The organism is Weissella minor (genome assembly GCF_001437425.1).
Taxonomy (GTDB): domain Bacteria; phylum Bacillota; class Bacilli; order Lactobacillales; family Lactobacillaceae; genus Weissella; species Weissella minor.
On sequence record NZ_JQCD01000024.1, the window covers coordinates 545704 to 596920 of the forward strand.

Genomic DNA, 51217 nt, shown 5'->3' on the forward strand with positions numbered 1-51217 from the left:
GCTTTTTCGCTGTGTCGACGTAGAAAAATCTTCGTGACCTTCGGAATAACAATTGACGCAATGTTAATTAACACAATGGTTGCTTGCCCATTCATTTCCATCCCAAACGTTGATGCCATACTTGTAATCAATGCACTCATCAAAGAAACAAATGGCCACACCATATCCCAGTAGAAGAAGACCGTGTCCAAATATGTATGGAAAGTACTTTCTAAGTGACCAATCTTCGTTTCAATACTATTCAAAATACGATAATAGTTCGCACTGATCACAATAATTCCCAATGCCACAACCCAAATCAAAATACTAGCATCTTTAGAAGACTGCGGATTAAAATCTAAAAAGATCGACACCAAGCCAAGCATCAATAAGATACCACCCATGACATTACAAATCCCCATCATACTTACTTTGACCAAGACACTGGCTTCCATTTGGTTGGCATTTTCTTCAAAGGTTTTAATAATCCCCAATGCAAAAAAACGCGCGGCAACATAAGCCACAATACTCGTGACAAAGAATATAACAATTACCATCTCTCCTGACATAACACACTCCCATTAAAAATATAATATTATGATACCTATTATTTTATATGATTTTGAGCTGAATTTGTAGCCTATTTTGTGAAAATAAAAACAAATTGCATCAAATGCGTTTTTAGAAATCTTATCAATCTTGCCAAAATTCTTATCAGTCTGATTTAGAACCGAAAACGACAAAAAAAACAACGTTCATCTCATCGACAAACGTTGTGATAACACCATTATTCTGCATCAGACCAGTGCTCTTTTAGGAATTGTTTACGTGGTGCTTCTTGAATGGCGTCACGCAATGGATTCTTTTTGTAAAAATCCTGATGATAATCTTCTGCGGGCCAAAATGTCTTTGCATCTTCAATGCTTGTGACAATTTTCTTACCAGCAAAGCGATCAGAGGCTTGTAATTTAGTTTTTGATTCCTCTGCTACTTCCCGTTGTTCTTGTGAATTAACAAAGATAACCGGGCGATATGAATCACCGCGGTCTTGGAATTGACCACCAGCATCAGTTGGGTCTGTGACTTGCCAATAAATATCCACTAAATCACGATAGCTAATCACTTCCGGATCAAATGTAATCTCCACGGCTTCCGTATGGCCAGTCGTGTGGGCACACACTTCCTCATAGGTTGGATTGTCCTTGTGTCCACCGGTATAACCTGAGATAACTTGTTTAATTCCTGGTAAAGTGTCAAATGGTCGCACCATACACCAAAAACATCCACCTGCAAAAATTGCTGTATCTTCTGCCATGTTGATTTCCTCCATTATTCTGTTACGAATTACTTTTCAGCATACTTGCCCCATGCTGGTTGTTGCGCTGTGCCGTACAAATCTTTCATGTGCTTCACAGTTTTTTCAGTTTGATAAGCCTTTACAATATCTTTGTAAGCTTGCTTATCTTCGGTTCCCTTACGTGCTGCAATCAAATTAAAGTAGCCCTTATGTGCATCATCAACTGATTCTACGTATAAGGCTTCATCAACATCTAACTTCGCGTCTAGTGCATAATTCGTGTTAATAACCGCTGCATCTGCACTCTTCAAAGTACTGACAGATTGGTCTGAAGCAACTTCTTTAATCTTGATTTTCTTAGGGTTGTCAGTAATATCACTGGCACTAGGTAGTTTAGCACTATGGTCATACTTTAACAAATCGGCCTCTTCTAACAAATCTAACGCACGTTGTGCATTTGAAGGATCATTTGGAATTGTAATCGTTGCCCCATCAGGAATTTTATCGAGACTCTTAAGCTTATCTGAATACAAACGAATTGGTGTGACATAAGTCTTTCCAATATCTGTTAGTTCAGTCTTATATTTCGTTTTTTGTGTGTCAAAATAATTCACCGTTTGAAAAGCATTTAAATCAATATCCCCATCTGCTAGGGCTCGATTAGGTTGTACGTAATCTGTGAAGGTCTTTAACTTCACATCAATCCCGTACTCCTTTTTGGCGTCCTCTTTAACATATTCCCATAGACGACGATCTGAATCACCAACAATGCCGACCGTCACTGTTTTAGTTTCTTGTTGACTCTTATGCTGACTATACGCATATGAACCACCACCAATAATCAATGCTGCCACGCCAAGTCCTAGACCCCACTTTAATCCTTTACCCATCATTACTTCCTCCTGTGTAATAAAAAAGCGCCCCTATAATCCTTTTAAGATTATAGAAGCGACATATATCCGTTTTACCATTCTAAAATTGTTAAACCAATCACTTGATTTAACCTTACTATGTATCAATTGCGGCGAAATGATGCCCCGCATGTTACATCTAGTCAGATAACGTTGACGAATCCGTCATTACTTTATAGTCTTGCTACTCAGTAATGCCAATCACGAACCATGTTCAATTTAATTAATTCGCATATCTCGCAGCAAATGATATGTCTCTGTTACCCTCAATTAAATTTACTTTTTCGATCACTTTGTTTTATATTATGAGTTTAATTTTAATTAAATCCCCATAAAAAGTCAACAAAAAAAGAACAGAAAGTAAATTCTGTCCTTTCATGATAAAACTATTCGAACCAAGCATCAACCTTCTTAGGGTTGTCCTTAATCCACTTCTTAGCAGCATCTTCAGGTGATTGACCATCTTGGATGTAAAGCATTACTTGTTCCATGTCATCAGAAGACCAGTTAAAGTTCTTCAAAACCTTATATGCATCAGGCTTATCATCCTTAAGTCCCTTACGAGCCATGGTTGTAATGTTTTCTGATTCACCCATTGTTCCCTTAGGATCCTTCAAGTACTTCAAATCGTACTTTTGGAACATCCAATGTGGTGACCATCCAGTAATAATGATGTCTTTCTTAGCCTTGTAAGCTTGCTCCAAAGTTGTTGTCATCGCACCAGTTGAAGAAGTTTGCACCTTCCAACCGTTCAAATTACCGTAATCCTTAACCGTCTTTTCAGCGGCAGAAGTTACACCAGCACCTGGCTCAATTCCAGTAATTGTCTTATCAGCTTGACCATTCAAATCTTCAATACTGTTTACATCATCCATGTACTTAGGAACAACAAGACCAAGATGTGCACCCTTCAAGTTAGGTCCTAAGAAATCGATTTGCTTACGGTACTTATCGTATTGTGCCTTATGTGTGTTTGGTAACCACGCAGAAACTGACGCATCAGCTTGTCCTTGCGCGATTGATTGCCACATAACCGCATTGTCCAATGGTGTCAATTTAACGTTGTATCCGTGTTCACGCATTGATTCAGCCAACACGTTACTTGATGCAACTTCTGAGTCCCATTCAACATAAACTAAGTTAATGCTTGCTTGTTCCTTTTCATGTGCTTGAACAGCCGCATAACCCGTTCCACCGATCAAAGCAAGCGTTGCTAGCCAACCAACCCACTTCTTCCAGTTCTTGTACTTACCAGTTGTTTGGTTGTTAACCTTTTCAATTGGGTCAACGTTAAGGTATTCAGTAAAGCGATCAATGATGATGGCCAAAATAACCAAACCAAGACCGTTAACGAATCCATTACCAACATCGGCGTGTTGCAAAGCAGATAGCACACCTTGTCCAAGACCAGGTGCCCCAACCATTGATGCAATAACAACCATTGACAATGCCAACATGATTGTTTGGTTCACACCAGCCAAAATACTTGGCTTAGCGACGGGCAATTCAACCTTAATTAACTTTTGCCAAGGTGTTGATCCGTATGAATCAGCAGCTTCTTCAAGTTCAGTTGGTACTTGTCGAATTCCCAAGTTAGTAAAACGAACTGTTGGTGGCAATGAGAAAATCAATGAGGCGAATACACCAGGAACAACCCCAATTCCAAAGAATGCAACGGCCGGAATCAAGTAAACGAATCCTGGCATCGTTTGCATAAAGTCAAGAATTGGTTGCACGATCTTAGATACACGGTCAGACTTTGACATCCAAATTCCAAGTGGAATTCCAATAATAATTGAAACAATACTTGAAACTAAGACCAATGTCGTCGTTTGCATTAAGTCATTCCACAAACCTTGGTTCCACAATAGGAGTAATCCAAGGAAAGTAATCACTGGGAAGCCCCACTTCTTACCGCTAACCAAAATTGCATAGATAGTTAATACAACGATTAGCAATACTGGTGGTACAGATGTTAACAAATGTGTTAGTGCATCCATCCCTTTTTGTCCAGATGATTGAATGGCACTAAACATGCTAGCCCAGTTTGAAGTCATCCAATCAACAATTGATTGGACCCATTCAGCCAAAGGCATCTTTTCAAATGTAATCATTATTCTTCACCCTCCATGTCAGTATTATCAGCTAAAGCTTCTAGCACACGACCACGGATTAGCACCCCAACCAAACGGTTGTCATCATCGACAACAGCTAATGGTGCTGGTGAATCATAAATCATTGTCACAATATCAGAAAGCAATGTATCCTTATGAACCGTTGACATTTCTGTCAAGACACTGCTCAATGGTACATTTTCTTGACGTGACTTCAGAGCATTTTCACCACTCAAGAAGCCTTTAAAGTGGCGTTCACGGTCAACCGCAACTAAACCACTAACTTCTTCGGTACGCATCTTCTTCAAAGCAACATTTGGTCCATCATTATCAACATTTGTTGTTAGTGGTGGCACCATGATGTTTTCAGCTGTCAAGACCTTCGAACGGTCAATATCTTCAGTAAAGGCACGTACATAATCGTCAGCAGGATTCGTCAAAATATCCTCACCTGTTCCAATTTGTACAATCGCCCCATCCTTCATAATGGCAATACGATCACCAATACGAAGTGCTTCATTCAAGTCGTGGGAAATAAAGATGATTGTTTGACCTTGCTTAGCTTGCAATTCAATCAATTCATCTTGCATATCACGACGAATCAATGGGTCAAGCGCTGAGAACGCTTCGTCCATCAATAGAATTTCAGGATTATTGGCCAACGCACGAGCAAGCCCCACACGTTGTTGCATTCCACCTGATAATTGGCTTGGGTATTGATCTCTAAATGACCAAAGGTTTGCATTCTTCAAAGCAATTTCAGCTTTTTCACGACGCTCAGCCTTAGGCATTCCTTGAACTTCCAAACCATACTCAGTATTTTCCATAACTGTTCGTTGTGGGAAAAGACCAAAGTTTTGGAATACCATGCTCATCTTCTTACGACGAACATCACGCAATTGCTTTTTATCCATTTTAGAAATATCTTCACCGTCTAAATAAATTGAACCTGAAGTTGGTTCGATCAAACGGTTAAGCAAACGGATCAAGGTTGATTTTCCAGAACCTGATAGTCCCATAATAACGAAAATTTCACCTTCATTAACTTCCAAATTGGCATCATAAACACCAACTGTGGCACCTGTCTTATCCAAAATATCAGTTTTTGGTGCACGATCATCAATCATTTCTAATGCTTGCTTGACGTGCTTACCGAAAATTTTGGTAAGGTGCTCTAACTTTACCTTAGCCATATTTTCCTCCTCCTAGTTCACTTTAAAGTGATACAGGCTTAGTGACAACCTATATTTAAACATAAAGTTGGCACCAAGTCAAATAGCTGGCATATCAGCATTTTCAACGTTTACATTTATTTTTATTAACCTTATAATCAATTTATTGGTATCGATTTATTTGATTTATTTAATGGAGAAAGAAACATGAGCACATCAAGGCAACCCCGTTATCGCCAAATCGCACTCGATTTAGCAGATAAAATTGCACATAATCAAATTCAAGTAGGTGAGAAAATCCACGCGCGATCAAAAATTGCAACGACTTATGGCGTCTCAGCTGAAACAGCACGTCGCGCAATTAACGTCCTTGCAGATATGGACATTGCCCAAGCACAGCATGGTACCGGGGCCATCATCATTTCCAAACAAAAAGCAATGGATTTCATCGCAACTGAACAAGCTGGTTTTGATTTAGTCAGTTTAGAAAACGACTTGCTCAATAATATTGAGGACCAAAAAAAAGAACTCGATACAATGGCCGATTCTTTAAAAACTTTCTTACAAACATCACAGCGTTTCCAACAATTAAACCCGCTCAAACCATTTGAGCTTGTATTGGATGCACCTTCTGATAAATACGGTTTAAGCTTGAGTGACTTAAACTTTTGGCATCAAACCGGTACAACATTAGTGGGTATTGAACATGATGGTAAATTAGTCATCTCGCCTGGTCCATACGTTAGCCTAGAACAAGGTGATGTCATCTATTTTGTTGGTCCCGATGATTCAGTCGCTAAAGTGAGTGTCTTCTTATTCAATCAATAAATTAAAAAAGGCTGTGGAATTTAGATTCCACAGCCTTTTTCTTGTTTAATGTTTAAAATGCTTCAGTTAATGGTGGTACCACTTGTTTCTTACGTGAAACCACACCTGGTAATGAACCACGACCATCAGTCAATTCAATATTAAAGGCTTTTTCAACCTTATCTTGGTTTTGACCTAAGACCAAAATATCTGAATCTGAGTCCAAAATATTTGTCACAACAAGAATAAATGTATCATAACCATCAGCAGCAATTTCTTCATTGATTGCTGCTTCAATTTCATCACGACGTGCAAACACATCATCAACATCAACCGTATTTACTTGACCGATACGAACAGTGTTGCCACCCATTTCAAATGACTTTGCATCACCATCAATCAAATCCTTGGCTGAACGTGATGATAAATCAGTTCCAGCCTTCAACAATTCCAAACCATACGCATTTACATCGTCAATGCCCGCAATTTTAGCCAAAGCTTCTAGTGCTGGTTGGTCTTGTGGTGTTGTGGTTGGGCTCTTTAGCAACAATGTGTCTGAAATAATAGCTGAAGCCATCATACCAGCTAATGCAGCAGGAATTTCAACATCAGCTTGTTGGAATTCATAGTACAAAATTGTCGCAACTGATCCCAAAGGCTTGTTAATAAACCATAGTGGTGCATTTGACTTAAAATCAATCTTGTGGTGATCGTATACCCCAGTAACCGTCACATCAGCCAAGTTATCAATTGATTGTGCGGCTTCGTTATGGTCAACCAAGTACACTTCATCAGTATCAGCAGCAGTTGCCACTGGCAATGCTTCTAAACCAAAATGTGCCAATGCAAACTTTGTTTCAGCATTAGGTTCACCTTGTGCCATTGCTTGTGAGTCTTCCCCGTAAGCATGGTTAACCAAGTATGAGGCTGCCATTGCTGAAGCAACTGTGTCGGTGTCCGGATTCTTGTGTCCAAAAACTAATTTCTTTGCCATGTGTATTTCTCCAGTTCAACTAAAATCTTTTTTCATTAAATAGTATACCCCATTATTCGCAATTTCGCACGAGACGCGCTTACAAATAATGGGGTATTTTTATTTTACTTTACAAGTGTCTTGGCTAAGTAGAAGCAACCAAGGATTCCAGCATTATCACCGTTCTTAACAGGTTGGATGTAAGTATCCAAATCTGGTACATCCAAATAGTTATTCATTTGTTCCGCAAATGATTCACGGATTAATGGGAATAAGATTTCACGGTGTGGAATACCACCACCAAAGATAATCATGTCTGGGCGCAAAATTGCTGTATACGTCACAGCAGCTTGCGCAAGATAGAATGCTTCCATCTTCCAAGCTTCGTGATCATCGGGCAAGTCCTTACCTGAAACACCCCAACGACCTTCAACAGCAGGTCCCGCAGTCAATCCTTCAAGACAGTTATTGCCGTGGAATGGGCAAAGTCCTTCATAATGATCATCTGGGTGGCGTTGCATCATAATGTGACCAGCTTCAGGGTGTGAACGTCCAGCTAATAGTTCACCATTTTGAATGATTCCGGCCCCAACACCAGTTCCAACGGTCAAATAAACAACATTTTCAACATCTTTAGCAGCACCTGAAACATATTCAGCCCAACCCGCACCATTAACATCAGTCGTCCAGAAGTATGGAATATCACGCCATGCTTTCATTGTTCCTAAGAAATCAAATCCTGACCAACCACGCTTTGGTGTATCCAATACGTAGCCATATGTTGCACTATCAGGCTTCACATCAATTGGTCCGAAAGCAGCAATTCCAATGGCATCAATATCTTCAAATTGGTCGAAGAAGGCGATAACATTCTTTAATGTCTTTTCACCATCTTCAGTTGGAAAACTTTCACGTTGGATAACTTCTTCTGGATTTTCTGTATCTGCTACCGCAACAACAAACTTAGTTCCACCTGCTTCAATTGCACCTAGTAATGACATAACTTTCTTTCCTCGTACTTTCTTGAATTCTTTTTAATTGCATTTTTTGGAAACGCTTTCTTTAACAACTCTTATTGTATATGAAACCGATTTCATAATCAAGTAAAATCATAAAAAAAAAGTGAAATGTTCCCATTTCACTCATTACTTTGATTTAAGTTGTCACTAGATTTTGTTGCAAAACATGCATCATAACAGGTGTTCCACTCGTTTCGGTATCAATCACAAAACTACCATTACTATAACGCTGACTCTTTGGATAATCCATTGGATTAATATCAAAAAGTTTATCCGTATCAGTCAAAATCGTTAATGGCTCTGGTTGATGCTGATGAATACCAACCATTGATACAATGCGATGTGGTTCTCGCTTCAATTCTCGCATAATTGCAACACCTTTACGGGCCCGACTCGTTTTAGGGATTTCATCAACAGGCATCCACTTGAAAGCACCACGATTTGAGACAAATGCCAAAGCTTGGTCATTTGCATTATCACTTAGTGCCATTCCTGTAATTGCGTCATCATCACCTAATGCCATGGCTTTAACACCAGCAGTCCGAGCTCCAGATGTTGGGACTTCATCCAAAGCATAACGTAAACCATTTGCTTGATATGACGCCAGAATCACATCATAGTTTGCTTGCTGCTTGTCGTCAAACCAAACAGTGTTTACAACATACGCATCCGAACGCTTCAGTTTGATAAACGGTGTTGGTTTCTTACGATAAGTCGTTCGTGGTGCCAAGTCACTAAATTTCGTGCGCTTAATCAAACCATCAGAAGTCACACTGACCCACTCCCCGGCTAAGGCATCAACTGAGTCAACAACCTTTACTGCAATAATTAATTCCTCAGAAGCTAACCCTGTAATCGTCTGTGATAGATGTTCTCCCGCTTCTTTCCATCGCACATCTGCAATTTCATGAATTGGTCGATAAACGACATTCCCACGATCAGTCAGCATAAAGAGATGTTGTAAAGTATTCACACGGTTCACAAAGATAACTTCATCGTCATCACGCAAACCATTATCATCTCCTGATGCATTGTATGAACGAATTGATGAACGCTTAACATAGCCACTCTTTGAAACAAGCATCATCACATCTTCATCAGCAACGGTGACATTTTGATCAATCTTCAATTCTTGAACCTGATCTTCAATTGAGCTGAGACGATCAGTCGCATATTCCTTACGTAAGCTCTTCAATTCATTTCGAAGCACTTTTCGTAATTCTTTCGGTTCAGCCAAAATTAAATTAAAGGCTTCAATTTTAGCATTCAATTCTGCAAACTCATGCTCCAATTGCGTTACATCGGTATTCGTTAAACGATATAGTTGCATCGTCACAATTGCTTCGGCTTGTGGTTCAGAGAAATCGTATTCAGCCATCAAATTTTCTTTGGCACCCTTACGATTTTCTGAAGCACGAATGGTTGCAATCACTTGATCCAAAATTGACATCGCTTTAATTAAGCCCGAAACAATATGTTGACGACTTTGCGCTTTTGCTAAGTCGTACTCTGTTCGTTTCGTAATAATTTCAACTTGATGTTCCAAAAATGCTGATAGCGCCTGCTTCAACCCAACGCGTTCAGGTCGTTGATTGTGAATCGCCACCATATTGAAATTATACGTAATCTGCAAATCAGTTTTCTTAAAGAGATAATCCAAAATTCCTTGTGCATTGGCATCCTTACCCAACTCAATGACAATTGAAAGGCCATCTCGGTCAGATTCATCACGCACTTCAGTAATTCCAGCAACATCCTTATTCAAACGAATTTCGTCAATTTTCTTAACTAATGCAGCTTTGTTGACTTCATAAGGGATTTCGGAAATGTCAATCTGTGACTTTCCAGCTTTCAATGCTTTAATTGTTGTCCGTGAGCGCACAATAATGCGGCCACGACCACTTTCATAAGCAGAGCGAATGCCATCAATACCTTGAATAATCCCACCTGTTGGAAAATCAGGACCTTGCACAAATTGCATCAATTCATCTAATTTTGCCTTTGGATGCGCTAAAAGATACACCAAAGCATCAATCACTTCACCCAAATTATGTGGTGGAATTTCCGTCGCATATCCCGCTGAAATTCCAGTTGAGCCATTTACCAGTAAATTAGGGAAATGAGCTGGTAAAACTGTCGGCTCATATTCAGTATCATCAAAGTTCAAGACCATTTCCACGGTCTCTTTATCCAAATCGCGTAGCATTTCACCGGCTAATTTAGACAAACGTGCTTCGGTATAACGCATGGCAGCCGGCGGATCATTATCAATTGATCCATTGTTACCGTGCATTTCAATCAAAGGTGCGCGTAACTTCCAGTCCTGTGACATACGTACCAACGCTTCATAAATTGAAGAGTCACCGTGGGGATGGAAATTACCCATGACGTTACCAACAGACTTAGCTGACTTACGAAACGCCTTATCATAAGTATTACCATCTTTAAACATCGCAAATAAAATACGACGTTGCACCGGCTTTAACCCATCGCGAATGTCAGGTAACGCACGTTCTTGAATAATTGACTTGGAATAGCGACCAAAACGATCGCCCATAACTGTTTCAAGACTAATTTCTTGAATATTTCCGTCTTCAGGCATCGTCTTCTACCTCCTGATCTTGCCATGTTTCAATCACGGGTGGCACAAAATCTGACCCCATTTGGTCAACGTTTTGGCTCTGTTCTTCGTTGGCTTCATCCAGTAATGTCTCACTATCATCACTCAATGTGAAGGCAACATTTGACTCAATCCACTTACGACGCGGCTCAACTTTATCGCCCATTAATGTGGTGACACGTTTTTCAGCCACCATTGCATCATCAATTTTGACCCGGATAAGCGTACGTGTTGCTGGATCCATTGTAGTTGCCCACAATTGTTCTGCATTCATTTCACCAAGCCCCTTAAAGCGTTGTAGGGTATACCCACGCCCCATTTGTGCTTGTAATGTCTCTAATTCAGAATCAGTCCACGCATATTCGATTTCGCTCGCTTTTTTACCATTGCTTTTACGCAACATGTAAAGCGGTGGCAAAGCAATATAGACTTTACCGGCTTCAATCAAAGGTCGCATGTACTTATAAAAGAATGTTAGCAACAAAATTTGAATGTGCGCGCCATCATCGTCCGCATCGGTCATAATAATAATTTTATCGTAGTTAATATCATCAATATTAAAATCAGCACCTACACCGGCACCAATCGTATAAATAATTGTTGAAATTTCTTCATTCTTCATGATGTCAGCTAATTTAGCCTTTTCCGTATTCAAGACCTTACCACGTAATGGCAAAATTGCTTGGAACTTACGGTCACGACCTTGTTTAGCTGAGCCACCGGCTGAATCACCCTCAACTAAGAACAATTCGTTCTTTTGGGCATTCTTTGATTGGGCTGGTGTTAACTTTCCAGAAAGTAATTGTTCTTTCTTGCCACGCTTCTTACCATTTCGTGATTCTTCACGGGCTTTACGTGCAGCCTCACGTGCCTCACGCGCGCGCAATGACTTACGAATTAAGCTTTGTGAAAATTCACCATTTTCCATCAAATAAAAACCAAGTTGTTCAGCAACGACATTATCAACAATTGAGCGTGCTTCTGGTGTCCCTAGCTTATCCTTAGTTTGCCCTTCAAATTGGAGCAGTTCTTCAGGAATCCGCAATGATACAACTGCTGATAACCCTTCACGTACATCTGAACCTTCAAGATTTTTATCTTTTTCCTTTAATAAATTCACCTTACGCGCATATTCATTAAAAGCCTTGGTCCAAGCTGAACGTAATCCAGCCTCATGTGTTCCACCACCTGGTGTGCGCACATTATTAACAAAAGACATCATTGTTTCAGAATAACCGTCATTATATTGGGCTGCGACTTCAACTTCAATCCCTTGTTCAGTCCCATCAAAATACATGACATCCCCTAAGACGTCTTTATCTTCATTCAAATACTTAACAAAAGCCTGAATTCCTTCAGGATAATGATACACTTCTGCCCGTTCTTGACCAGGACGTTCATCCGTTAAGGTTACCTTCACATCTGGTAACAAAAATGCAGATTCACGTAAACGTTCAGCTAAAGTATCAAAATTATAGATAGTCGTTGAAAAAATTGATGGGTCTGGTTTAAAGGTTACTGTGGTACCACTTTTTTCTTTGGTCTTACCCAAATCATTTAAAGTCCCTTTGGGATGACCACCATCAACGAAAGTTTCCTGATATTTACGGCCATCTCGCACAATTGTCACAACTAATTGTGAAGATAAGGCGTTCACAACTGATGACCCAACCCCGTGTAAGCCACCAGATGTCTTATAACCACCCTGACCAAATTTCCCACCAGCGTGTAACACTGTCAATATTACTTCAGGCGTTGGTTTTCCTGATGCGTGCATCCCAACGGGCATACCACGACCATGGTCAACCACTGTAATGGCATTATCAGCATGAATCGTGACATTAATTTCATCACCAAATCCAGCCAACGCTTCATCGACCGCATTGTCAAAAATTTCATAAACAAGATGATGTAAACCTTTACCATCTGTTGATCCAATATACATTCCTGGACGCTTACGAACTGCTTCGAGCCCTTCTAGAACTGTGATGGAATCATCCGAATATGTGTTTTTATTTGCCATGGATGTCCCTGCTTTCTTCGATTTATTTCATCGTATCTTTTACTACATTTAACGTGCCTCTTGACACATTCGCTTTTCATATTAGCCTAAATTATTGAGTCATGGCAAGTAAATTAATAAATTCTAAAACTAAATTTGTTATTCGTTTTTGCTCAAGCATGCTAAAATAAACTTTATGCGCAATTATTTTATTCTTATTATTAAAGAGGTTTAGCATGACAATAATGCATTTTTTAATTAGCTTTGCCCTAGCCTATCTCATTGGATCAGTTCCATTTGGGTATGTGGTTGGGAAAGTTTTCTTCCATAAAGATCTACTACAGTTAGGATCTGGAAGTATTGGAACGACCAACACCTTACGTAACTTAGGGTGGACAGCTGGAATTTCTGTCCTTTGTTTGGATGTTCTAAAGGGCGTATTTGGCGCTAGTATGGCCATGCTTTGGGGGCCCATACCAACCAATATGCCTTGGTTGTATTTTGCCGTCGGAATTGGTGCCATCCTAGGCCATACCTATTCCGTCTGGATTGGGTTTAAGGGTGGTAAAGCGGTCGCGACATCAGTTGGCGTTTTACTTGTGTATAATCTTCAAATGGCTGGTCTCGCATTCAGCGCCTTTGGTATCGCCCTTTTCCTAACCAGTATGGTTTCAGTCGGTTCTATGGTTGGTTTTATTACCGTTACCATTGCATCATTCGTAACCCACGATTGGTATTTGTTTGTCGTGGCGCTTGCGTTAACAATTTTCGTCATTTATCGTCACCGAACAAACATCAAACGTATTATCAATCGCAATGAAAATTTGATTCCTTTTGGCCTTGTTTACTGGTTGAAAGGTAAAGACAAAACAAAATAAAATTACGCATGCTAGTGGCTCAGGTCACTAGCTTTTTTATTTGCCAATTTATCACGGCCAATTAAAAAATTCATTGCCCGTATCATAACGAACAATGAATTTATTTTTTACTATTTTAGAAGAAAGTTAATGTATATGAACCGGTGTAAGTTTGTGCTGGCGCAACATGGTTAATCGCATACTTATGCTTGATATTCCCATCAGCATCAACCGTATCAGCAATTCCCCACCATGGTTCGATACAAACAAATGGTGCATCCTTAGCATATGGTGTCCAAATTCCGACAAACTTTGCATCTTGTACATGCATGGTTACCCCATGTGATTGGGCTTTCTTAGAAAGAACAAATGTAATTGGATTACCCTCAGTCCGTAAAATCTTAGCGTCCTCACGATAATCATCACGATCTAAACGTAAAGGTTGATTAGCATCAAAAACACCTTCTAGGTTATTGTCTAGATAAGGGCCAACCAACTTTGCCGTTGGGTACTTACGACGCGGATCAACATTAATATAATAATCACCAAATGATTCCAATGGTACATTAAAAGCAGGATGTCCACCAAATGAACAGAAAATATCATGCGTATCTGTGTTAGTCACTGCGTAAACAACACCCAAAGTATCTTGTTCTGTTAAACGAAAGACAACATCAAATTGAAAATGGAATGGGTAGATTGATCGTGTTTCTTCTGTATCTACCAAACGCAAACGAACAGTTGTATCCGTCTTTTCAACAATTTTAAAATCATCATCACGGGCAAAACCATGTTGTGTCATGAAATAGGTTTTATCCCGATACTTGTATCGATCACCCTTTAAACGACCAACAATTGGAAATAGATTTGGTGCATGACGCCCCCAAATTGTGGGATCACCTTCCCAAATGTATTCAAAACCCGTTTCTTTATTTTGTACACTTGTTAATTCGGCACCGTGCTCTGAAATCGTTACCACTAACCGACCATTATCTAATGTGACTGTCATCAGCATCCTCCAATAAGACTTGTTTTCATCTCTCCAACTCAATTTTATCAGTAATTACCAAATTGTCTAGTCCAATTATTGAAACCGGTCTCGAATTTATTATTCATTCGCCCTTGGGAAAAATTTACGATAATTTTGTTGTAAGCTCTGCGTTGTGACATGCGTATAAATTTGGGTCGTACTTAAGCTACTATGCCCTAACAACTGCTGCACAGATCGTAAATCAGCACCATTATTAAGCATATCAGTCGCAAAAGTATGCCTAAACATATGGGCCGTCACCTTTTGAGTCAATCCAGCGGCCTTTCCTAGCTGCTTTAACGCATATTCAATGCCACCAGCTGCCAGCGGTTTCCCTTGATGATTAAATAATAGATGGTTTGGTAAACTATCTGCTTTCATTAATTGTCGTCGCCCATCTTGCAAATATTGTTCGAGTGCTTTTTGCGCATATTGTCCATATGGGACAATCCGTGTCTTATTTCCTTTACCGGTCACTGTAATCACTTTGGCGCGTTGATCAATCATGCCTAATTCAAGTGACGCCAATTCTGACACACGCATCCCCGTCCCATAAAGTAACTCCAAAATTAATTGATTTCGTTGCCCCAAAGCAGAATGATCCTGCTGGGCCGTTTCAAATAATTGCGCGATTTCTTTTTCATAAAAGTAGCGTGGTAAATGTTGGCCTGCCTTCTTTAACTGGACACCGGCAAATGGATTTTGTTCGATAGCTTCATTACGTTCTAAAAACTCATAGAATGAACGTAACGAACTCACTTTTCGTGCAATGGTACGCGAACTATCACCGCGTTCATACAAATAAGACAAAAAGACGCGAACGTCCAGACTAGTGACCTCGGTTAAATCAACCGTTTTCGCGTCTGGATTCGTTGCGCCTAAAAATTTAATAAATTCATGTAAGTCTGATTTGTAAGCCTTTTGTGTATCCTCAGAATATTGTCGTTCCACTCTTAGGTAATCTAAAAAACGCTCGACATAATCAATCATGCTTACACCTCATTATGCTTCATCAGCTTGTTTTTCTTGCTTTTCCTGCTTATCGGCTTGTTCTTCATCCTTTTTTGGTGTCGTACCATCAGGCAACGTATCCTTAGTTGGCTTATCCCACGTTACGAAATCACAATCTGGATAACGTGAACAACCATAAAATGTACGGCCACGACGCGTTTTACGTTCGACCACTTGACCATTTTTACACTTTGGACATGGCAAACCAATTTGCTCAACAATGGTTTCTGTATACCGACAGTCTGGGAAACGTGAACAAGCTTTAAACTTACCGTAACGTCCTAATTTAATTAGGATTGGTGCCCCACAAACTGGACAGTTTTCACCGGCCAACTCGTCTTTAAGCACAATCTTTTCCATTTCGGTTTCAGCTTTTTCAAGTTCAGTTGAAAATGGCTTATAAAAGTCATCCACAACCTTAACCCAATACTTATCACCTTCTTCAACCTCATCCAGCTCATTTTCGACCTGGGCGGTAAACTTTACATCTGTAATGTCTGGGAAATACTCATCCATCGTCCCTTGTACAAGTTCACCAATTTCAGTTGGGACAAACTTTTTTGCATCTCGCTTCACATAAGCGCGTTTTTGAATTGTCTCAATCGTTGCCGCATATGTTGACGGACGTCCAACTCCGTTTTCTTCTAGCGCCTTCACTAATGCCGCTTCAGTATAACGTGCTGGTGGCTGTGTAAAGTGTTGATCTGGTGACAATTGTTCCATGGTAACGACATCACCTTCAGCTAATTCGGGTAATTTATTATCCTTTTCACGCGCTGATGGGTAAGCTTTGGTAAAACCTTGGAATTTCGTTTTAGATCCATTGGCACGGAATTGCACATCATTTTGTTCAATCGTAACCGCCATTGTATCTAAGACTTCTGGCGTCATTTGTGACGCGACAAAACGTGACCAAATCAATTGGTATAGCTTAAATTGGTCATTCGTTAATTTATCTTTCACAGAAGCAGGTGTTCGGAAAACTGATGTTGGTCGTACGGCTTCGTGGGCATCTTGCGCCCCTTCTTGTTGCTTACCTTGAACTGGCTTTGACGCAGCATATTCCGCACCATATTCTTCATGAATAAAATGCGCTGTATCATTTTTAGCGGTACTTGAAATACGCGTTGAGTCAGTACGCATATACGTAATTAATCCAACGGTCCCTTCCTTACCACCCAAATTGATTCCTTCATAAAGCTGTTGCGCCGCCATCATTGTCTTTCGAGCTCGGAAGTTCAACTGATTATTGGCTGCTTGTTGCATTGTCGATGTGGTAAACGGTGGCTGTGGGTTTCGGCGACGCTCTTTAGCTTCAACCTTTGTAACCTCAAAATCACCAGCTTGATCCAAACGTTGCACAATGTCTTTGACTGCATCATTGTCAGGCAAATCCATTTTCTTGCCTGCCAAGCCCCAGAAGTCTGCTTTAAACTTAGAACGATTCTTTTTAAATTGCGTCTCTAATGTCCAATATTCTTCTGGTTGGAAACGTTGAATCTCGTGTTCACGATCAATCACTAGACCAAGTGCGATTGTTTGCACACGTCCAGCTGAAAGTCCTGGTTTTACTTTCTTCCACAAAATAGGTGAAATTGAATACCCGACTAATCGATCTAAAACACGTCGCGCTTGCTGCGCATCCACTAGATTCATATCAATTTGACGTGGACTCTTAAAGGCATCTTTAACTGCATCTTTGGTAATTTCATTAAAAACCACACGATTTTCGCCAGCATCAATATCTAAATCTAAGATATTCGACAAGTGCCACGCAATCGCTTCCCCTTCACGGTCCGGGTCGGATGCGAGATAAACATGCTTAGCTGCTTTGGCCTCTTTTTTAAGACCTTTAATAATATCGCCTTTACCACGAATATTAATATATTTAGGCGTGTAATCATTTTCAATATCTACACCCATTTGTGACTTAGGTAAGTCACGAATATGCCCTATACTTGCAACTACTTTATAATTACTACCTAAATATTTTTCAATTGTTTTGGCCTTTGATGGAGACTCCACAATGACTAAGTTCTTCTTACGTTTAGTTGTCTTTTTTGTAGTTGCACGCTTGGTTGTTTTCTTGGTTTTGGTTGCTTCTACCATGTGCGTGCTCGCTTTCTTCTCAAGTTTATTGTGTTCATTCAGCTAAGACTATACACCAAAAATGAATTTTTTCCTACATATAACTCTGATTCTAAGCATGTTTTAAATCTAAATTATAAAATAAACAAGTATCTGCAACACAATTTGGCTAATCATCCTAGCGTTAAATGACTCACATTATTTCATCAGATTAGCATAGATAAGTCATTTTCTGCAAATCAGTTCGCCGTTACCCTTTAACGCGCCTAATCAGAAAATAAAATGGTCTACTTTCTATGTATACAAAAAAAGCGCAAGTTAGATTGCACTTTTCCATCATTTATTTTATAAATCTATTTACCAACTACCACCGAATTGGAAATGATTGTGCATAATTACTAAACACACGTTCATCACGCGGTACGTACTTGTTCAATGTTTCCAATGCGGTTTTCAGACTAGTCGGATTTTGAACATTTAAACGTAAATTCGTCAAAACTTCATGATTTAGTTGCTTCACTAAATCATTCGCAACGTGGCCAACATTGGATCCTTTTTCAATACGTTGATAATCTACAAGTAAAGTTTGATTTAACGCGTGATAACGCTGTTCATATTCAGCTTTAGAAAGGTCATTGTATAGATTAGAGAGAATGGATTTTACTTCACTCGCTTCACGTTCTTTTTTATTACCTGACATTTAGCACACCTCACTTTAAAAGTTCAAAAAAGCCAGAATAATGGCAACGATTAGTAAAATAATGCCGATCATTGCAACAATCTTCATTTGACTTTCCGAAAACTTAAACCGACTATCATTGGCCGCAATCGTAAATAACAATCCCGAAAACATGGTTGCTGTCTGCAAATGCGTTAAATCAAATTGTTGCGACCGCAACATATTAATCAAACTCAAGATAACAATTAATCCACCCAATCCATAAAAAATATTATTAATCCATGTCTTCATAAAGCGACCCTCCAGCGGAACCATTCTTTTGATTGCCTATAGTATACGCTTTTTAAGCGTTATATGTTAATTTTCATGCTGAGTTTGTATGAATTGTTGCAATTCATGTCGATAATGATGGCCTTGATTATAATTTGCCAGGGCTTTCACATCAGCTCTCGGATTAACATCGTCTAAAATTAATCGTTGATATAAATCAGCATAGGGTGCTGCGACAAACTGACCGCTTTCTGCCTCTTTTTGTAAATCATAGTCAATTTTTTTAAATTGCATATCGCCAATACCTGCATCATCAATATCTAATATCATATATTGCGCACGTCGATCATGTTGAAATGCAGCATAATTATAATAAGGAGAACCCACAGATCCAGGATTGAAAATTAATTGATCCGCATGACTGTAACGCATCAGCTGATGATGAATATGTCCATAAATTGCCACATCCAGCGCCTGGTCATTGAATAGCTGATCTAAATTAGTCGTATCCGCATCTGATACCAAGTTGCGACCATAATTCTGCATTGACGTATTATGCGACAATCCAATCTGAAGGCCATTAATTTGCACTGTCGTGGCAATTGGCGCTTCGCGCATTTGTGTTAAATATTGCTCATCCAGTTCTTCAAATAAATATTTGGCAAGGATTCCGAAATATACATCTTCCGGATCATTCAAGTCAACCGCTTGGGGATTATCCAACACATCTAGAAAAATTTCATCCCAGTTGCCACGTAGATACACAGTGGTATTAATTTGTTTTAAAAGTTCGAACAAGTGATTTCCACCATAACCAGGCAGTACCAAATCACCCAGGAACCAACTTTCATCGATAGGCTGCTGTTGAATATCTGCAACGACCGCTTCTAAGGCCGTTAGATTTCCGTGAACATCCGAAAGAACAGCAATTTTAGTCATGAGTCACCTCTACGCTTTCTTAAAAAAAAGAGCTTCATCAGCTCAAATGTCAATCGACGCTAAATTAACAAACGATTATCGACTGCGGATTCAATACCTAAGTCACTAATACCCGTTAGATAATCCTCCATCGTGACTTGGTCATTGGAACGCATCACATGAAATGAACCAGATTGATTATGTGATAAATAACGTGAGTCCATTAACCCATTCCGTTCATAGAATTGAACCCGTTTAACACGCTGTTCTTCATTAGCTGCGTCAAGACCAGTTTGCTCGCTTTCCAAAATATAACCGTTTGGATACATTTTTTTCAAATGTTGCAAGACTTCACTACCAACATTTTTTCCACGCATTTTAGCATCAATGGCCAAATATAAAATAAATGCTTTACCAGTATCAATGCCCACATGTAAACAGATGCCGACATATTCATCATCACGTTCAATAATTGAGAGATGAATATTGCTATGCGTTGCTTGCTGATTTAACAAAAAATTCATCGCAAAGCGTTCTGTCTCTGGGAAAGCATCCACATAGACTTGATCCCAATATGCTGCATTTTCAGTATTATAATCAATAAATTTCATTTTTCACTTCCATTAGGTTATTTTAGTTTAGGTCAGCTGTTATGCGTTAACAACCGTCTCAAATTCTGCTATCACATTCTCAGCGTCATCTACTGACAATACTAAACGCTGATATCGCTCATGTTCTAACTCAATCACAATCAACGGTGTGGCTTGCTTGGCATTAAAAAAAGTCACCTGATTATTTTTCACAAAATCCCCTGCCCAATAACCTGGAATGCGAGTTCCTGGCGCTCTCAAGCCTTTTGCTTCATTTAAAATATCCGGATCTCCCATGCTGATTGACCGTACATGGTTAAGGGGCACTTTAATTTCCTGCTTTAAAGCCGCAATCTTAGTCAAGCCAGTTGGTGTCACAATTAGTGTATCGGTTGCTATCTGAATCAGATTTAACATCTTCAATCTCCCTTTATCCCAACCAAACGTTATTTAATTTGATCTTTATAGCGACTATATAAATCTTGATCTGAAATGGTCGTCGGATCCTTTTTATCCTGAGCCTGTTTCATTTCCCACTGCTGCCCTGAACGCGTGACCACATAGGTTTTATCCTTACCCTCGAACAAATCAGAGGTGACTTGCCAAGTCTGTTTATCCGTCTTGTTCACTGACATTTTATTTAAAGCAACACTCGCCGGTGGTAGCTGATGGCCCACCTTATCATATCCTTTTTCAGCATTTTCACGCACCCAACACTTAATGAGGCGTTCTTGATCTTTCGAACTTAATTGATCAATTTGCGTTTGTTGCACTGAGCTTGCGATTGCAGTGCGCTCCTTTAATTTTTGCTCGTGTAGCTGGTTAACACCAAAAATAACACCAGTTAAAACAACACCTATTACAACTGCACTTAAAATCGTTTTCTGATACTTCATGCGAACCCCCTCTACAAACTGTAACTGAAAAAAATCACTTTAGCTTAATTCACTTTTAAAACCGGTCATATCAGCATCTGTAATTTCACGGATGACCCGACAAGGAACTCCAGCTGCAATTACATTAGCCGGAATATCCTTGGTAATCACGCTTCCAGAACCAATGACCGTATTATCACCAATCGTCACGCCTTGATTGATATGCACGCCTGCACCAACCCAAACATTATTACCAATTGTCACCTTTTTAGCATAACAACCACCTTTGACACGCTCTTGCGCATCTAGGGCATGATTTGACGTATAAATGCCCACTTTTGGACCAAAAAGTACATTGTCTCCAATTTCAATACCTCCACCATCAAGCATGACACAGTCAAAATTAGCATAGAAATTATTACCAATTGTGATATTAAATCCAAATTCACAGCGGAAAGTTGGTTCAAAAAAGACCCCCTCACCAATCGAGTGCAATAGTTCGCCCAACACTTCAGTTCGCTTTACCTCAGTTTGACCAAATGTTGCATTATATTTATTCGTTAACAAAACTGTTTGTTCACGTGCTGTCACTAATTCTGGTGTCAAATCATCATACATGGCTCCCGTGAGCATATGTTGGCATTGTTCCGCTAGGTTCATAGTTAATCTCCTTAATCCTAGTAGCAATTGTCTTAATAACCAAACCAGGCCACTTTGTACTGTTGTTTTCGTCTCAATTCATCAATAATTTTAATTTCAGCTGTTGAAGGCTGATAAATGCCTTTCAAACGAAGTCGATCAATCGTCCGTAATAAGTGTCCCAATAGTTCAAAATGACTATTTTTACCTCTGGCAACCTTATCTCTTGTCATTACGACCTGAGATTGTATCTCCGGATTTAAATCAAAGCTCAGCAATTGATCTAATAAATCTAGCACAATTTGCCTTTTTTTAAACATTAAATCATCTCCTCTTGCTTTATACTTATTATAGCAGTTAAAAGGGAGGACTTATATGGGTATTCAACTAGAACCAATTACCGCCAATGACACCGTGACGATGACAGGGATGTATCATAGTGCGTTTGCAGGACTTTATGAAAAATATCATGACGATGCAACCAATCCTTTTAAAGAAACCCCACAAAGTATTTTAACTAAAATTAACACTGACACGCATCATTACTATTTTATTAACATTAATCAAAAACGTGTTGGCTTGATTGGTCTCATTCAAACCGAATCAGCGCAAATCACACGCATATCGCCTTTACTGATACTTCCACAGTACGAGGGGCATCATTTTGCGCAAGCAACTTTAAACGCCTTGCCTGATTTTTTTCCAACTATCACACAATTGGAAGTCGATACCATTTTACAAGAAGCCAAACTCGTTCATTTATACGAAAAGTGTGGCTTTGAGCGGATTCCAAACAAGAAAATCCAGCTTCAATCCAATATGACATTGATATTTTTAAGAAAAAGCCTATAAAAAAGTCACGCCTAAAAAGACGTGACTTTTTATTATGCTAATTTATCAATGAGTTGGGCCATTGTTGCTTTGGCTTCACCAGGCAATATATTATATTCCGTTTGCGCCTCCATAAAGTTTAAACGAGTCTGCAAACGTTCAACCACTTTCTCACGATAGTGTGTATCTGAAAAGTCGACCTCATAGCCCGGAATTTCTAAATAAAGCAATTCATCTAATCCACCATAAGGAATAAATTTAGCTTCATGATGAATAATGTCATCAATACTATCAAGTGTTACATCTGGCGTTACTTTCTTGTTGCCAAAATACCCTGTATTAATGACATAACATGCTGTCCCCAGTTCTTCAAAAAGGGTACGAAAATCTTGATAATCCTCCCCCAATGGATAAACTCTAAATGGATTAGCAAATGGCTCAATCACTAATTTATTCTTATCAACACCATTGACAATATTCTCAGCACTTGAACGTTTTGTTGCTAACGTTACGCCAAAAGCCGCAGCAATGACAGGGTCCGTAATTTTAAGCACGGGTGGTAATGAATCGTCCTTCATAATCCAGTAAACCGCATCTAATGCTGAAGCTAGATGATCGGTCCGATTTTTAGTCATAAATCGTGATTTAACGGCACGCCCATTACTATTACGAATATCACGCAATACTGGGACTTTTTCGCCTGACTCATTTAAGGTTACACCAACATTTTGACAGGTTAAGAAATAGTCCACAGAGCTTTTGGTTAAGTCATAATCTTGTGTTTTATCAAAATACGACGGTTCTAACGCCGTAGCTGAGGCATCAGTTTTATTAATCACAAAGGCATCATCATGTAAGATTTCAATCTGCTCATCTCTTTTAGATGGCGCAAAAGTAATGGTTGATTTACCTGATCCTGATAACCCGAACGCCGCCATCGTATACGTCTTATCAGCTAATTGATATTGTTTCATACCGCCATGAGCAGAAACAAATCTATTTCGATGCGCTGTGGCCCAAGCTAATGTCAATGTCCCCTTTTTCAGCTCACCAAAATAACTCAAACCTAAAATAATCGCAACGTTATGCGCTTGATCAAAAAAGGCCAATCCATTGGGAAAATCTGGATGTTGCCAATTTGGGTCAGCGTAAATATAGATATCATTTTCATCAAATTTATTTGATGCTTGATACATGGCATCATGAATGGCATCTTTAACTTGAAAATTTAACATATATGAATACAAACTATTGGCATATTCTTCAGGTATCATCAGATGACTCTTCATCATAAAATCAGCATCTAATCCCACATAAACTTCAGTTTTTAGAAATTTTTCAGCTCGGCCATCAAAAATAGCTTCACGGATAATCCCTTCATACTGCTTAGTATCTGTTTCGGGATACTCAGCAATCACCCGTGCAGCTGCCGTTCGGCCAACAATCTTTCCATTATTGTAAACCAACACTTTTGCATCATCAGGCAATCCCAAGTCTTGCGTATGTTTCACACCCATATCTGTGACAATGGTTCCTGGAGCCTGATTAGCGCGATCATAAGCATCTTGCAAATCAAGCACTTCTTGCACGTTGTTACCGTAGAAGGCTGTCTCAACAGTTGTCTTAACACTGTTCAAAAGCTGATTCTTTTCTGTGATACTGGCATTTGCTAAATTTCCAATCGTGGCCATAAGGTCCTCCTAATTATAAGAAAGCGTTTTCATAACATCTTCATTATACGGGAGTTATTTAAAAATGTAAAAAAACATTTTTAGATTTAGATAAATTAAAAAGCACTATCATCAAAGATAGTGCTTTTTTCTAATACCATTTACCTAGCAAATAAAATAAGATGGCAATATCAATTGCTGCAAATATTAAAGTGACTAGTAATTGTTTAGTCGTAAATCGATTGGTTTGTGACCAAAATTGATGCCCACCCCAAATGATGACGGCAATTAAAACCACAACAGTTACGCCAAATTCCAAAACTTGTAACATGTTAAACTCCTCAATCAGCTACTATAATAGACGTCCATTATCATGCCATTGACCATATTGTTCCTGCGCATCTAAAGACTTTAAAAACTTATTCAATCGTTTTTGATATACATCTGCTTGCACAGATTGGATATTATCAATTTTAATCCGCTTATACAAATCTGGTAATTCATCAAAATAACGCTTTCGTGTCTCATTTGCCCGAATTGCCTCTAAAATAATGGCATCAATTTTGAAATGGGTCACATCCATATCTGGTAAAACAGCCCGACCTTGATCCGTCATTAAACCTAATCGTTCTAGGCGGCGCACACGGGCCTTGTTTAGTTCTGTCCACGAACTACGTTTTGCCCGTGGTGATAACCGTTGCGCGGTTTGGTTAGGACTAATTTTCTTTTTAATCCCATCAATCCAACCGTAACATAAAGCTGCCTCAACTGCGTCAAGATACAACAGCTTCCCTGGCTCAGGTTTGACACTCACAATCACCCAACAGGCTGTTTGTGTTGTCGCGTTTTGATCTAACCAGTCCAACAATTCACGCTGCGTCGTTACTGTTAATAAATGATCAATTTCCATAGAGTTTATTTATCTTCTTCTGGCTCAGATAACTGGCTATTTTGATAACGCTTATACAAAATAATTGCGATAATCAAAATTAAGATAGCACCACTCAATGTCAAAATCTTAAGAGCATCATCATGGTAGACCAAAATTGCACGAATAATTGCGGTTACCGCAACATACAAGTAGTCCTCAAAATTAATTTCAGCATTATTTGAGAAATAATCTTTAATAATCACCAAAAACTCAATACATAAGAATAGTGACAAAATACTCTCTGATACATCCGTAAACTCTAGCCCGGAACTATGCTGGAAGAGTTCTTCTACTAAAGCCACAATTTCTAAACAGAAATAACCAGCAATCACTAATCCAAGGACCAACATAAAGGCCATAATAACCCAATCAGAAAAATTTGAAATCAACTTTGCTTTCTTTTTTAACATACATCCCACCACTTCACTTCTAGAATTTCTTATTTGAGTATACTGGATTTATATCTTAGACACAATTTAATTCCTGCAATTTTATGTCCCTTGCATTAAATCTGTAGGTGCCGTTAAAACGAATGCCCCCTCATAAATCAGCGCATAATTTCCGGCAAAAGCTGGATTTAAAACATCGCCTGGCATCACCCAGACATTTCGATTTTCGTCATTGGCAATCGCTGCCGTGACCATCGTACCGGACTTACATTTAGCCTGACAAATCACAATATCCTTGGTTAATCCCACAATGATTCGATTTCTTTCTGGAAAATGCCAGGCTTTTGGTCCCATCCACGGCAAATATTCTGATAGTATCAAGCCATGCGTTCCAATATGGGCTTGTAATGCGCAATTTTCAGCCGGATAACTATGATTCAAACCGGTTCCAATGACTGCAACCGTTTTACCAGCACATCCTAATACAATTCGATGGACCAAACAGTCAACACCTTTAGCATTTCCAGAGACAATCGTATATGCTGCTGCCCACTCAGGTAACCAGGCGCGTAATAAGGACTTGGTTTGCGGTAAAATTTCTCGACTCCCCACCACACCTAGCATTGGTGTTTTTAACAAGTTTCGATTGCCTTGATAAAAAAGCACTAACGGGGGATCACTAATTTGTTTTAAGTTTTCTGGATAGTCTGAATCAATAATCATCACCACTGACAAGGCACTAATTTGCTGTAACTCTGGCATCCATTGCCCGGATTGAAACCAATTGACGATGCGCATTTGCTTTTTGTCCGAAAACGCACACAGCTTTAAAAATGCCAGATTACACTGAAATGCTTGTTGCTCCAGTGCCCATCGCCAAATTTGATACCTTTGTTTACAATTTAATCCTGGAATTAACATTAACCACAATAAAAAAACACGTTGCATAACCGCCTCCTGATTCAATAGAGACGCCAACAAAACGTGTTTTTGCATTATTTATGATAATTTTTTACGGGCGCAAAAGTCATCCGATGAATTGGACAAGGTCCTAGCGCCTCTAATCCAGCTAAATGCGCCTTCGTCCCATAACCAGCATTTTTAGCAAAATCATATCCGGGATATTGCTGATCATACTGAACCATCAACTCATCACGATAATTTTTCGCTAGAATTGACGCAGCACCGATACTAATACTGCGGTCATCCCCTTTAATTAATTTTTCTTGGGGTAAATCCATATCAACCGTCATCGCATCAATCAAGAGCCCATCAACTGGAACTTGTAACTGCTCAATGGCTTGCTTCATGGCAATGCGACTGGCCTCATAGATATTCACTTCATCAATCATCTGGGCATCAACCACACCAAAAGCATAGTCCACGACTTCCGACTTAATTTGTGCATCTAATTGCATGCGTTTTTTGGCTGATAACTGTTTTGAATCATGAACTGCTACTAAATCAAAATGGTCATCAATCACAACGGCGCCTGCGACAACTGGTCCGGCCAAAGGCCCCCGCCCGACTTCATCAACACCGGCCAACTGCTTATTGTCTAACCAAGCAGCTTTTTCAAAAGATAACCTTTGGTCAAACGCGTCCCGTTGGTCCGCTAATTTGGCTTGATTCCGCTCAAATTGTTGAAGTAATTTCTGAACACCAACCCGCTCATCATCTTGCCATTGTGAGACGCTCGCTGGATTTTCAGCTAATGCCGTTTTAATCTCAGAAATGGTTGCGCGTTTAGGCTTCATCCACGATTTCTCCAATACGATCACTTGGCATTTCTAGCGTATAGCGTCCTAACTTACCACGACGTAAATCAATCAACATACGTTCGGCGGCACGGTCATAATCATCTTTAAACCCAAGTTTCTGCGTAATCAACAATAAAATATCAACGTCACTCATTGTATCAAAACTATCTTCTGGCAAATGATAACGTTCGATAATTGCTTTCGGATTATAATCACGCATGAATTTAAGCATGCCAAGTGCAACATCGTCATTATTAATTAATTGATCTTTGATTGCACCGGTCATAGCAAGATGTTCACCAACCCGCTTATCTTCAAATTTAGGCCATAGTACCCCAGGGGTGTCCAATAATTCAAGATTGGTTGGCGTCTTAAGCCATTGCAACTTTTTCGTCACACCAGGTCGGTCACCGGTAATGGCAACATTTTTCATAACCAAATGATTCAATAAAGTTGACTTTCCAACGTTTGGAATTCCGGCAACCAATGCCCGAATCGCCTTATCTTTAACCCCTTTATCCGCCAAATTAGCCCACTTATCAGCTAACACTTCACGGGCTGCCTTCGTCATAATTTGTGGGGTTTTATGTCCACGTGTGTCTAGTGCAACAACTGCTAAGCCTTGGCTTTCAAAATGATTAACCCATTCTTTTGTTCGAGCTGGGTCAGCCAAATCGGTTTTAGTTAAGACCAATAGACGCGGCTTTTGCCCCAACACTTCATCCAATTCTGGATTACGCGATGATGCGGGAATTCGTGCGTCAACTAATTCAAACACGATATCCACATACTTCATATTTTCCCGCATTAAACGGAAAGCCTTAGCCATATGACCTGGATACCATTGTATTATTTGTGCCATGTTACGACCTCCTTTTTAGTTTTCTGAAGCGAGATACTCAGCCCAAGCTTCATCAAAAATAGTTACAGAATGCAAATAACTTGCATTTTCTTCTAAATGTCTTGAAATTTCATCAAAGTCATCACTTTGTTTTGGGAATTGTTGGTCATAAAATGCCCCATTCGCAAATGTTTGCACTTCGTTGGCAGCAACAGGATTGCGTTGCGTCATTAACCAACTATAAAATGAACGTCGCATCACACAACCTCTTTTCTTAAAAATTGACTTTTTCTATTTTAGCATAAAACGCTGGCTTCCGCAGAATGCTTACGGTTTTACCCCATAATTCTTTTGCCGCGCCGTTGTTAAATACATAATAGCCTAATCAAGTTGCATATTCCCCATCACCATCTTTTCGACATCCCCCTGCTCAGTCACATCAACATCAGTAAAGCCGAGCTTTTTATATATGGCTTTGGTTTCTGGCATCGTAAAAAAAGAACAGTTAATCCTAGAAGATTAACTGTTCACAATCACATTAATTTATTTCATAACTGAAGCCAATGGCTCCTGGACCCGCATGAGTTGCCACAGTTGGTGATGTTTCAAAAACTTTAACATCAGCATCTGGGAAATCAGCTTGAATTTCATCAGCCCAAGCTTGTGCCTTTTCTGGAATACCAACATGCGCAAGGTGCACAGCCTTAATACCAGTTGGTTCGTCCTTCATCTTATCAATAAAGCCGTTCACATACTTCTTAATGGCTTTTGCACCACGGCCCTTAACTTCAACTTGAATATCACCGGCAACGACATGCGCACCGACTTGAATATTCATCAAACCAGCCACAAATCCAGCTGTCTTTGATAGACGACCACCTTTAACAAGGTTATCTAATTCTGAAACTGTCAAATAAAGCTGTGTCTTATCATGCACTTCTTTAATCTTGGCCAGAATATCTTCCTTACTGGCACCCTCAGCCGCTAACTTAGCAGCTGCAATCACTTGAAAAGCTTCAGAGCGGTCAATAAAGTCTGAATCAAGAACAGTTACATCAGCATTCACCATCATTGCGGCTTGTTCGGCAGCATTAACTGTTCCAGACAAACCTTTAGTTAAGTGGATTGAAATGATTGAAGAACCATCTTTAGCTAAATCTTCATAGACCTCAGTAAAGGCTCCTAATGAAGGTTGTGATGTGCTTGGCAATGCACTTGATTCAGCCATCATCCCAACAAATTCATCACGTCCGATGGTAACACCATCTTGGTAAACTGTTCCATCAATCATCACCGTCAATGGTACAACGGTAATGCCATATTGTTCAGCTTCTTCCTTACTAATTAAAGCGGTAGAATCCGTAACGATCTTTACTTGAGCCATTTTTTATCCTCTCAACTTTCAATTCATTATTCATATTATGACACATTCAGTTTAATACTGGCAAATTAAAGCCAGCTTTAAAGTGAGTCTGGATGACGCATCCAACCAAGGGCGAGCGCGCCAGGACCTAAATGGGTTCCAATTACTGGTCCAAAATACCCCATATCAAATTCTACTTCAGGGAATTTAACTTGTAAATCAGCTAACCATTTTTGACCCTCTTCTAAGTTATTAGAATAAATCACCATCGCCCGCACTGGATAGTCAACCTCAGCAATGCCTTCTTGGAATAAATTCTCTGCCCGTGCTAATGATTTTTTCATTGAGCGCACTTTTTCAAATGGCACAATGTAATTCGTTTTATCATCAAAAGTCAAAATTGGCTTAATTTTCAACATTGATCCTAAAAATGCTGAAGCATTTGACAGGCGACCACCACGAGCCAAATTTTGTAAGTCGTCTACGACGAAGTACTCATCGATTGTCTCACGTAACTGATCTAAAGTTTCCGTGATTTCGGCGACACTTGCCCCATTTTGGGCCATCTCACCGGCCTTCAAAGCCAATAACCCCATGGGGCGCACAGTTAATTTTGAATCATAGGCATGCACGGTAAACCCCTCGACACTGTCTCGTAAACTTTCAACAGTTTTTACCGCACTTGAAATAGTTGAAGACAAGTCAATGACAAATGCTTCATCATAGCCTTCTTGCTTCAGTTGTTCAAACAACTTAATCCAGTCACCAACGGCAGGTTGTGATGTCGTTGGGAAATTTTCCGTATGTGCCAACATATCGTAAAATTCTTCACGCTCAATATCGACCCCTTCGTGGTATTCTTTACCATCAATAATCACCGGAATTGGCACAACTTGAATGTTATACTCTGCTACCTCTTCCGGAGATAAGTAGGCTGTTGAGTCAGTTACAATTGCTACTGTCATTCCACACTTTCCCCTGTCTGTTTGTTATAAAAAATTATTTACTAAAAATAAATGCATAAAATAAAAACATTTCAATTTTAGCATATTCGTTCCAAAGAATCAGTGATTATCAGCAATCGGCTTATTTTTTACTCAAAGTAAATTTTTAAAAATAACGTTTGACAAGTGATTATGAGAATCCTATAATTTAAATATCATAAACGAAGGAGATATTCATTATGCGTCATTCAATGCAAACAATTGAACAAGTAGTCGTCAGCGTCGTCGTGATTAACGAGTAAGCTGACACCCTTTGTGCTGCTTACTTATTTACACAAGTAGGCAGCTATGACGATGTGGATACATTTCCAACACGCGTAGCTATTTCTGGCTACGCGTGTTTTTATTTATCGTCAAGAAAAAATAGGAGAATTTATTATGCAAGAAAAACACACACCTCGCACCCGTGATATTTTATTGATTGCTTCCGTTATCTTCGGCATGTTCTTTGGTGCCGGTAATTTAATCTTCCCCATTCAATTGGGTCAATCTGCTGGTAGTAACTGGATCTTAGCCACCCTGGGTTTCTTAGTAACTGGAACTTTAGTGCCTTATCTGGCCATGCTCGCCATTTCCGTCACAAAATCTGAAAGTGCCTATGATTTAGCTAAACCGGTTGCACCGTGGTTTGGTATGGCCCTATTGGTTCTTATTCACTTAACCTTAGGTCCATTGGTTGCAACACCACGTACAGCAGCTACTGGCTTTACAATGGGGGTTGCACCCTTCTTGCCTGAAAGTTGGCAAGGTATTGGTATGATTATCTTTTCATTCATCTTTTTTGCACTCGCCATTTTAGTTAGTGTCACTAATTCGCGAATTACCGATTGGGTTGGTCGATATCTAACACCCCTATTTTTAATTTTAATCATTGGCGTAATCATCATTGGACTTTTGAACCCAATGGGTGATTTAAACCAACCAGTTGCAAGCGCTTATCAAAGCACCCCTTTCATGACTGGTTTCTTAGATGGTTATAACACACTTGATGGAGTTGCTTTGTTGGCCCTTGCCGTTTCTGTGGTTTATGCCGTTCGTGGCCTTGGTTACCGCGACCAAGCCATTTCAAGTACGATTGCCAAAGCCGGATTGTTAAGTATTATGCTTGAAGCGTTAATCTATACAGCATTGATTGTGCTAGGGGTTGCCTCATTAACACAATTAAAGTTAGCCGATAATGGTGGTATCGCATTAATGCAAATTATCCAACATTACTTTGGGACTTCTGGTTCAATTTTGACCGGTATTTTGGTTATCTTAGCCGTGTTCACGACTGCAGTTGGTTTGCTATCTTCATTTGCGCATGACATGCATCTCATTTTTAATAAAATTAGTTATAATGGTTGGTTGATTATTTCATCAGCTGGATCATTCTTAACTGCTAATTTGGGACTCACAAATATTATTAAGTGGTCATCACCACTATTAATGTTCATCTATCCATTTGTTTTGACGCTTATTTTCTTAGCTTTGATTCAACGCTTCTTCAATGGTGCCCCCATCGTTTATCGTTTGACGATGCTTTTCGTTGCACCAATGGCCCTAATGGATGGTTTGGCTAGTGCCCCATTTGCATCTAGCCCCGCTATCGCTAATTTAGTCTCAGGTTATCATCATTTGATTCCATTTGCTTCGGCTGGTTTTGGCTGGATTCTCCCGGCTTTGATTGGTTTTGGACTTAGTTTAATCATTTGGCATTTCCAAAAACGCGCCTAATGAACACCATAAAAAAACCGATGACATCTAATCGTCATCGGTTTTTTTATGCAATTTTATTGATTGACTTATCTAAACGATTAAGTAGAATTTCCATCATGCGTTTCTCTTCATCTGACCAAACTGAAAAGACTTGTTTATTAAACTCAGCCTGCGCATCAACCAATGCCGTCATTGTATCAAGCCCTTTTTGCGTCAAACGATAACGTAACTGACGATTATCATGGCTAATCACTTCACTTTCAACTAGTTCTTTTTTCACCAATGATTTTAACTGACGTGAGAGCGTTGAGTTATCAAGTGCCATCCCTTTTGACAATTTATCCTGAGTATCATACCCGTCATTCACATAACCCAATAAAGTCCATTCGGCAACTGTTACGCCCTGTCCTTTAGCCATTTGAATTAAATTAGTTCGATATTGCTTTTCAGCAACTTGCAATGCGTCCAAGATTTGTTTCATATCGAGTTCCTACCTTCGTTTCAATCCTTTGTTATTATCAATTTATTTACATGTATGTTTATCATCTGAGCATAGTTTATGCATCAAATTTAGTCATTTCATTTTCTACAATAGCATAGATAGAATTGAACGCGTTTAGTTAACCCCATTCCTAATCATTTTTTAAGAATTAAATCAAAATAAAAAGGAGTCATTAAAACGACCCCTTTATCTTAATTAAATTTCTGGTTTTTGACGTAACTTTTGAACAACCAAAGCAGATGGTGTTACCGTCATCGTCGTTTGACCTTCAAAAATAACGAAACCTGGCTTTGCACCATTTGGCTTACGTAAACGTCGAACCGGTAAGTAATCAACAGGTACATTCGCTGAATCACGGGCTTTAGAGAAATAGGCAGCTAATTGTGCCCCTTCTTCAAGGATCTGCGTACTTGGTTCAGCATCATGAATAATGACGTGTGAGCCCGGAATATCTTTTGTATGTAACCAGATATCAGAACGCTGAGCTGTCTTCATCGAAAGTCGTTCATTTTGCAAATTATTTTTACCAACTTCAATTAAAGTGCCATCGCTCGCATAAAATTTTTCTGGTTGACTCACTTGTGGCTTTTGCTTCTTTTTCTTTTGTACCCGCAAATAGCCTTCTTGAATCAATTCTTGTCTAATTTCTTCAATGTCTTTTGGACTAGCAATATCAACTTGTGCTTGTAAATTCTCAAAATAGTCTACTTCCGCCTGAGCCAAGGCAATCTGTTCATTTAAGTATTTAACTGATGCCTTCAACTTGTTATAACGTGTGAAATAACGCTGGGCATTTTGAGAAGGATTTAGTTGATTGGACAATTGAATTTGCATGGGTTCATTATTTTCATAATAATTGGGCAATTCAATTTCAGTCATCCCACGTTCAATTTGATGCATATAAGTTGTCAGTAATTCACCTTTTACTTTAAATTCATCAGCTTGATCGGCCGCAGCTAATTCAGCCTGCTGCTTCTTAATTTTGGTCTTATTTTTCTTTAGTTCATTATGAATCACACGTAATACAATTCCGGCTTGTTGTTGCACGCGGTCACGCTCAGATTTACCTTCATAATAAGCATCTAGCATGGTACTTAAGCTTTCAAAATGCTTAGCAGTGCCCGTCACTGTTTCCCATGAAAATGGTACAAATTGTAAACTTTTTTCAGTTTCAATCAATTGTGGATCCGGCGTATCAAAATGGGCTAGCCAAGCTTGCGCATGCGCCATGGCATCACCTTCATTTTGAACAACTGCTGCTAATTCACGAGCTGAATCACGGGCAAACCCTTGAAAATGACCTTGAATGGCTTTAGCTAATTCAGCCTGATCTGGATAATCTAAGATAAAATTAGCCAAGCCATCTAAGGTTGCATATGGATTTAAGACATCTTGCTTAGGCGGTTGTACATAGCGTGCTCCTGGCATCAATGTACGCACACGATTTTGGTCAGCTGGCACATGTTTAATCAAATCAATAATTTTTTGACTGCTTTCATCCACCAAGAAGAGATTTGAATGGCGGCCCATCATCTCTAAAATCAAAACTGTATGCTCTTCATCCCCTAATTCATTGCGCCCTGACACAATAAAACGTAAAATACGATCATTTTCAACTTGCTCAATCCGAATTAACTGCGCACCTTCTAAATGCTTACGTAGCATCATTGCGAAATTAGGCGCTGTTTGCGGATTCTTATACTTAATATCAGAAATTTGTGCGCGTGCAAACATTGGATGTGCACTAAGTAAGACGGGGTAATTGTGTCGGTTGTTACGTACAACCAAAAAGATTTCATTGGCATACGGTTGATGGATTTTCATAATCCGTCCGCCTGCTAATGTATCATTTAATTCTCGTGCCATTGCATGCGTAAATAATCCGTCAAATGCCATGTTCTACCACCTTTTTTAATCTACAAAATACTGGCGAATAACACGTTCGTCTTCAGCCAATTGTATTTTTAACGTTTCCATTCCGGAAAATTTTTCTTCACCTCGAAGATAATGATGCCAACGAACATTCACAGCTTCACCATAAATATTTTGGGCAAAATCAAACAAGTAAATTTCAACTGTCTTAGGTCTAGCATCCCCAAAAGTCACATTATAACCAATTGATGCCATCCCTTGATACCAATCATCACCAATTTGCATTTCCACAGCATACACACCAATTGCTGGTAAACGCTCGTCTCGTGGTGTTTGAATGTTTGCGGTTGGATAACCCATTTGACGTCCCCGGGCCTCACCATGGACAACCACACCACTTGTTTGATAGGGAATGGTCAAGAATTCCGCCAGTTCATCCATACGACCAGCATCAACTAATTGACGACTGTAACGTGATGCACTTTCATGGCCTAAAATTTCGATTTTTGGAATTTCAAGGACATCAAAACGGCCATTGGCATATTCTGCTAAATGCGCCATATCAGCATTGGCATCCTTAGCCCCATAAGTATGATCAAATCCAGCGACCGCAACCTTGGCATTTAAGCCAACAATGTAATTATCGACAAATGCTTGTGGTGATTGCTCAGCATAGCTGGCTGTGAAATTAACCACATAAGTTTCATCGACACCCAAGTCTGATAATAAATCGAGCTTACGTGACAATGTCGTTAAATACTGAAGCGGGTTCGCATGCGTTTCAAACACAACAGAAGCATGTTGATCATAGGTTAATACTGCTAGTTTCAAGCCCCGAGCTTGTGCAACTTTTTGTGCTTCTTTAATGACTTGTCGATGACCAGCATGCAATCCATCAAAAAAACCCATTGCAAGTACTTTTTGACTCGGATTAATTGTTGCAGCATCAAATGGATGATGTAAATAATAAACTTCCATAATTCTTCACTGTCCTTACTCTGTTTTGAACGTACGATATGGTCGATACTGATCTTTTCGTTCCGACCACTCAAAAATTGACTTCACTTCCCCACCGTATACGACGGCAATTTTGTCATCAGTTCGTGGATATTGATCATTTGGTAAACCAATGCCATGCTTCACACGATCCCATACCACGTCATCAATCTCAACTTGTTTAAATTGAGCGACGGCACTATCAATTGACCAAAGCCAATCATCAATATTACCAACTGTTTCCATTTGAGTTTTCACATCAGTTAATGAATGGCTATCAGCTAAGGTATATCCTCCCGCTGCTTGTCGGGTTAACTGGCTCATAACAGAAGCGAGCTCCAGCTTTTGACCTAAATCAACAGCCAATGTCCGGATGTACGTTCCTTTTGACACCACAGCCTTGAACGCAAACGATTGTGTCTGCGTGACTGGATCAAAATTTAAATCACTTGTTCGTTTAAATTCATAAATGGTCGCATCACGTTTTGGACGTTCAACTGTTTCACCGGCCCGTGCATAATCATATAATCGGCGTCCATTCACTTTGACCGCAGAATACATGGGTGGAATTTGAATGATATCTCCTTCTAAAGTCTGCATCGCCTGATCAATCACATGCGCTTCGATTGGTTGCGTCAAAAATGTCTCTGCGACAATTTCGCTATCTAAATCTTCAGTTGTCGTCGAAAAGCCAAGCGTTACCATACCGGTGTATACTTTTCCAGCGTCTTGTAAAAATTCAATACTCTTGGTTGCTTTACCAATTGCAATCGGTAAAACCCCATCAACACTAGGATCCAACGTTCCAGCATGACCGATTTTCTTAGTTCTCAAAATTTTACGCAATTTAAATACAACATCATGTGATGTCATGCCTGCTTCTTTATATACTGGGAGAATTCCTTCCATGATTAACTTCCTTCTCTGGCTTATACCGTATAACCAGCTTCAATCTGCTTAAAATCGCTCCAAACCATGCCCATTACATGACTGTCATGGTAGCGTCCATTGGCATAAAATTGTTCTTTCAATGTACCTTCCATTTCAAAACCAATCTTCTTGTAGATATGCACGGCAGCTTCATTATCCACATCAACATACAAATACACTTTATGCATGTTGATTACATTAAAGGCATATTCCAAACCTGCTCGCATCGCCTCTTGTGCTAACCCATTTCCTTGGAACTTTTCTTCAACAATAATTTGAATTTCTGTATTACGATGTAAATTATCAATATAAACCAATTCAACAACACCAGCAAACTCATCCTCAACATCAATCACAAAACGACGTTCAGATTGATCCAAAACGTGCTTGTCATAGAGCAATTCTAATTCATCAAATGATGTGTAAGGTTCTTCAAACCAGAGCGCCATCACCCCACGTGCATTTTCTTGTCGATAAATATAACTTAAATCTCTTTTTTCTAAAGGGCGTAGTTGCATTACTGTCTCCGATTCTATTCTACGTTATTTGTAAATTCATACTAAGTTTAATTGTATCAAAAATTAGAAAAGCATACAAAAAAGGTTCAGCTCATAGCTTATGCCATTAAACCGAACCATTTTAATTACTTATCTGATTGTTCCAATTGACGAATCAAGTCATCAATATGATTTCCATATTGAATTGAATCATCTTTTTTGAATGTCAGCTCAGGTGTCTTATAAATTGTTAAGCGACTCCCTAACTCTTTACGAATTAAACCAGTGGCTGCGCTCAAACCGTCAGCGGCCTTTTTGTTATCAGACGCAAGATCTGACAACAAACTATAGTACACTGTTGCTTGTTGTAAATCACCAGTCACTTCAACACCGGTCACTGTTACACCTTGAACACGAGGATCACGTACACGCTTTAACAAAATATCATTCACTTCACGTTGAATCTCTTGTTCTAAGCGACCAACTCGGAAATTTTGTTGTGCCATTATCGACCTCCTATTTTTGTAATTGATTAACGCTTAATTTCAACCATTTCGTAGGCTTCAATAACATCACCAATCTTTTCATCATTGTAGTTTTCAATTGTCAAACCGAAGTCATAACCGTTCTTAACTTCCTTAACATCATCCTTATAACGACGTAGTGTGTTTAACTTACCATCAAAGATCACAATACCATCACGAATCAAACGTACTGATGAATCACTTGTAATCTTACCAGATGTCACCATACCACCAACAATGGTTCCAACCTTAGATACCTTGAATAATTCACGAACATCGGCAGTTCCGACAATTTCTTCCTTATATTCAGGATCAAGTTGTCCCTTCATCGCAGCTTCGATTTCATCAATAACGTTATAGATAACACTGTGCAAACGAATATCAACATCAGCACTATCAGCTTGTGACTTCGCTTGAGGCGTAGGACGGACGTTAAATCCAATAATAATTGCGCCAGAAGCTTCAGCCAAAGTTACGTCAGATTCGTTGATGGCACCAACGGCTGTGTGAATGATATCAACTTTAACACCGTCAACATCAATCTTTTGTAATGATCCAGCTAATGCTTCAACTGAACCTTGTACGTCCGCCTTGATAATAACAGGCACCGACTTCATGTTTTCTTCAGCCATCTTGCTGAACAAGTCAGAAACAGATACCACATTATTACGGTTACGATCTTCAAGCAAAGCACGCTTTGAACGTTCTTCACCAGCTGCACGAGCAGACTTTTCGTCTTCAAAGACCACAAAACGGTTACCAGCAGATGGTACATCATTCAAACCAGTAATTTCAACTGGTGTTGAAGGCAAGGCTTCCTTAATACGACGACCGCGATCATTAGTCATCGTACGGACACGTCCATAGGTGTTCCCAACAACAATTGGGTCTCCCACATGCATCGTTCCTTGTTGCACCAATACAGTTGCGACTGGTCCACGACCTTTATCCAAACGTGCTTCAACAACTGATCCAGCAGCACGTTGGTCAGGATTTGCTTGCAAGTCCATCACATCAGCTGTCAATACAACCATGTCCAACAATTCATCAATATTGTCACCAAACTTGGCTGAAATATTAACAAAGATTGTATCTCCACCATATTCTTCAGGAATCAATTCGTATTGCATTAATTGATTGATAACATTGTCAGGGTTTGCGCCTGGCTTATCAATCTTGTTAACGGCAACAATAATTGGTGTTCCTGCTGCCTTGGCGTGATGAATCGCTTCAATTGTTTGTGGCATAACACCATCATCAGCTGCAACAACCAAGATGGTAATATCAGTGATGTTGGCACCACGAGCACGCATTTCAGTAAAGGCCGCGTGACCTGGTGTGTCCAAGAACGTAATTTCACGTCCATCAGTCTTAACTTGGTAAGCACCGATATGTTGCGTAATTCCACCAGCTTCACCATCAGTAATATGTGTATTACGTAGGTAATCCAAAAGGGTTGTCTTACCGTGGTCAACGTGTCCCATGATTGTCACAACGGGTGCACGTGGTTGAAGATTTTCAGCATTGTTGGCTTCATCTTCAAAAATCTTATCAATGTCAGAATGGTCAACTTCAACCTTTTCCTTAGCATCAATTCCATAGTCAGTGGCCAACAATTCAATTGTATCGCCATCTAGACTTTGATTTTGATTAACCATCACACCAAGCATGAACAACTTCTTAATAATTTCTGTTGCATCACGGTGAATCAACTTCGCGATATCTTGTACGTTCATCCCTACTGAATAGTTCAAAACTTCTGGTAATGGCTGGTCCTTACGTTGTGGTGCTGCTGGACGTGGCTCATTGTTACGTTGGTTATTGCGGTTTTGTCCCCGCTTACCCTTTTTACCACCACGGTTGTTATTGTTCCAACCACCATTACGGTTTTGGTTACGACCTTGGTTATTGTTTTGTGAACGTTGATTATTGTTGTTATTACGATTTTGTTGATTATTGTTTGCGGGCTTTTTGTCACCTGCAGCTTTTTGTGTCTTATTTGCTGGCTGGCTTTGCTTTTGGTCCGCATTTTGCTTGTTTCCAGCATTTGATGACTTGGCTGCTGGCTTTGCATCTTGCTTAGCCTTTGGTGCAGCTGATTTTGAAGCTTGTCCCTTTGGTTGAACCTGTTGCTTCAAATGTTGTTCTTGTTTGTCATCAATTGTAGACATATGGTTCTTAACGTCATATCCAGCGTCGGTTGCTGCTGACACTAAGTCCTTTGATGAAACATTTAATTCCTTTGCCAATTCATAAATTCGCTTGGTCATATGTCATCCTCCTATTGTTCTAAGTATTGTCGCATTTTTTTAGCAAAACCTCGATTTGCAACTGCAATCACAGTTCGCGGCATTCCCGTTGCATCTGCAAGTTCAGCCTTCGTAAATTTTGTACAAAATGGGACGTCATAACTCGTTGTCTTATCTGTAAATTTCTTTAAACTACTAGAACCACCATCACTCGCGAAAAATACCAATGATGCTTTTCCATTGCGGATTGCCTTTAAAGCAATATCTTCGCCGGCTTCTAGTTTACCAGCACGTCGTGCTAGTCCTAGTAAATTTAATATTTTTTGATCGTTATTCATCGCCAAACAATTCCCGTCGTGCAACTTGATGATCAACATATGCAATCAATTCATCATAAAATGAATCCGGTAACTTTGTACTAAAAGCCCGGTCAAAAGTGCGTTTTGTCTTCGCTTGGTTGGCTGTTTCAACGTCAAGTTTGATATAAGCGCCGCGACCATTGGCACGACCACTTGTATCTAACCCAACTTCTCCTTCAGGAGATTTAACAACTCGCACAAGCTCTTGTTTGGGAACCATTTCACCGGTCACAATGTCTTTGCGCATTGGAATTTTACGTTGCTTCATGGCACGTTCCTCCTTATGCAGTTTTAAATAAATTAATCTTCAGTACTACGCTTATCAGCCGCTTCAGGTGCCACACGATCTGGATTTTCCATTTCTGCAATCACAGCATCACGTTCACTTTCAGGCTTAATATCAATCTTGAAATTCGTCAAACGAGCAGCAAGACGCGCATTTTGTCCACGCTTACCAATGGCCAATGACAATTGATAATCAGGTACTAGGACGGTTACACCGCGTTCGTTAAGCGGATCAAAAATAACATCAACCACTTCTGCTGGGTTAAGCGCATTCTTGATAAATTCAACCGGATCTTCAGTCCATTCAACAATATCCATGTTCTCACCAGATAGCTCATTCACAATTGTTTGAACACGTGCACCACGTTGTCCAACCATTGTTCCAACTGCATCTAGGTTTTCATTATGTGAATAAACCGCAATCTTTGAACGGTCACCCGCTTCACGCGAAATTGATTTAATTTCCACAGTTCCATCATAAACTTCAGGCACTTCTGATTCAAATAAACGCTTAACCAAATCAGGATGTGTTCGTGAAACAAAGACTTGTGGTCCCTTCACTTCATTTTGAACTTCAGAAACTAATACCTTCATGTGATCACCCATTTGGTATGATTCGTTTGGCATTTGGTCTTCTGGCTTCATGGCTGCTTCTTGCCCACCAGGCAAAATAACATATAAGAAACGTGAATCTTGACGTTCAGCTTCACCCGTTACAATTTCATCCTTATAAGTGATGAAATTATTATAAACATTACCACGTTCGGCTTCGCGAACTTTTTGCATAATGATTTGCTTAGCAGTTTGTGCTGCCAAACGTCCAAAATCAGATGGTGTCACTTCAAACTTAATTTCATCACCCAATTCGTAAGCCTTATTCTTTGCTAAAGCGTCATCCAATGCCACTTCTTTGTTAGCATCTTCAACTTCTTCAACAACTGTCTTGACTGAGTAAACTTTGATGTTACCCTTTTTTTGATCAAAAATGACTTCTACATTATCTGCGTCATCATAATTCTTTTCATAAGCCTTCTTTAAAGCTTCTTCAATCGCTTCAACTAAAACTTCAGCCTTAATGTTCTTCTCTTCTTCAAGCGCATTAAGAGCTGCAACTAATTCCTTACTCATGTTAACTTCTCCAATTAATTAGAACGTATTTGTATGGCTTGCTTTTGCAATAATATCTCTTTGAATCGTTACCTGTTGTTCGTCTTCATCTTCAATGGTTAATGCTTCTGGCGTGTAACCAACGAGTTCACCGACAAATTCTTTTTGTCCATCAATTTTTCGATAAGTTGAAACACGAACGAACTTTTCTAAGGCCCATTCAAAATCGGCATCACTTGTTAAAATGCGATCTTGGTCAATTGACAAATGAGTCTGTTTAATTTGATCCATTGGAACTGTAACTTGCGTACGTTTTCCTTTTTTACCAACAACTTCTAAAGTTAATTCTGTAGCTGTTTTATCAATCAATGATCCAGATAATTCATTTGCATGATCAATCGGTGTTTTAAGCGCAACGGCAATTGTTTTATTTAACGCCCAATTATAATCACGATCTCGCTTTAATTCGCGTTCGGCCCCAGGTGATGATACATCCAAGAGGTATGCTTCTGGGAACGGATCAGGTTGAATCGCGTCCACATGATTACTAATGAATTCTGTCAACATCACAAGATCATCCATATTAATGTCACCATCTAGGCGATCCACCAATACACGTAAAACCATATCAGAATCTTGCTTTTCATATTTGACGTCCCACAAGTCAAAACCTTGTTCTGCTAAGGCATCTGCTAACACAGCCTGTACCTTATCAACAACTTCTGGCATTTTTAAAAACCTCCCTTCAGTTTAAACACTCTCTTTAAATAAATTCAAAAAAATGAGCGGCCACGACATACATGCCGGGCCACTCAACTAAGAGTCTATTTAATCAACAAATTCATTATAGCATTTGTATCATAAACATGCAAGAAATCAACCTGCAAGTCGTTTTTGTGTAAGCATAAAAATTGCGCTTCCCATAAATTGAACCGCTAAAATCGTCAGCACCAATGGGACCATTGTCGTGGTTCCACCTAAACCAACGATTGGGGACATAATTCCACCCATCGCATAACGCGTTAGCCCCAGAATTCCTGAAGCCGTTCCACTATCGCGATGCTCATGCGCCATGGCAATTGCAGTCGTCATACTACTAATACCACCAATTGGTGCCACAATCAAAAAGAATGCAAATGACACCAACAGTAATGATTTAGGTAAGAAGAGTGTTGTCAGTAATAACAAGCCTCCTAGCACTGATACAGCCATGAAGCGTTTCAAAATTGCTTGTGGCACATGCTTTTCAGCCATCTTTCCAGAAATACTAGCGCCCAACAAGATCCCAAAACCATTAAAAGCATAAATTGCTGAAAACTCGGGAACTGATACACCAAACATATCTTGTAACACAAATGATGAGCCTGCAATATAGGCAAATAATGCCCCCATCATTAATGCTTGAACCAATGTCATTGTCATAAAGAAGCGATTTGTAAACACATGTTTAAAACTGGTGAATGTGTCTTTCATCGTCACATGTTCAACTTTTTGTTTTGTTTCTGGTAATTTAAAGAAAATAGCAACAACTAAAATTGCGCCAAGTCCGGCCAATAACCAAAAAGTGCTGCGCCAATCAGCAATCGCAATCAGGATTCCCCCCAAGACTGGTGCTAAGATTGGGAAAATCCCATTAATAGTTTGATTGATTGCCACATTTTTTGTCAGTTGAATGCCTTCAAATGAATCAGTAATAATTGCCAACGAAAGAACTATTCCCGTTGCACCACCAAGACCTTGAATCAAGCGTAAAAAAATCAACCATTGAATATTATCACTAACGGCAATCCCAAAAGAAGCTAATGTAAACGCAATAATTCCAATTAAAAGGGGCTTCTTTCGTCCGATACGGTCTGATAGTGGCCCAATCAAAACTTGTCCAATTGCCAAACCAAACATCGTCGCTGTAATTGATAACTGCGTCATTGCAGCCGTCGTATGCAATTCTTTTTGTAAAACCGGTAATCCAGGTAAGTAAAGATCTAGAGCAAGTGGTCCAAAAGCACTTAATATCCCTAGAATAATGACTTGTGTTGATGTCATTTTTTGTTTTTTCATATCATTTCCTCAAATAAAAAGGGCTTAAAATTAAGCCCTTGCCTCCAAAACTAGATGCCACCAAAGAGTTTGATGAACAAACCAGCAATATTGAAATAAATTAGAACAGACGTTAAGTCGGATAATGTCGAAATAAATGGTCCTGATGCAACTGCGGGGTCAACACCAATCGAATCCATAATCATTGGAATGAACGCACCAGCAACATTAGCCACCAAAATCGCAATTCCCATCGCTAATCCAACCGCAACCCCTAATAAGACGTCGTGCTTCCAAATAGATACAACGCCGAAAATCGTAAAGCCGGCAACCACACCAATCGCAACACCAATTAAAATTTCAGACCCTAGCATTTTCCAAATGTTTTCAGATTCTTTAAATGCCAAACGACGCACAGCAACCGCCAAAGATTGCGTTCCCGCATTTCCAGCCGTTCCCGTAATTAATGAAATAAACACTGCCAAAATTGGAGCCGTCGCCACTAATCCGTTAAAACTATCAATAACTGATGCCGTTCCCATTCCCAAAAAGATTAGACCAACTAACCATGGTAAACGCTTTGCAGCTGCTTTCAAGGGATTATCATCATTACTATCAACGTCAACACCAGCCAAGCGTGAGTAGTCTTCAGTTGCCTCTTCATCAATAACATCAACAATGTCATCAACCATAATAATACCCAGTAATGTATCATCCAAAACGACTGGCAGTGAAGTGAAATTATAGTCCGCCATCACGTGCGCAACTTGCTCTTGGTCTTCATCGGGTGTTACTGAAATAATATTCGTGTCCATCACATCTCGTAAATGTAATTCATCGTTTGCCAACATCAAGGTACGCAAAGAAACAACACCAACTAATTTATTATTATCATTTAACACGTATATGTATGTAATTTGTTCAGCATCTTCAGCCGCAATTTTAACAGCCTGCATGGCCTCAGGAATTGTATCATTTTCATTAATCGCAATGAACTCGTGACTCATCAATGAACCAGCCGTCTCATCATCATAATTCAACAGTTCACGAATATCTTGAGAATCATTCTCAGGCATTAATGACAAATACATCCCCAAATCATGGGCATTTAATTCTTCCAAGAAATCAACTGAATTGTCAGAATACATTTTATCTAACATTTCAGCTGCATATTTTGGTGACATTTCCTTCAATAATTCACTGGGATCTAGGTCATCATCTAAGGGAATTTCGTCAAAGACATCCGCTAAATCACTCGGATCAAGCCAGTCAATCACTTGTTGGCGTAATTGTGATGGTAAGTTTAAATAAAATTGTCCTTGGTCATAACCATGCAACTCATCAAAATCAGCTTTAAATGCTTGTTCATGCCCTTGTTCAAGCTCACTAACTAATTTTTTAGCGTGTTCACTAATTTCTTCACGCATGTCTTCCGTGATTTCTTCTGCATTATTATTTTCTGCCGCCATAAATAAACTCCTTTCCCATTTTAAAGTGTGACTTGATACCCATCTAGTAAGTCAACCATATCTTCTGGCAACGCACAGGTGGTCTTACGGTCCATTTGGGCGAAAGGATCATAAAAAGTTAATGCATACGCATGCAATGCTTGGCGTGAAATACCCCGATCCATCGGACCACCATAGATTTCATCTCCCACCAAAGGGAAACCAATATGACTAAAATGCACGCGAATTTGATGTGTTCGGCCCGTGTGTAAACGTACACGCACTAAAGTCATATTTTCAAAACGGTGCTCAACCCAATATTCAGTTGTTGACTCGCGACCGTCTTCACGTACTTCACGTCGAATAAAATCACCATCCATCCGACCAATTGGGCCTTCAATGATGCCATGATCGTCAGGTAAAATACCATCTACAACCGCAAAATAACGCTTGTCGACCGCGTGCGTTTGCAACTGCTTATCCAAGAGTCCATGCGCAAAACGATGTTTCGCCAAAAGCGCCACCCCTGACGTAAACCGATCTAAACGGGTCACAACATGTGGGACCAAATCAGTTGAACCTGAAGCTTGTAAATAACCTTTGACGCGATTAACCATCGTTGTTGAGCGATCGGCTTTTCCCGGAACTGATGTAATCCCTGCGGGTTTATTAACAATTAACCAATTTTCATCTTCATATAAGACATCTAATGGTAAATGAGAGATTTCAACAATATCATTTGATTGTTCAGGTGGTAAGGTAATGATGACCTTTTCCCCCGGTTGAATTTCATCAACGGTGCGTACTTGCTGACCATTGATTTCAACTGCGCCACCCCCACGTTTAATAATTGAAAACATGCGGTGTGACACACCTTGTTGTGCTAAAAATGTCTTAATTTTTAAAGGGGTATCATCTTGATTAACCCAGCTAAATGATGCCACTATTTTTCCTCCGGTCCAATAAAACTAGTTTGAATACGATGCCAAAAATTCATATGACGATATTTAGCAAATCGAATTTTGGTTGGTGCTATTTTAAAATCAATCTTTTCCAAATTTTTAGTCACAAAATGTAAGGTATCAAAAGCAATTTGCACAGATGAATCCATCGCATCAGGTGATTTAATTGTGACAACATCATGATCACTTAAGATAACTGGTGAACCGAGCGTTCGAAAAACGCGATTATTAATTGAACCAATTTCAGTCAATTGCATCGCATCAAGATTTGGGCTCACAACCGCTCCGCCGATTGCTTTATTATAGGCAGTCGACCCACTTGGGGTTGCAATTGATAATCCATCTCCTTTGAAACGCTCAAAATAATTGTCATTAATTAAAACTTCAGCAGAAAGTGTCCCAAATGAGCGTTTGATAACCACTTCGTTCAAGGCATAAATCGTTTGCTTAACACTTCCCGAGAAATACAAATCTGCTTGCAAAATGGGATATTCAACATATTCCTTTGAATCGTGCGTCAAACTATCAACCAATTCATCCAGTTCAAAATCTTGCCAATCGGCATAGAATCCGAGATGCCCCGTATGTACACCAATAAAACGAACTGAATCTAATTGCGCATCATACTCATGAAAAGCTGACAGTAATGTACCATCGCCGCCCACCGAAATAACAATGTCTGGATTCTCTTGATCAAATTCAATATTTGCATCCGGCACTGCCAGAATTTTTGAAGTTAATGCTTCCGCAATATTGATTGAATGTTCATTATCATTTCGGTAGATAGCAATTTTCATGATTCGCCTCACTTTTGCCTGTTAGTCATTCGTTTCTTGATGTAAATGTTCAAATATTTCATCAATTTGGTTTGATAAATCAGCAGCAAGTTTTAATTGTTGCTCCATATCTTCGGTATATTCACCGTTATACTTGTAATTAATTGCATGTTCAATTGTGGCCCAAACATTCATCTGCATTGTTCGAATTTGAATTTCCGCCAACACCTTATGTTCACCAGTAATTAATTGCAAAGGATATTCAATTACAATATGATATGAGCGATATCCAGACGGCTTACCATTTGTGACATAATCACGTTCCTCTAGAATCGTCATATCTTTTCTTTGGCGCAATAAATCGACAACTTTATAAATATCATCAGTGAATTGCGTCATGATGCGGACACCTGCCAAATCTTCCATGTCTTTTTCTAAACGATCCAATTCGATATGGCGTCGTGTCATTTTCTCATTAATTGCATCAACAGCTTTTACGCGACCGGTCACAAATTCAACCGGTGTTTGAATCCCAGCTAAATTAAATTCTGGGCGCATACCACGTAGCTTTACCTTCAACTCATCGACAGTTTGTTGATAAGGCTGTAGACGCACGGCCCATTCTTTGTCATTCATAAATAAGTCATCTCCCACGCAAAATTTTCCTTTTTACATTGTACCAAAAATATACCGGCTTGTATTGCCCACTAATCAGATTCCTGCCTATACGAGTTCACGCGTCAAAAGTACCATATCTTGTAAGTCAATGCCCTTGACATTGATTGGTTTTTCGTAGCTTTCAAAATAAGCTTTACGAATACCAGAAAATCTAAAACCGGCTTTCATATAAAATGCCATATTTTGAAAGTCAGCATCCCCCGTCCCGACAAGCATCTGTTTGTAATCATCTGAATAGCATGCAAATAAATAATCAATAAACGCTGATCCAACGCCATGCCCTTGGTACTCTGGCAAAATATCCATATTTTTTAATTCAATACATGCTGCTTGATTTTCTATCAATAAGGCAACACCCACACATTTACCAGCATCACTTGCAATAAAAACATCACCTTTATCAATGTACTTATTCAATTGCATTTCATCTTCATCACCAATTAAAAGCAAAGGTCGTAATTGATCTCGATTCAAATTTTCATATTTACTAAATAATACTGACTGTACCATAAGCTATCTCCTTGCAAAGTTCATAAAAATAAGGTGTCTGATTCATATAGACAGACACCTCTAAATTCAATTAACGTGCAAAATCAAACTTTAATGTTTCAACGGGCTTTTCATCACGTGTATAGAATTGAACGCTTAATTTATCTTCAAGAACAGATAAAATTGCATAGGTTCCTTCTAAGAAAGCATATTGTCCACGTGGCAATGAAATTGAACCAGGATTAATAAACAAGATGTCATCAATCATTTGAACCCCTAGTTGATGGGTATGTCCAGTTAACACAACATCCACTTGTTTTGCTTGAGCGGCTTCGACTAATCGTCCTAAAGACATTTCCGTGTGGTATAAGTGTCCATGCGCAATATAGATATTAATATTGGTGTCTTGATAATCGCGATCATCTGGGAACATTGGATCCATATCCATATTTCCAACGACCGGCAAAAAATCATCAAAAACTGAATCAGTATGGCTCAACTCAGAATTGCCAATATAAAACATTGCTTTAACCTTACCACGATAATCATTTGCTAATTTTTCAAGAATTTCGCGATCACCGTGTGTATCTGAAACAATTAAATAATCCATTTTTATGCCTCCCACCATGCACTAAACTGTTCTAAAAAGCTTTCCAATGCTTTTCCGCGGTGTGAAATATCATTTTTTTCATCAACAGTTAATTCAGCTAAAGTCTTATCAAAAGGCGCGTAATAGAATAATGGATCGTAACCGAATCCGTCAGTCCCACGCGCTTGGGTTAAGATTTGCCCATCAACAGCACCTTCTGCCACGATTTTCTCACCATTTGGTTTTAAAGCGACAATCACGGCAACGAATTTTGCACTGCGTTGTGTATCAGGGATATCCTTTAATTCATTCAATAGTTTGGCATTATTCGCGGCATCATCGTGATCACCCGCATACCGCGCTGAATAAATACCTGGTGCTCCATCCAATGCGTCTACAACCAAACCTGCATCTTCTGCAACCACTGGTAATTGATAAGCATCCATAATCGTCTGGGCCTTAATCAAACTATTTTCTTCAAAAGTCTGACCATTTTCAATAATCTCTGGGCAATTGTCTAGATCAAGTAGCGAAAGCACTTCAATGCCTTTTGGTGCTAAGAAACGTTTAAACTCTTTTACCTTACCCGGATTTTTTGATGCAAAAATTAATTGTGGCATAACTAGTTTACTCTCCCATCATTAATGTAATCCCTGATTCATCCGGAATTAAATGTTTCACATTTACCGGTATTTCTAACCAGCTTGTTGCAATTTGCTCGAAGGTATCTGTATCCCCGGTCGTAAAATATTGATCATCTTCATGATTAGCCATCGGATAAATACCATGTCGTGCATCATTATCATCTAAGATTTGTTCGACAATTTTGATTGCTTCAGCTCCGGCGTTAATCAATGTGACATCCTCACCGACAACTTTTTGAATTTCAGAACTTAGTAATGGAAAATGCGTGCATCCCAAAATCAATGTATCAATCTCTTTATTCATTAAATCATGCAACTGTTCTTGAACAATAGCTAATTTTTCTGATTCACTCTGTTCATTGGATTCAACCAATGTCACCAGTTTTGGTGTTGGTACTTGTAAGACATCCATTCCGGGATTTGCCGCCATCAAGCCATTGTAGTAAGCATTTGAATCAACTGTTCCTTGCGTGGCAATCACACCGACTTCATTATTTTCAGTTTCATCCAAGGCCGCATCAACTCCAGGCTGAATAACACCAACAACTGGAATTGGTAAATGTTCTTGTAACAAGGGTAGCGCTGCCGCTGTTGCTGTATTACAAGCAATCACTAATAATTTAATCCCATCATCCAGATCATTTAAATAACGTCCGATTTGTAATGTGAACATGGCTACTTCTTCAGTACGCCTAGGTCCATATGGCATGCGCAGCGTATCTCCCACGTATTTCACTTGTTCATTTGGTAATTGATATAAGGCCTGCTTAACTGCAGTCAGCCCACCCACACCAGAATCCATATATCCAATTGCTCGATTATCCATTACGTACCCCCAAAAAAATTTAATCTAAAATAACTTTACGAAAATATCGATAAAATTGACGACCGCAAAAAAGCCGCTAATCATAGCTAGCACACCATACATCATACTTGCAAAACGTCGATTACGTTTGAATTGTCGTTCGGCAAAAAAATACAGTGCAGCTGTCACAATTGAGAAACCGACCACTAGCACAATTGTTTTTAAAAATGGATCCATTATTTATCTTCTTCCCTCACTAAGCTAGTTTCATAATATCTGCTGGTACTTCAAAAATATAATCAGCATGCTCAAATAATTCACGTTCTTTGGTTCCCCATCCAGCTAATCCAAATTTGGCATTTGCATGATGCGCTGCTTGCATATCATGGACAGAATCTCCAATATAAATGGTTTCATTTGGTTCAACTTCCAAGTCAGTCATTGCCTTTTCAATTGGATCCGCAAATGGTTTCATACGTGGTGTTTGACCGGCAAAAACGAACGCATCAAAATACTGATCAATACCAAAAGCATTCGCATGATCCGCATATTCTTCAGCCGTATTTGATGTTACTAAACCAACAGAATGTGATTCAGCTAACTTTGCTAATACTTCTTGGATACCAGGAAATACATCAACTTCATCCCAAAAATCATGATAATGGCTTTGCCATTCTTTTTGAATTTTTTCTGGATTTGGAATTTCTAAAAATTGAAGGGCTTCGTATGAAGGTAGTCCAAAACTGCGATACACATCGTCATAGGTTAAATCAAACCCATTTTCTTTTAATGTATGCTGCAATGACAACATATACATTTTTTCAGTATTTAACAAAGTTCCATCGACATCAAACACAAATGCATTCATAATTCGGCTCCTCAATTAATTCCTTTACTTACTATTATACCAATATTTAGACAAATAAAAAACGCTCTTAGCAATGCTAAGAACGTTTTTTATATAAGTGCCGACTAAAGGACTCGAACCTTCGACCCTCGCTTTACAAGAGCGATGCTCTACCAACTGAGCTAAGTCGGCATAATCATATCGATTATACGTAATACTTATGAGATGACTTACGTCTCTCAAAACTGAATCATATTTTAAACTTTATCTTCATTATTATAAA

The 51217-nt window shown here is 39.3% G+C and carries 56 protein-coding genes and 1 tRNA gene (1 of these 57 cut by a window edge); 4 read left to right on the top strand and 53 right to left on the bottom strand.

Annotation, left to right across the window (positions count from 1 at the left end):
* From IV67_RS06110 to IV67_RS06130, 5 genes are all read right to left on the bottom strand, one after another.
* On the bottom strand, positions 1 to 548 hold the 5' portion of the coding sequence (locus IV67_RS06110) for a hypothetical protein (protein WP_057788134.1). Its footprint begins 4 nt before the window's first position; only the first 548 of its 552 coding nucleotides appear in the window; its start codon is at positions 546 to 548; the stop codon falls past the left edge of the window.
* A 218-nt stretch (positions 549 to 766) separates the two neighbouring features.
* The gene (gene msrA, locus IV67_RS06115) at positions 767 to 1294 is read right to left on the bottom strand and encodes a peptide-methionine (S)-S-oxide reductase MsrA (RefSeq protein WP_057788136.1); all 528 of its coding nucleotides are present in this window, start codon (positions 1292 to 1294) and stop codon (positions 767 to 769) included.
* A gap of 29 nt (positions 1295 to 1323) precedes the next feature.
* Entirely contained in the window at positions 1324 to 2166 is an 843-nt protein-coding gene (locus tag IV67_RS06120; protein ID WP_057788138.1) for a MetQ/NlpA family ABC transporter substrate-binding protein, read from the bottom strand.
* Positions 2167 to 2573: 407 nt separating this feature from the next.
* On the bottom strand, positions 2574 to 4301 hold the full coding sequence (locus IV67_RS06125) for an ABC transporter permease/substrate binding protein (RefSeq protein WP_057788140.1): 1728 nt from the start codon (positions 4299 to 4301) through the stop codon (positions 2574 to 2576).
* On the bottom strand, positions 4301 to 5494 hold the full coding sequence (locus IV67_RS06130; protein ID WP_057788142.1) for a quaternary amine ABC transporter ATP-binding protein: 1194 nt from the start codon (positions 5492 to 5494) through the stop codon (positions 4301 to 4303). The genes IV67_RS06125 and IV67_RS06130 overlap by 1 nt, the downstream gene beginning before the upstream one ends.
* A 186-nt stretch (positions 5495 to 5680) precedes the next feature.
* On the opposite strand from IV67_RS06130, the gene IV67_RS06135 reads away from it, so the two are divergent.
* Positions 5681 to 6301 (top strand): GntR family transcriptional regulator, encoded by a 621-nt coding sequence (locus IV67_RS06135; RefSeq protein ID WP_057788144.1) that lies wholly within the window; start codon positions 5681 to 5683, stop codon positions 6299 to 6301.
* Between the two features lie 52 nt (positions 6302 to 6353).
* On the opposite strand, the gene IV67_RS06140 is transcribed toward IV67_RS06135, so the two are convergent.
* From IV67_RS06140 to parE, 4 genes are all read right to left on the bottom strand, one after another.
* The gene (locus tag IV67_RS06140; protein ID WP_057788146.1) at positions 6354 to 7274 is read right to left on the bottom strand and encodes a manganese-dependent inorganic pyrophosphatase; all 921 of its coding nucleotides are present in this window, start codon (positions 7272 to 7274) and stop codon (positions 6354 to 6356) included.
* Between the two features lie 104 nt (positions 7275 to 7378).
* Positions 7379 to 8254: an ROK family protein gene (locus IV67_RS06145; RefSeq protein WP_057788148.1), complete on the bottom strand. Its 876-nt coding sequence runs from the start codon at positions 8252 to 8254 to the stop codon at positions 7379 to 7381.
* A gap of 154 nt (positions 8255 to 8408) precedes the next feature.
* Positions 8409 to 10874, bottom strand: a complete 2466-nt coding sequence (gene parC / locus IV67_RS06150; protein ID WP_057788150.1) for a DNA topoisomerase IV subunit A — start codon at positions 10872 to 10874, stop codon at positions 8409 to 8411.
* Complete coding sequence (parE, locus tag IV67_RS06155) at positions 10867 to 12915, bottom strand: DNA topoisomerase IV subunit B (RefSeq protein ID WP_057788152.1); 2049 nt, start codon at positions 12913 to 12915, stop codon at positions 10867 to 10869. Before parE ends, parC begins: the two co-directional genes overlap by 8 nt.
* Positions 12916 to 13130: 215 nt before the next feature.
* On the opposite strand from parE, the gene plsY reads away from it, so the two are divergent.
* Entirely contained in the window at positions 13131 to 13772 is a 642-nt protein-coding gene (gene plsY, locus IV67_RS06160; protein ID WP_057788154.1) for a glycerol-3-phosphate 1-O-acyltransferase PlsY, read from the top strand.
* A 115-nt stretch (positions 13773 to 13887) separates the two neighbouring features.
* Here the strand turns inward: plsY and IV67_RS06165 are convergent, their stop codons facing one another.
* From IV67_RS06165 to IV67_RS06215, 11 genes are all read right to left on the bottom strand, one after another.
* On the bottom strand, positions 13888 to 14760 hold the full coding sequence (locus IV67_RS06165) for an aldose 1-epimerase family protein (RefSeq protein WP_057788156.1): 873 nt from the start codon (positions 14758 to 14760) through the stop codon (positions 13888 to 13890).
* A gap of 99 nt (positions 14761 to 14859) precedes the next feature.
* Positions 14860 to 15771, bottom strand: a complete 912-nt coding sequence (gene xerC / locus IV67_RS06170) for a tyrosine recombinase XerC (protein ID WP_057788158.1) — start codon at positions 15769 to 15771, stop codon at positions 14860 to 14862.
* A 12-nt stretch (positions 15772 to 15783) separates the two neighbouring features.
* Positions 15784 to 17901, bottom strand: a complete 2118-nt coding sequence (gene topA, locus IV67_RS06175; RefSeq protein WP_057788159.1) for a type I DNA topoisomerase — start codon at positions 17899 to 17901, stop codon at positions 15784 to 15786.
* A 343-nt stretch (positions 17902 to 18244) separates the two neighbouring features.
* Complete coding sequence (locus IV67_RS06180; protein ID WP_057788160.1) at positions 18245 to 18580, bottom strand: bacteriocin immunity family protein; 336 nt, start codon at positions 18578 to 18580, stop codon at positions 18245 to 18247.
* A gap of 15 nt (positions 18581 to 18595) precedes the next feature.
* Positions 18596 to 18850, bottom strand: coding sequence for a hypothetical protein (locus tag IV67_RS06185; protein ID WP_057788161.1), 255 nt, complete (start codon positions 18848 to 18850; stop codon positions 18596 to 18598).
* Between the two features lie 66 nt (positions 18851 to 18916).
* Positions 18917 to 19768: a metallophosphoesterase family protein gene (locus tag IV67_RS06190; protein WP_057788163.1), complete on the bottom strand. Its 852-nt coding sequence runs from the start codon at positions 19766 to 19768 to the stop codon at positions 18917 to 18919.
* A 59-nt stretch (positions 19769 to 19827) separates the two neighbouring features.
* A complete protein-coding gene (locus IV67_RS06195) occupies positions 19828 to 20358 on the bottom strand; it encodes a GNAT family N-acetyltransferase (RefSeq protein WP_057788165.1) in 531 nt (176 codons plus the stop codon).
* Positions 20359 to 20397: 39 nt separating this feature from the next.
* On the bottom strand, positions 20398 to 20754 hold the full coding sequence (locus IV67_RS06200) for a PH domain-containing protein (RefSeq protein WP_057788167.1): 357 nt from the start codon (positions 20752 to 20754) through the stop codon (positions 20398 to 20400).
* A gap of 29 nt (positions 20755 to 20783) precedes the next feature.
* Positions 20784 to 21233, bottom strand: coding sequence for a hypothetical protein (locus tag IV67_RS06205; RefSeq protein WP_057788169.1), 450 nt, complete (start codon positions 21231 to 21233; stop codon positions 20784 to 20786).
* A gap of 39 nt (positions 21234 to 21272) precedes the next feature.
* The gene (locus tag IV67_RS06210; protein ID WP_083486689.1) at positions 21273 to 21872 is read right to left on the bottom strand and encodes a sugar O-acetyltransferase; all 600 of its coding nucleotides are present in this window, start codon (positions 21870 to 21872) and stop codon (positions 21273 to 21275) included.
* A gap of 32 nt (positions 21873 to 21904) precedes the next feature.
* On the bottom strand, positions 21905 to 22171 hold the full coding sequence (locus tag IV67_RS06215; RefSeq protein WP_057788171.1) for a hypothetical protein: 267 nt from the start codon (positions 22169 to 22171) through the stop codon (positions 21905 to 21907).
* Between the two features lie 55 nt (positions 22172 to 22226).
* Between IV67_RS06215 and IV67_RS06220 the strand changes: the two genes are divergently transcribed.
* Entirely contained in the window at positions 22227 to 22703 is a 477-nt protein-coding gene (locus IV67_RS06220; protein ID WP_057788173.1) for a GNAT family N-acetyltransferase, read from the top strand.
* Between the two features lie 32 nt (positions 22704 to 22735).
* Here the strand turns inward: IV67_RS06220 and IV67_RS06225 are convergent, their stop codons facing one another.
* From IV67_RS06225 to IV67_RS06270, 10 genes are all read right to left on the bottom strand, one after another.
* The gene (locus IV67_RS06225; RefSeq protein ID WP_057788175.1) at positions 22736 to 24373 is read right to left on the bottom strand and encodes a phosphoenolpyruvate carboxykinase (ATP); all 1638 of its coding nucleotides are present in this window, start codon (positions 24371 to 24373) and stop codon (positions 22736 to 22738) included.
* 130 nt (positions 24374 to 24503) lie between these two features.
* A complete protein-coding gene (locus tag IV67_RS06230; protein WP_057788177.1) occupies positions 24504 to 24683 on the bottom strand; it encodes a hypothetical protein in 180 nt (59 codons plus the stop codon).
* A 21-nt stretch (positions 24684 to 24704) separates the two neighbouring features.
* Positions 24705 to 25262, bottom strand: coding sequence for a YdeI/OmpD-associated family protein (locus IV67_RS06235; protein WP_057788179.1), 558 nt, complete (start codon positions 25260 to 25262; stop codon positions 24705 to 24707).
* Between the two features lie 5 nt (positions 25263 to 25267).
* A complete protein-coding gene (locus tag IV67_RS06240) occupies positions 25268 to 25693 on the bottom strand; it encodes a phosphate-starvation-inducible PsiE family protein (RefSeq protein ID WP_057788181.1) in 426 nt (141 codons plus the stop codon).
* 81 nt (positions 25694 to 25774) lie between these two features.
* Complete coding sequence (dprA, locus tag IV67_RS06245; RefSeq protein WP_057788184.1) at positions 25775 to 26620, bottom strand: DNA-processing protein DprA; 846 nt, start codon at positions 26618 to 26620, stop codon at positions 25775 to 25777.
* A gap of 47 nt (positions 26621 to 26667) precedes the next feature.
* Positions 26668 to 27429, bottom strand: coding sequence for a ribonuclease HII (locus tag IV67_RS06250; protein WP_057788186.1), 762 nt, complete (start codon positions 27427 to 27429; stop codon positions 26668 to 26670).
* On the bottom strand, positions 27419 to 28294 hold the full coding sequence (gene ylqF / locus IV67_RS06255; protein WP_057788188.1) for a ribosome biogenesis GTPase YlqF: 876 nt from the start codon (positions 28292 to 28294) through the stop codon (positions 27419 to 27421). Before ylqF ends, IV67_RS06250 begins: the two co-directional genes overlap by 11 nt.
* A gap of 15 nt (positions 28295 to 28309) precedes the next feature.
* Entirely contained in the window at positions 28310 to 28534 is a 225-nt protein-coding gene (locus tag IV67_RS06260; protein WP_201782734.1) for a YozE family protein, read from the bottom strand.
* A 277-nt stretch (positions 28535 to 28811) separates the two neighbouring features.
* Complete coding sequence (locus tag IV67_RS06265; protein WP_057788192.1) at positions 28812 to 29657, bottom strand: DegV family protein; 846 nt, start codon at positions 29655 to 29657, stop codon at positions 28812 to 28814.
* A 77-nt stretch (positions 29658 to 29734) separates the two neighbouring features.
* Positions 29735 to 30601 carry a DegV family protein gene (locus tag IV67_RS06270; protein WP_057788194.1) on the bottom strand — a complete coding sequence of 289 codons (867 nt, stop codon included), beginning with the start codon at positions 30599 to 30601 and terminating at the stop codon, positions 29735 to 29737.
* Between the two features lie 417 nt (positions 30602 to 31018).
* Between IV67_RS06270 and brnQ the strand changes: the two genes are divergently transcribed.
* The gene (gene brnQ / locus IV67_RS06275) at positions 31019 to 32356 is read left to right on the top strand and encodes a branched-chain amino acid transport system II carrier protein (RefSeq protein WP_057788195.1); all 1338 of its coding nucleotides are present in this window, start codon (positions 31019 to 31021) and stop codon (positions 32354 to 32356) included.
* A gap of 46 nt (positions 32357 to 32402) precedes the next feature.
* Here brnQ and IV67_RS06280 read toward each other — a convergent pair whose 3' ends face one another.
* The 23 genes from IV67_RS06280 to IV67_RS06390 all read right to left on the bottom strand — a co-directional run bounded on the left by IV67_RS06280 (position 32403) and on the right by IV67_RS06390 (position 51126).
* Complete coding sequence (locus tag IV67_RS06280; protein ID WP_057788197.1) at positions 32403 to 32819, bottom strand: MarR family winged helix-turn-helix transcriptional regulator; 417 nt, start codon at positions 32817 to 32819, stop codon at positions 32403 to 32405.
* Between the two features lie 216 nt (positions 32820 to 33035).
* Positions 33036 to 34736: an NFACT RNA binding domain-containing protein gene (locus tag IV67_RS06285; RefSeq protein WP_057788199.1), complete on the bottom strand. Its 1701-nt coding sequence runs from the start codon at positions 34734 to 34736 to the stop codon at positions 33036 to 33038.
* 15 nt (positions 34737 to 34751) lie between these two features.
* Positions 34752 to 35690: a riboflavin biosynthesis protein RibF gene (ribF, locus tag IV67_RS06290; protein WP_057788201.1), complete on the bottom strand. Its 939-nt coding sequence runs from the start codon at positions 35688 to 35690 to the stop codon at positions 34752 to 34754.
* 15 nt (positions 35691 to 35705) lie between these two features.
* The gene (gene truB / locus IV67_RS06295) at positions 35706 to 36617 is read right to left on the bottom strand and encodes a tRNA pseudouridine(55) synthase TruB (protein WP_057788202.1); all 912 of its coding nucleotides are present in this window, start codon (positions 36615 to 36617) and stop codon (positions 35706 to 35708) included.
* A gap of 20 nt (positions 36618 to 36637) precedes the next feature.
* Entirely contained in the window at positions 36638 to 37156 is a 519-nt protein-coding gene (locus IV67_RS06300; protein ID WP_057788204.1) for a GNAT family N-acetyltransferase, read from the bottom strand.
* Positions 37157 to 37281: 125 nt separating this feature from the next.
* A complete protein-coding gene (rbfA, locus tag IV67_RS06305) occupies positions 37282 to 37641 on the bottom strand; it encodes a 30S ribosome-binding factor RbfA (RefSeq protein ID WP_057788207.1) in 360 nt (119 codons plus the stop codon).
* A gap of 26 nt (positions 37642 to 37667) precedes the next feature.
* Positions 37668 to 39929: a translation initiation factor IF-2 gene (gene infB, locus IV67_RS06310; protein WP_057788209.1), complete on the bottom strand. Its 2262-nt coding sequence runs from the start codon at positions 39927 to 39929 to the stop codon at positions 37668 to 37670.
* A gap of 11 nt (positions 39930 to 39940) precedes the next feature.
* On the bottom strand, positions 39941 to 40246 hold the full coding sequence (locus tag IV67_RS06315) for a YlxQ-related RNA-binding protein (protein WP_057788211.1): 306 nt from the start codon (positions 40244 to 40246) through the stop codon (positions 39941 to 39943).
* Positions 40239 to 40535, bottom strand: coding sequence for an RNase P modulator RnpM (gene rnpM / locus IV67_RS06320; RefSeq protein ID WP_057788212.1), 297 nt, complete (start codon positions 40533 to 40535; stop codon positions 40239 to 40241). The genes IV67_RS06315 and rnpM overlap by 8 nt, the downstream gene beginning before the upstream one ends.
* A gap of 32 nt (positions 40536 to 40567) precedes the next feature.
* Positions 40568 to 41680, bottom strand: coding sequence for a transcription termination factor NusA (gene nusA / locus IV67_RS06325; protein ID WP_057788214.1), 1113 nt, complete (start codon positions 41678 to 41680; stop codon positions 40568 to 40570).
* Between the two features lie 18 nt (positions 41681 to 41698).
* Complete coding sequence (locus IV67_RS06330) at positions 41699 to 42388, bottom strand: ribosome maturation factor RimP (protein WP_057788216.1); 690 nt, start codon at positions 42386 to 42388, stop codon at positions 41699 to 41701.
* Positions 42389 to 42535: 147 nt separating this feature from the next.
* Positions 42536 to 43717 (bottom strand): multidrug effflux MFS transporter, encoded by a 1182-nt coding sequence (locus IV67_RS06335; RefSeq protein ID WP_057788218.1) that lies wholly within the window; start codon positions 43715 to 43717, stop codon positions 42536 to 42538.
* A gap of 50 nt (positions 43718 to 43767) precedes the next feature.
* Complete coding sequence (gene mgtE, locus IV67_RS06340; protein ID WP_083486691.1) at positions 43768 to 45165, bottom strand: magnesium transporter; 1398 nt, start codon at positions 45163 to 45165, stop codon at positions 43768 to 43770.
* Positions 45166 to 45185: 20 nt separating this feature from the next.
* Entirely contained in the window at positions 45186 to 46088 is a 903-nt protein-coding gene (locus IV67_RS06345; protein WP_057788220.1) for an RluA family pseudouridine synthase, read from the bottom strand.
* Entirely contained in the window at positions 46088 to 46903 is an 816-nt protein-coding gene (locus IV67_RS06350) for an NAD kinase (RefSeq protein WP_057788222.1), read from the bottom strand. Before IV67_RS06350 ends, IV67_RS06345 begins: the two co-directional genes overlap by 1 nt.
* 21 nt (positions 46904 to 46924) lie before the next feature.
* Positions 46925 to 47518, bottom strand: coding sequence for a GTP pyrophosphokinase (locus IV67_RS06355; RefSeq protein ID WP_057788224.1), 594 nt, complete (start codon positions 47516 to 47518; stop codon positions 46925 to 46927).
* Positions 47519 to 47605: 87 nt separating this feature from the next.
* A complete protein-coding gene (locus IV67_RS06360; protein WP_057788226.1) occupies positions 47606 to 48070 on the bottom strand; it encodes a GNAT family N-acetyltransferase in 465 nt (154 codons plus the stop codon).
* A gap of 70 nt (positions 48071 to 48140) precedes the next feature.
* Positions 48141 to 48659 (bottom strand): YfcE family phosphodiesterase, encoded by a 519-nt coding sequence (locus IV67_RS06365; protein WP_057788228.1) that lies wholly within the window; start codon positions 48657 to 48659, stop codon positions 48141 to 48143.
* Between the two features lie 2 nt (positions 48660 to 48661).
* Positions 48662 to 49258 (bottom strand): XTP/dITP diphosphatase, encoded by a 597-nt coding sequence (locus tag IV67_RS06370; protein WP_057788230.1) that lies wholly within the window; start codon positions 49256 to 49258, stop codon positions 48662 to 48664.
* A gap of 7 nt (positions 49259 to 49265) precedes the next feature.
* Positions 49266 to 50108 (bottom strand): glutamate racemase, encoded by an 843-nt coding sequence (gene murI, locus IV67_RS06375; protein WP_057788232.1) that lies wholly within the window; start codon positions 50106 to 50108, stop codon positions 49266 to 49268.
* A gap of 24 nt (positions 50109 to 50132) precedes the next feature.
* Positions 50133 to 50324, bottom strand: coding sequence for a hypothetical protein (locus tag IV67_RS06380; protein ID WP_057788234.1), 192 nt, complete (start codon positions 50322 to 50324; stop codon positions 50133 to 50135).
* Between the two features lie 19 nt (positions 50325 to 50343).
* Positions 50344 to 50955 (bottom strand): HAD family hydrolase, encoded by a 612-nt coding sequence (locus tag IV67_RS06385; protein ID WP_057788235.1) that lies wholly within the window; start codon positions 50953 to 50955, stop codon positions 50344 to 50346.
* Between the two features lie 98 nt (positions 50956 to 51053).
* Positions 51054 to 51126: transfer RNA gene (locus IV67_RS06390), tRNA-Thr, on the bottom strand.
* Positions 51127 to 51217 lie beyond the last annotated feature (91 nt).

Excerpts from the sequence above, each read along its gene's own strand:
- msrA (WP_057788136.1), bottom strand. The coding sequence starts at position 1,294 with ATGGCAGAAGATACAGCAATTTTTGCAGGTGGATGTTTTTGGTGTATG.
- IV67_RS06120 (WP_057788138.1), bottom strand. The coding sequence starts at position 2,166 with ATGGGTAAAGGATTAAAGTGGGGTCTAGGACTTGGCGTGGCAGCATTG.
- IV67_RS06125 (WP_057788140.1), bottom strand. The coding sequence starts at position 4,301 with ATGATTACATTTGAAAAGATGCCTTTGGCTGAATGGGTCCAATCAATT.
- IV67_RS06130 (WP_057788142.1), bottom strand. The coding sequence starts at position 5,494 with ATGGCTAAGGTAAAGTTAGAGCACCTTACCAAAATTTTCGGTAAGCAC.
- IV67_RS06135 (WP_057788144.1), top strand. The coding sequence starts at position 5,681 with ATGAGCACATCAAGGCAACCCCGTTATCGCCAAATCGCACTCGATTTA.
- IV67_RS06140 (WP_057788146.1), bottom strand. The coding sequence starts at position 7,274 with ATGGCAAAGAAATTAGTTTTTGGACACAAGAATCCGGACACCGACACA.
- IV67_RS06145 (WP_057788148.1), bottom strand. The coding sequence starts at position 8,254 with ATGTCATTACTAGGTGCAATTGAAGCAGGTGGAACTAAGTTTGTTGTT.
- parC (WP_057788150.1), bottom strand. The coding sequence starts at position 10,874 with ATGCCTGAAGACGGAAATATTCAAGAAATTAGTCTTGAAACAGTTATG.
- parE (WP_057788152.1), bottom strand. The coding sequence starts at position 12,915 with ATGGCAAATAAAAACACATATTCGGATGATTCCATCACAGTTCTAGAA.
- plsY (WP_057788154.1), top strand. The coding sequence starts at position 13,131 with ATGACAATAATGCATTTTTTAATTAGCTTTGCCCTAGCCTATCTCATT.
- IV67_RS06165 (WP_057788156.1), bottom strand. The coding sequence starts at position 14,760 with ATGACAGTCACATTAGATAATGGTCGGTTAGTGGTAACGATTTCAGAG.
- xerC (WP_057788158.1), bottom strand. The coding sequence starts at position 15,771 with ATGATTGATTATGTCGAGCGTTTTTTAGATTACCTAAGAGTGGAACGA.
- topA (WP_057788159.1), bottom strand. The coding sequence starts at position 17,901 with ATGGTAGAAGCAACCAAAACCAAGAAAACAACCAAGCGTGCAACTACA.
- IV67_RS06180 (WP_057788160.1), bottom strand. The coding sequence starts at position 18,580 with ATGTCAGGTAATAAAAAAGAACGTGAAGCGAGTGAAGTAAAATCCATT.
- IV67_RS06185 (WP_057788161.1), bottom strand. The coding sequence starts at position 18,850 with ATGAAGACATGGATTAATAATATTTTTTATGGATTGGGTGGATTAATT.
- IV67_RS06190 (WP_057788163.1), bottom strand. The coding sequence starts at position 19,768 with ATGACTAAAATTGCTGTTCTTTCGGATGTTCACGGAAATCTAACGGCC.
- IV67_RS06195 (WP_057788165.1), bottom strand. The coding sequence starts at position 20,358 with ATGAAATTTATTGATTATAATACTGAAAATGCAGCATATTGGGATCAA.
- IV67_RS06200 (WP_057788167.1), bottom strand. The coding sequence starts at position 20,754 with ATGTTAAATCTGATTCAGATAGCAACCGATACACTAATTGTGACACCA.
- IV67_RS06205 (WP_057788169.1), bottom strand. The coding sequence starts at position 21,233 with ATGAAGTATCAGAAAACGATTTTAAGTGCAGTTGTAATAGGTGTTGTT.
- IV67_RS06210 (WP_083486689.1), bottom strand. The coding sequence starts at position 21,872 with ATGAACCTAGCGGAACAATGCCAACATATGCTCACGGGAGCCATGTAT.
- IV67_RS06215 (WP_057788171.1), bottom strand. The coding sequence starts at position 22,171 with ATGTTTAAAAAAAGGCAAATTGTGCTAGATTTATTAGATCAATTGCTG.
- IV67_RS06220 (WP_057788173.1), top strand. The coding sequence starts at position 22,227 with ATGGGTATTCAACTAGAACCAATTACCGCCAATGACACCGTGACGATG.
- IV67_RS06225 (WP_057788175.1), bottom strand. The coding sequence starts at position 24,373 with ATGGCCACGATTGGAAATTTAGCAAATGCCAGTATCACAGAAAAGAAT.
- IV67_RS06230 (WP_057788177.1), bottom strand. The coding sequence starts at position 24,683 with ATGTTACAAGTTTTGGAATTTGGCGTAACTGTTGTGGTTTTAATTGCC.
- IV67_RS06235 (WP_057788179.1), bottom strand. The coding sequence starts at position 25,262 with ATGGAAATTGATCATTTATTAACAGTAACGACGCAGCGTGAATTGTTG.
- IV67_RS06240 (WP_057788181.1), bottom strand. The coding sequence starts at position 25,693 with ATGTTAAAAAAGAAAGCAAAGTTGATTTCAAATTTTTCTGATTGGGTT.
- dprA (WP_057788184.1), bottom strand. The coding sequence starts at position 26,620 with ATGCAACGTGTTTTTTTATTGTGGTTAATGTTAATTCCAGGATTAAAT.
- IV67_RS06250 (WP_057788186.1), bottom strand. The coding sequence starts at position 27,429 with ATGAAGCCTAAACGCGCAACCATTTCTGAGATTAAAACGGCATTAGCT.
- ylqF (WP_057788188.1), bottom strand. The coding sequence starts at position 28,294 with ATGGCACAAATAATACAATGGTATCCAGGTCATATGGCTAAGGCTTTC.
- IV67_RS06265 (WP_057788192.1), bottom strand. The coding sequence starts at position 29,657 with ATGGCTCAAGTAAAGATCGTTACGGATTCTACCGCTTTAATTAGTAAG.
- IV67_RS06270 (WP_057788194.1), bottom strand. The coding sequence starts at position 30,601 with ATGACAGTAGCAATTGTAACTGACTCAACAGCCTACTTATCTCCGGAA.
- brnQ (WP_057788195.1), top strand. The coding sequence starts at position 31,019 with ATGCAAGAAAAACACACACCTCGCACCCGTGATATTTTATTGATTGCT.
- IV67_RS06280 (WP_057788197.1), bottom strand. The coding sequence starts at position 32,819 with ATGAAACAAATCTTGGACGCATTGCAAGTTGCTGAAAAGCAATATCGA.
- IV67_RS06285 (WP_057788199.1), bottom strand. The coding sequence starts at position 34,736 with ATGGCATTTGACGGATTATTTACGCATGCAATGGCACGAGAATTAAAT.
- ribF (WP_057788201.1), bottom strand. The coding sequence starts at position 35,690 with ATGGAAGTTTATTATTTACATCATCCATTTGATGCTGCAACAATTAAT.
- truB (WP_057788202.1), bottom strand. The coding sequence starts at position 36,617 with ATGGAAGGAATTCTCCCAGTATATAAAGAAGCAGGCATGACATCACAT.
- IV67_RS06300 (WP_057788204.1), bottom strand. The coding sequence starts at position 37,156 with ATGCAACTACGCCCTTTAGAAAAAAGAGATTTAAGTTATATTTATCGA.
- rbfA (WP_057788207.1), bottom strand. The coding sequence starts at position 37,641 with ATGGCACAACAAAATTTCCGAGTTGGTCGCTTAGAACAAGAGATTCAA.
- infB (WP_057788209.1), bottom strand. The coding sequence starts at position 39,929 with ATGACCAAGCGAATTTATGAATTGGCAAAGGAATTAAATGTTTCATCA.
- IV67_RS06315 (WP_057788211.1), bottom strand. The coding sequence starts at position 40,246 with ATGAATAACGATCAAAAAATATTAAATTTACTAGGACTAGCACGACGT.
- rnpM (WP_057788212.1), bottom strand. The coding sequence starts at position 40,535 with ATGAAGCAACGTAAAATTCCAATGCGCAAAGACATTGTGACCGGTGAA.
- nusA (WP_057788214.1), bottom strand. The coding sequence starts at position 41,680 with ATGAGTAAGGAATTAGTTGCAGCTCTTAATGCGCTTGAAGAAGAGAAG.
- IV67_RS06330 (WP_057788216.1), bottom strand. The coding sequence starts at position 42,388 with ATGCCAGAAGTTGTTGATAAGGTACAGGCTGTGTTAGCAGATGCCTTA.
- IV67_RS06335 (WP_057788218.1), bottom strand. The coding sequence starts at position 43,717 with ATGAAAAAACAAAAAATGACATCAACACAAGTCATTATTCTAGGGATA.
- mgtE (WP_083486691.1), bottom strand. The coding sequence starts at position 45,165 with ATGGCGGCAGAAAATAATAATGCAGAAGAAATCACGGAAGACATGCGT.
- IV67_RS06350 (WP_057788222.1), bottom strand. The coding sequence starts at position 46,903 with ATGAAAATTGCTATCTACCGAAATGATAATGAACATTCAATCAATATT.
- IV67_RS06355 (WP_057788224.1), bottom strand. The coding sequence starts at position 47,518 with ATGAATGACAAAGAATGGGCCGTGCGTCTACAGCCTTATCAACAAACT.
- IV67_RS06360 (WP_057788226.1), bottom strand. The coding sequence starts at position 48,070 with ATGGTACAGTCAGTATTATTTAGTAAATATGAAAATTTGAATCGAGAT.
- IV67_RS06365 (WP_057788228.1), bottom strand. The coding sequence starts at position 48,659 with ATGGATTATTTAATTGTTTCAGATACACACGGTGATCGCGAAATTCTT.
- IV67_RS06370 (WP_057788230.1), bottom strand. The coding sequence starts at position 49,258 with ATGCCACAATTAATTTTTGCATCAAAAAATCCGGGTAAGGTAAAAGAG.
- murI (WP_057788232.1), bottom strand. The coding sequence starts at position 50,108 with ATGGATAATCGAGCAATTGGATATATGGATTCTGGTGTGGGTGGGCTG.
- IV67_RS06380 (WP_057788234.1), bottom strand. The coding sequence starts at position 50,324 with ATGGATCCATTTTTAAAAACAATTGTGCTAGTGGTCGGTTTCTCAATT.
- IV67_RS06385 (WP_057788235.1), bottom strand. The coding sequence starts at position 50,955 with ATGAATGCATTTGTGTTTGATGTCGATGGAACTTTGTTAAATACTGAA.